Origin of the sequence: Pseudoalteromonas qingdaonensis (assembly GCF_038739665.1) — a bacterium.
GTDB classification, from domain to species: Bacteria; Pseudomonadota; Gammaproteobacteria; order Enterobacterales; family Alteromonadaceae; genus Pseudoalteromonas; species Pseudoalteromonas qingdaonensis.
The window spans coordinates 1-43,990 of sequence record NZ_JBCGCU010000021.1; the positions used below are offsets into that span (position 1 = coordinate 1).

Annotated in this window: 43 protein-coding genes and 1 rRNA gene; 28 read left to right on the forward strand and 16 right to left on the reverse strand. The window is 50.3% G+C overall.

Translation table 11 applies throughout. The features are described 5' to 3' along the window. The first annotated feature begins 556 nt into the window (after window positions 1-556). The 9 genes from WCN91_RS14135 (at window position 557) to WCN91_RS14175 (ending at window position 11,005) form a co-directional block, all read left to right on the forward strand. The gene (locus WCN91_RS14135) at window positions 557-1,087 is read left to right on the forward strand and encodes a hypothetical protein (RefSeq protein ID WP_342680023.1); all 531 of its coding nucleotides are present in this window, start codon (window positions 557-559) and stop codon (window positions 1,085-1,087) included. A gap of 16 nt (window positions 1,088-1,103) precedes the next feature. Beyond that, complete coding sequence (locus tag WCN91_RS14140; protein WP_342680024.1) at window positions 1,104-2,366, forward strand: hypothetical protein; 1,263 nt, start codon at window positions 1,104-1,106, stop codon at window positions 2,364-2,366. Window positions 2,367-2,408: 42 nt separating this feature from the next. Next, window positions 2,409-3,863, forward strand: a complete 1,455-nt coding sequence (locus WCN91_RS14145) for a hypothetical protein (protein WP_342680025.1) — start codon at window positions 2,409-2,411, stop codon at window positions 3,861-3,863. 5 nt (window positions 3,864-3,868) lie between these two features. Further along, window positions 3,869-5,857: a PEGA domain-containing protein gene (locus tag WCN91_RS14150; protein ID WP_342680026.1), complete on the forward strand. Its 1,989-nt coding sequence runs from the start codon at window positions 3,869-3,871 to the stop codon at window positions 5,855-5,857. Between the two features lie 133 nt (window positions 5,858-5,990). Next, window positions 5,991-6,761, forward strand: coding sequence for a MotA/TolQ/ExbB proton channel family protein (locus tag WCN91_RS14155; RefSeq protein WP_342680027.1), 771 nt, complete (start codon window positions 5,991-5,993; stop codon window positions 6,759-6,761). 5 nt (window positions 6,762-6,766) lie between these two features. Continuing rightward, window positions 6,767-7,834 carry a vWA domain-containing protein gene (locus WCN91_RS14160; protein WP_342680028.1) on the forward strand — a complete coding sequence of 356 codons (1,068 nt, stop codon included), beginning with the start codon at window positions 6,767-6,769 and terminating at the stop codon, window positions 7,832-7,834. After that, a complete protein-coding gene (locus WCN91_RS14165) occupies window positions 7,831-8,775 on the forward strand; it encodes a hypothetical protein (protein WP_342680029.1) in 945 nt (314 codons plus the stop codon). Before WCN91_RS14160 ends, WCN91_RS14165 begins: the two co-directional genes overlap by 4 nt. A gap of 95 nt (window positions 8,776-8,870) precedes the next feature. After that, window positions 8,871-9,566, forward strand: a complete 696-nt coding sequence (locus tag WCN91_RS14170; protein ID WP_342680059.1) for a DNA-3-methyladenine glycosylase I — start codon at window positions 8,871-8,873, stop codon at window positions 9,564-9,566. An 8-nt stretch (window positions 9,567-9,574) separates the two neighbouring features. Then, the gene (locus WCN91_RS14175; RefSeq protein ID WP_342680030.1) at window positions 9,575-11,005 is read left to right on the forward strand and encodes a protein adenylyltransferase SelO; all 1,431 of its coding nucleotides are present in this window, start codon (window positions 9,575-9,577) and stop codon (window positions 11,003-11,005) included. Between the two features lie 74 nt (window positions 11,006-11,079). On the opposite strand, the gene WCN91_RS14180 is transcribed toward WCN91_RS14175, so the two are convergent. After that, complete coding sequence (locus WCN91_RS14180) at window positions 11,080-12,276, reverse strand: dipeptidase (protein WP_342680060.1); 1,197 nt, start codon at window positions 12,274-12,276, stop codon at window positions 11,080-11,082. Between the two features lie 607 nt (window positions 12,277-12,883). Between WCN91_RS14180 and WCN91_RS14185 the strand changes: the two genes are divergently transcribed. After that, a complete protein-coding gene (locus tag WCN91_RS14185; protein WP_342680031.1) occupies window positions 12,884-13,108 on the forward strand; it encodes a hypothetical protein in 225 nt (74 codons plus the stop codon). A gap of 1,015 nt (window positions 13,109-14,123) precedes the next feature. Here WCN91_RS14185 and WCN91_RS14190 read toward each other — a convergent pair. The 5 genes from WCN91_RS14190 to WCN91_RS14210 form a co-directional block, all read right to left on the reverse strand. Next, window positions 14,124-14,387 (reverse strand): YheU family protein, encoded by a 264-nt coding sequence (locus WCN91_RS14190; protein ID WP_105190304.1) that lies wholly within the window; start codon window positions 14,385-14,387, stop codon window positions 14,124-14,126. Then, window positions 14,384-15,358 carry a hydrolase gene (locus tag WCN91_RS14195; RefSeq protein ID WP_342680032.1) on the reverse strand — a complete coding sequence of 325 codons (975 nt, stop codon included), beginning with the start codon at window positions 15,356-15,358 and terminating at the stop codon, window positions 14,384-14,386. Before WCN91_RS14195 ends, WCN91_RS14190 begins: the two co-directional genes overlap by 4 nt. Window positions 15,359-15,528: 170 nt before the next feature. After that, entirely contained in the window at window positions 15,529-15,675 is a 147-nt protein-coding gene (locus WCN91_RS14200; protein ID WP_342680033.1) for a hypothetical protein, read from the reverse strand. Window positions 15,676-15,760: 85 nt separating this feature from the next. Beyond that, window positions 15,761-16,234 carry a TIGR02444 family protein gene (locus tag WCN91_RS14205; protein ID WP_342680034.1) on the reverse strand — a complete coding sequence of 158 codons (474 nt, stop codon included), beginning with the start codon at window positions 16,232-16,234 and terminating at the stop codon, window positions 15,761-15,763. Further along, window positions 16,221-18,134: an ATP-binding cassette domain-containing protein gene (locus WCN91_RS14210; RefSeq protein ID WP_342680035.1), complete on the reverse strand. Its 1,914-nt coding sequence runs from the start codon at window positions 18,132-18,134 to the stop codon at window positions 16,221-16,223. The genes WCN91_RS14205 and WCN91_RS14210 overlap by 14 nt, the downstream gene beginning before the upstream one ends. A 121-nt stretch (window positions 18,135-18,255) precedes the next feature. Here WCN91_RS14210 and WCN91_RS14215 point away from each other — a divergent pair, with 121 nt between their 5' ends. Next, a complete protein-coding gene (locus WCN91_RS14215) occupies window positions 18,256-18,456 on the forward strand; it encodes a YheV family putative zinc ribbon protein (protein WP_342680036.1) in 201 nt (66 codons plus the stop codon). Window positions 18,457-18,468: 12 nt separating this feature from the next. Here WCN91_RS14215 and WCN91_RS14220 read toward each other — a convergent pair whose 3' ends face one another. Both WCN91_RS14220 and WCN91_RS14225 read right to left on the reverse strand, forming a co-directional pair. Next, on the reverse strand, window positions 18,469-18,684 hold the full coding sequence (locus WCN91_RS14220; protein WP_105200413.1) for a SlyX family protein: 216 nt from the start codon (window positions 18,682-18,684) through the stop codon (window positions 18,469-18,471). Beyond that, complete coding sequence (locus WCN91_RS14225) at window positions 18,681-19,667, reverse strand: WD40 repeat domain-containing protein (RefSeq protein ID WP_342680037.1); 987 nt, start codon at window positions 19,665-19,667, stop codon at window positions 18,681-18,683. The genes WCN91_RS14220 and WCN91_RS14225 overlap by 4 nt, the downstream gene beginning before the upstream one ends. Before the next feature lie 226 nt (window positions 19,668-19,893). Here WCN91_RS14225 and fkpA point away from each other — a divergent pair, with 226 nt between their 5' ends. Further along, window positions 19,894-20,646, forward strand: coding sequence for an FKBP-type peptidyl-prolyl cis-trans isomerase (gene fkpA / locus WCN91_RS14230; protein ID WP_342680038.1), 753 nt, complete (start codon window positions 19,894-19,896; stop codon window positions 20,644-20,646). A gap of 107 nt (window positions 20,647-20,753) precedes the next feature. On the opposite strand, the gene rsd is transcribed toward fkpA, so the two are convergent. Next, window positions 20,754-21,221 (reverse strand): sigma D regulator, encoded by a 468-nt coding sequence (gene rsd, locus WCN91_RS14235; RefSeq protein ID WP_342680061.1) that lies wholly within the window; start codon window positions 21,219-21,221, stop codon window positions 20,754-20,756. A 441-nt stretch (window positions 21,222-21,662) separates the two neighbouring features. Between rsd and hemE the strand changes: the two genes are divergently transcribed. Continuing rightward, on the forward strand, window positions 21,663-22,727 hold the full coding sequence (gene hemE / locus WCN91_RS14240) for a uroporphyrinogen decarboxylase (RefSeq protein WP_342680039.1): 1,065 nt from the start codon (window positions 21,663-21,665) through the stop codon (window positions 22,725-22,727). A gap of 65 nt (window positions 22,728-22,792) precedes the next feature. Here hemE and WCN91_RS14245 read toward each other — a convergent pair whose 3' ends face one another. The 3 genes from WCN91_RS14245 to WCN91_RS14255 all read right to left on the reverse strand — a co-directional run bounded on the left by WCN91_RS14245 (window position 22,793) and on the right by WCN91_RS14255 (window position 26,901). Then, window positions 22,793-24,169 carry a TonB family protein gene (locus WCN91_RS14245; protein ID WP_342680040.1) on the reverse strand — a complete coding sequence of 459 codons (1,377 nt, stop codon included), beginning with the start codon at window positions 24,167-24,169 and terminating at the stop codon, window positions 22,793-22,795. Window positions 24,170-24,301: 132 nt separating this feature from the next. Beyond that, window positions 24,302-25,732 carry a Si-specific NAD(P)(+) transhydrogenase gene (sthA, locus tag WCN91_RS14250; RefSeq protein WP_342680041.1) on the reverse strand — a complete coding sequence of 477 codons (1,431 nt, stop codon included), beginning with the start codon at window positions 25,730-25,732 and terminating at the stop codon, window positions 24,302-24,304. A 38-nt stretch (window positions 25,733-25,770) separates the two neighbouring features. Continuing rightward, window positions 25,771-26,901, reverse strand: a complete 1,131-nt coding sequence (locus WCN91_RS14255) for an acyl-CoA desaturase (RefSeq protein ID WP_342680042.1) — start codon at window positions 26,899-26,901, stop codon at window positions 25,771-25,773. Between the two features lie 98 nt (window positions 26,902-26,999). Here WCN91_RS14255 and fabR point away from each other — a divergent pair, with 98 nt between their 5' ends. The 6 genes from fabR (at window position 27,000) to WCN91_RS14285 (ending at window position 33,330) form a co-directional block, all read left to right on the forward strand. Then, a complete protein-coding gene (gene fabR, locus WCN91_RS14260; protein WP_105200407.1) occupies window positions 27,000-27,614 on the forward strand; it encodes an HTH-type transcriptional repressor FabR in 615 nt (204 codons plus the stop codon). A 407-nt stretch (window positions 27,615-28,021) separates the two neighbouring features. Further along, window positions 28,022-29,569 carry a 2-isopropylmalate synthase gene (gene leuA, locus WCN91_RS14265; RefSeq protein WP_342680043.1) on the forward strand — a complete coding sequence of 516 codons (1,548 nt, stop codon included), beginning with the start codon at window positions 28,022-28,024 and terminating at the stop codon, window positions 29,567-29,569. Continuing rightward, window positions 29,566-30,642, forward strand: coding sequence for a 3-isopropylmalate dehydrogenase (gene leuB, locus WCN91_RS14270; protein ID WP_342680044.1), 1,077 nt, complete (start codon window positions 29,566-29,568; stop codon window positions 30,640-30,642). The genes leuA and leuB overlap by 4 nt, the downstream gene beginning before the upstream one ends. Window positions 30,643-30,663: 21 nt before the next feature. Further along, window positions 30,664-32,064 carry a 3-isopropylmalate dehydratase large subunit gene (gene leuC, locus WCN91_RS14275; RefSeq protein ID WP_342680045.1) on the forward strand — a complete coding sequence of 467 codons (1,401 nt, stop codon included), beginning with the start codon at window positions 30,664-30,666 and terminating at the stop codon, window positions 32,062-32,064. After that, window positions 32,064-32,663: a 3-isopropylmalate dehydratase small subunit gene (leuD, locus tag WCN91_RS14280; protein ID WP_342680046.1), complete on the forward strand. Its 600-nt coding sequence runs from the start codon at window positions 32,064-32,066 to the stop codon at window positions 32,661-32,663. The genes leuC and leuD overlap by 1 nt, the downstream gene beginning before the upstream one ends. A 70-nt stretch (window positions 32,664-32,733) precedes the next feature. Next, window positions 32,734-33,330, forward strand: a complete 597-nt coding sequence (locus tag WCN91_RS14285; protein WP_342680047.1) for a hypothetical protein — start codon at window positions 32,734-32,736, stop codon at window positions 33,328-33,330. On the opposite strand, the gene WCN91_RS14290 is transcribed toward WCN91_RS14285, so the two are convergent. Next, window positions 33,327-33,671, reverse strand: coding sequence for a hypothetical protein (locus WCN91_RS14290; RefSeq protein ID WP_342680048.1), 345 nt, complete (start codon window positions 33,669-33,671; stop codon window positions 33,327-33,329). The genes WCN91_RS14285 and WCN91_RS14290 overlap by 4 nt on opposite strands. A 67-nt stretch (window positions 33,672-33,738) precedes the next feature. Between WCN91_RS14290 and WCN91_RS14295 the strand changes: the two genes are divergently transcribed. The 3 genes from WCN91_RS14295 (at window position 33,739) to WCN91_RS14305 (ending at window position 35,331) form a co-directional block, all read left to right on the forward strand. Beyond that, complete coding sequence (locus WCN91_RS14295) at window positions 33,739-34,197, forward strand: tellurite resistance TerB family protein (protein ID WP_342680049.1); 459 nt, start codon at window positions 33,739-33,741, stop codon at window positions 34,195-34,197. Between the two features lie 10 nt (window positions 34,198-34,207). Next, the gene (locus tag WCN91_RS14300; RefSeq protein ID WP_342680050.1) at window positions 34,208-34,771 is read left to right on the forward strand and encodes a Crp/Fnr family transcriptional regulator; all 564 of its coding nucleotides are present in this window, start codon (window positions 34,208-34,210) and stop codon (window positions 34,769-34,771) included. Window positions 34,772-34,836: 65 nt separating this feature from the next. Continuing rightward, on the forward strand, window positions 34,837-35,331 hold the full coding sequence (locus tag WCN91_RS14305) for a YgjV family protein (RefSeq protein ID WP_342680051.1): 495 nt from the start codon (window positions 34,837-34,839) through the stop codon (window positions 35,329-35,331). Here the strand turns inward: WCN91_RS14305 and WCN91_RS14310 are convergent. Beyond that, window positions 35,328-35,897: an NADPH-dependent FMN reductase gene (locus tag WCN91_RS14310; protein ID WP_342680052.1), complete on the reverse strand. Its 570-nt coding sequence runs from the start codon at window positions 35,895-35,897 to the stop codon at window positions 35,328-35,330. The two genes, WCN91_RS14305 and WCN91_RS14310, sit on opposite strands and share 4 nt — an antisense overlap. A gap of 127 nt (window positions 35,898-36,024) precedes the next feature. On the opposite strand from WCN91_RS14310, the gene WCN91_RS14315 reads away from it, so the two are divergent. Then, window positions 36,025-36,909, forward strand: coding sequence for a LysR family transcriptional regulator (locus WCN91_RS14315; protein ID WP_342680053.1), 885 nt, complete (start codon window positions 36,025-36,027; stop codon window positions 36,907-36,909). Here the strand turns inward: WCN91_RS14315 and WCN91_RS14320 are convergent. Beyond that, window positions 36,906-37,610 (reverse strand): hypothetical protein, encoded by a 705-nt coding sequence (locus tag WCN91_RS14320; RefSeq protein WP_342680054.1) that lies wholly within the window; start codon window positions 37,608-37,610, stop codon window positions 36,906-36,908. The two genes, WCN91_RS14315 and WCN91_RS14320, sit on opposite strands and share 4 nt — an antisense overlap. Before the next feature lie 122 nt (window positions 37,611-37,732). On the opposite strand from WCN91_RS14320, the gene WCN91_RS14325 reads away from it, so the two are divergent. The 4 genes from WCN91_RS14325 (at window position 37,733) to WCN91_RS14340 (ending at window position 42,715) form a co-directional block, all read left to right on the forward strand. Further along, on the forward strand, window positions 37,733-38,113 hold the full coding sequence (locus WCN91_RS14325) for a hypothetical protein (RefSeq protein ID WP_105200395.1): 381 nt from the start codon (window positions 37,733-37,735) through the stop codon (window positions 38,111-38,113). A gap of 285 nt (window positions 38,114-38,398) precedes the next feature. After that, window positions 38,399-40,204 (forward strand): assimilatory sulfite reductase (NADPH) flavoprotein subunit, encoded by a 1,806-nt coding sequence (locus tag WCN91_RS14330; RefSeq protein ID WP_342680055.1) that lies wholly within the window; start codon window positions 38,399-38,401, stop codon window positions 40,202-40,204. A gap of 33 nt (window positions 40,205-40,237) precedes the next feature. After that, window positions 40,238-41,953 carry an assimilatory sulfite reductase (NADPH) hemoprotein subunit gene (gene cysI / locus WCN91_RS14335; protein WP_342680056.1) on the forward strand — a complete coding sequence of 572 codons (1,716 nt, stop codon included), beginning with the start codon at window positions 40,238-40,240 and terminating at the stop codon, window positions 41,951-41,953. A gap of 21 nt (window positions 41,954-41,974) precedes the next feature. Then, window positions 41,975-42,715, forward strand: a complete 741-nt coding sequence (locus WCN91_RS14340) for a phosphoadenylyl-sulfate reductase (RefSeq protein ID WP_342680057.1) — start codon at window positions 41,975-41,977, stop codon at window positions 42,713-42,715. 50 nt (window positions 42,716-42,765) lie between these two features. Here WCN91_RS14340 and WCN91_RS14345 read toward each other — a convergent pair whose 3' ends face one another. Continuing rightward, window positions 42,766-43,224 carry an RNA recognition motif domain-containing protein gene (locus WCN91_RS14345; protein ID WP_342680058.1) on the reverse strand — a complete coding sequence of 153 codons (459 nt, stop codon included), beginning with the start codon at window positions 43,222-43,224 and terminating at the stop codon, window positions 42,766-42,768. 649 nt (window positions 43,225-43,873) lie between these two features. Here WCN91_RS14345 and WCN91_RS14350 point away from each other — a divergent pair. After that, window positions 43,874-43,990: ribosomal RNA gene (locus WCN91_RS14350) — 16S ribosomal RNA — on the forward strand; the annotation flags it as partial.

Here is a 43,990-nt window from a genome sequence, read left to right on the forward strand (position 1 = left end):
AGATTGGAAGGCCAGCCCCGACATAAAAAAACTCCCACGGCTATCTGTAGGCGAGGCTTTAGCCTTGCAAAAGCAGAATATTAAACCCGCTTGGATGTTGCTCACAGAAGGCTGGGAAGCAGAGTTGTTTTAACAATACATCCATGTAGCTTGGTTACATCGGTCATCCATGCAGTATTGAATACGTCCTGTATTCCCCCCTTCGGGCCAGCTAACGCTGTTCAAATCTGTTCCAGACAGGTTTGTCACCTCCTCGTGCTGCGACGATACTTAATCGTCGGTCACTCGTCGCCTAACAAAACCTTACAATGAATTGTTTGCCTTATTAACAGGAAAAGCGGTACAAATAGGTAATAATTAGGGTTATACCAATTCACTTAAATAGCTAATCATTCTAGCGGGCTAAATATCGTGCTCACGGCGTTGGAATTTTTCTATGGAGAATACTACATAAGAAAAACTCCGCCTTGTTACCACATCATTTATCCAGCGCTATATTTGCCCACATACTTTACAGAATTGGTATTCTTCACCGTTTGGCTTAAAGGGAGCACCTATGCCTGTTGTATTGTTTTGCTTGTTACTTGTGTGTTTACCTGTCGCAGCCTCGCAAGCGCCAATACAAACGGCTTACGACTGTACTGCCGTGGAAATAGATGAAATTGATCCTGCTACTTTGACCAAGCAGGAGCGCATTAAGCTAATGGAAAATGCGCTGCTTGATTCGGTAAATAAATACAGCACCTGTTTGGATAAGGTGCAGCAGCAAATGGCAAGTGAACAGGGCCAAGGGAGTTCTTCAGCACAGGGACAGGCACAGCAAGGTGCTCAAGCTGAGTCTGAATCTCAAGGAACTCTGGCGGAGCAAATGAATGAGGATTTACCCTTGTCTACTCAGGATCAGGGCTCTACTGAGGAACAGGAAAAAATGAAATCCGGTGGTGGTCGGGCGCAACAGATTGTTAAGCCTAAAGATAACGACTCTATTATTTGCACTATGCTTTATGAAGAAATCAGCAAAGAAACAAACGAAGCCACCAAGCAGGCGTTAATTAAGCAATATGAAGACTACAATTGCACTAAGTAAGCAAAGGTATTGAGATATGATATCTAAGAACCCTTATAGGCTAGCGGCGCTGTTGATCATGATGATTGTCACCCTCAGTGCCTGCCAATCGACCTCGAACAAGAATACTCGTAATGCTCCTCTAGCGGTCGGTCCGAACGCAATGGGGCAGGACTCATACAGCACGGCTAAGGCGCTACCGCAGAGCAATATTTTTTTAGATGTTGCGGTGCCGGTATTTGATCCTGGCTTACCCATGGACGGCAATAAGGTCGATTATGATGAGTTGGATGAAATGGATATTTGGCCGCAATTACGTCGTGCCGAGGCCAAGCGTTTTGCGGTAGAGACCAAACGCGCCATTGCCGCTACTCGTGCTTTTGGTTCGGTATCTGTGGTGCCCGATGCCAATACCAGTGCCGATTTATACGTGCTGGGTACGGTATTGCACTCTGACTCAGAGTTTGTGCGCCTTAAGGTAACCGTAGTCGATAGCAGTGGTGAGCCTCTCGATAGCGAAGAGTTTGAGCATCAGGTTTCCAAGAGTTATTTCCGCGATGCCTTAAATAAAGGCAAAGACCCGTACCAGCCTGTGTTTGATGAGGTAGGCGACTATGTTTATCGCCTCTTGATGGACCTTTCCGAGCAAGAAAAGCAAACCTTAAAAAACACCAGCTTAGTGCGTTATGCGCATTATTATTCTCCCGAGGCCTTTAAGGACTATCTCAAGGTCTCTATCGACCGTAAGAATGGCACCCGTTTTTACAAGTATGAGCTCAATGGCATGCCAGCGGCTGACGATGCCATGTTGCAGCGCATTGAGGTGTTGCGAAATCAAGAAATGCTGTTTGTCGATCGTCTCCAGGACCAGTTTGATGTATTTCAACAAAGCACAGACGACCCTTATCATGAATGGCAGCGTGAAACCTTGCCCGAGGCTGTCAGGGCACGAGAGGCCCGCGCCGAGCGCAATGCCAAGGCCGTGGTTGGTACCTTAGGCTTTATTGCTGCCTTGGCGCTGGGCAACAACAGTAACTCTACTTCCACCTCGGTTGCGAAAACTGCCGGTGCCCTGGGCAGTGTTTGGCTGCTAAAGGATGCCTATCAAGCGAATCAAAACCTTAAAGTGGCCTCGGCGGTGATAGATGAAATGGGTCAGGGTCTGGATTTAACTCTTAGCCCTCAGGTCATGGAATTTAACGAGCAGCAGGTTGAATTAAGCGGTACTGCCGCCGAGCAGTATCAGCAATGGAAAGCTCATTTAAGGAAGATGTATCATCTTGAAACCAGTGCCAATTAAGCGCCTGCCATTCGCAATAATAAAGAACTTAAGGTATTAGTGGTGGGCGAAGATAAGAAGGCGAGCTTAGATCAGCAGCTACAACAGCAAACCTCGGCCCGCGGGGCAAAGCTCAATACCTATATGCTAGTTGTTGCTGTCACTCTGGCTTTAATGCTGGCGGTGAGTGTTTGGCATGCTTTAAGTGATGATGTGGCAGAGCCTTTGGCACAGGTCACATCAGTGCCAAGTGCTGAGCTGGCTATTCCCCTTGATAGTGCTGCGAACGATGCCCTACGCGAGCAAGTGCAGCAGGCCATTTTAACCTTTGAGCAGCAGCACCAAGCCCTGCTAACTAACGACCAGGTGATCGCTTTCGCCCCCGAGCTACAAATACAGGCCAGCGCTGCTTTTGATGCTGCCCTAATGGCCTTTGCACAAGGCCAGTTTCGCCAGGCTCAGGCATCTTTACAGCAGGCCGATGAACTGGCAACCGGGTTATCAGCACAATGGCAGCAAGCCATAGACAGCTGGTATCAGCAGGCATTAAAGGCGCTGGAGCAGCAACGCCCGCAAGAAGCCAGGCTTTATGTGGATAAGATGTATGCGCTCAATAAAGAGGATGCGCGCATCGATACCTTGCAACAGCAGATCCAGGCCTTTGCCCAGCAGCAAAGCCTAAGGCGTGATTATCAGGGCGCCATAGCTGAGCGCAATATAGATAAGCAGGCGGCAGTATTGAAGCAGCTTGTGGCGTTGCAACCCGAAAACAAGGAGTTGCAGGATAAGCTTAATGTTGCCGAGGAAAGCATACGCAAACGCCAGATTTCCCAAGCGGTCAAAGAGGCGCAGCAGGCCTTGTTACAGCAAGACTTTAGCGTGGCCGAGCGGGCAATTACACAATTGCAGCGTTTAAAAGCCGATGGCGACACCCTGAATTTATTACGCGCACAATTAAGTAAACAGCAGCGCCAGTTGAGTACCGAGCGCACCCGTGCGCTGTTAGTTGCCGCCAGCGAACAGCAGCAGTGGCAACAGGTTGAAAGCCTGGCGCAGCAATATTTGGCGCGCACCCCAGGCGATAGCATCATTACCCATTTGTTGAACCGTGCCGAACAGGTATTAGCGGCGCAGCGCGCTTTAAGCGTTTATACGGCGCGACCTGAGCGCTTAAGCGACAGCAATATACGTGCTCAGGCCGAGGCGGCGGCAGCTAAGGCCCAGCCTTATGCCCCTTACTCACGGCAATTGTCAGATAGCCTTGATGAGTTGAAGCAACACTTGAGTCACTTTAGCACCCCCATCGCCGTGACCTTGCTGTCTGATGAGCAAACCCAGGTACGCATTTATGGCGGTGATCAGCTTGGGGAATTTGCTCAAAAGCAAGTGATGCTCTTACCCGGCAGCTATACTCTGGAAGGACGCAGAACGGGTTATGTCAGCGTCAAATATGAGCTTGAGGTGAGTGCAGCAGATACGCCTATTACGCTTACCATAGCCTGTACAAAAAGGATTTAGTGGTTATGTCTGAATTAGACGCACAATTAAAACAAAGGCAAAAAAGCAGCCTGTTACCCTTGCTGATCGCCAGCTGCTTAGCGCTGCTGAGCGTGGCGGCCATAGTGATTTATCTGTTTATCGCCAAGGGGCATGCCATTAAGGTGTTACCCGTTGAAGCGCAGGAGCAGGCTCAGGTGGAGATTGCCGCTGGGTTTGGCTTGGTGACCGATGAGCTGGTGTATCGTTTTGCCAGCGACGTGAAAATTAAGGTCTCCTCTGCCACCTATTTTTCTCAGGAGCTAGTGCTGACAGATACCAGCCCCGCCGCCGTAACGGTAGAGCTTAAACCTCGCCCCGGTACCTTGGCGGGCAAGGTCACTCAGCCCTATGGCGAACATACCCTGTGGGTTGTTGATGGCCGTTTACTGGCCAAAGGGGTAAGCATTAGCGAGCCACTGAGTGAGGGCGAATACAGGCTCAGTATCGAAAACCCCTATTATCAAAACCAGCAGCAGGCGCTGGTAATGGCGCGGGCGCAAACGACCGAGATAAGTCCTGAGTTAGCTCCCATCTCCGGGGGGCTGGAGCTGACCTCTATCCCCAATGGCGCCGAGGTATATATAAATGGTAAAAGCCTGGGTAAAACCCCTTTAGAGCACACCTTGCCCGGTGGCAGTTATGCTCTGGAGTTACATAAACCGGGTTATGAGCCAAGCATAGAGCAAGTTGAAATTACCGAGCAATTTCCGATTGTTAGCCGCCAATATCAGCTTAAACCCGAGCAAGCTTATTTGGAGATCACCCTGGAGCCCGAGGGTGGCAGCCTGTTTATTGATGGCCAAAAGGTGGCGCCGGGGCGGGTGGCGGTGGATGCCAATACCATGCACAGAGTGCGTTACGATAAGCCGGGTTATTACAGCTTTAACAGCAAGGTGATCCTGCCGCCCAAGGAGCAGAAGTTCTATGCCATTACCTTAAAGCCGGAGCAAGGCAAGGTCAGTGTGCGCAGCAATGTCGAGGCCGAGGTCTATATTAATGGTCAGTTACGGGGTAAAACGCCGCTGACTAAAATCCTGCCGGCCATCGGCCATGAAATCAAGGTGAGTAAACCCGGCTATCGTACAGTGGTTAAAACCCTGACCCCAAGCGCCAAGCACGCCTCTACGGTGGATATCACCTTGTTAACTGAGTTTGATGCTCGCCGTCAGGAAGGGCGACCTTTATTTGTCTCTACTCTGGGCATGGAGCTGCAACAGTTCAAGATGACGCCCTTTACCCTGGGCTCACCGGCCAATGAAGTGGGCCGTCAGCGCAATGAGTTCCAGGTGCAGGTCGACTTTACCCGGCCGATATGGGTGGCCAAACATGAAGTAACCGAGGCGCAATTCCATGCTTTCGATAAACAGGCGCCCAAATCCCAATTGCCGGTAACTAACATCAGCTGGTTGGCCGCCGTGCAATATTGTAATTGGCTCAGTGAGCAAGAAGCCCTGGAGCCCTATTACCGTATCGTCAATAACCAGTTTGCAGGCATCAATAAAAAGGCCCGCGGTTATCGCCTGCTGAGTGAAGCGGAGTGGGAATGGCTGGCGAAAAAAGCCAAGCGTGCCCGTGCCACCAAGTATGTGTGGGGCGACAGCGAGCGGGTGCCTAAGGAAGTGGGTAACTTTGCCGATGCCAGCCTCAAGGGCAAGCAGGCATTTTATCTGGCTGACTATCAGGACAATCACGCCGGCAAGGCGCCGGTAGGCAGCTATCGCGCCGACAAGGCTGGGCTTTATGACTTGGCCGGTAATGTCAGTGAATGGGTATTCGATGTTAGCTCTTATGTCACTCCGGATTTGACCCGAGTGCACAAGGATTATCTGGGCCCCGGAGGCGGGGGCAATCACATCGCCAAGGGCGGTAACTATCAAGCCGGGCGACTGCAGGATTTACGGGCAGCACGCAAAATTATTGCCGATGGGCCCAGTGAAACCATAGGTTTTCGCATTGCCCGCTATGAGAGGTAAGGTATGAAACGTAAAGGCATATTAGTGGTGCTGACCTTGGTCTTGGTCGGCGCCGTCACTTCGGTGGCAATGGCGGCAAAAATCAGTTTAGACTCGCCGGCCACCTTCCCGGTGGATATCTAAGGAGCGCGTTATGGCAACGGACAATACCCGCATGAATTTGCCGCCGCTGGTGTCTATCGGCGTCTTTATTGCCACAGTCGTTGTGGTGCACTTGCTGTATCAAGGAGTGATCCGCCCGGCGGCTGAGGCCGCTATTGCCGCTCATGGCAGTGGTGCCACTACTAACCTCTGGGTGATCTTAAAAGACGCCGAGCAGCAGGCTTGTATGACTTTGGGCTTGTTCTGCCTGATCCTGATGAGCTACAAATATTATCGCATTGTCACCAAGGAAGAGCCTGTTTTTACTTTTGACTATCTGCGCTCTTTCCCCAAGGAGGAGGCGCTGAATGTGGATGAAGCACTGGCCTTTTTAGAAGAAGGGGAGAGTGCCAAAAACAGCTCGGTGGCCACCTGGATTAATTGCTTACGTCGCTATAAAAATACCCAAAATGTGCAGCATGCCGCCGATGCTATTCGTGACAGTGTCGAATCTCTGGCGGCACAACTGGAAGCGGGTAACGCCACCATTCGTTATTTTATCTGGGCCATTCCCAGCATTGGCTTTGTTGGCACGGTGCGCGGTATCGGCTCGGCCCTGGCTAAGGCCGAGGAAGCGGTGGCCGGTGATATCGCCGGTATGGTGGACAAGCTTGGGGTTGCCTTTAACTCGACCCTGGTTTCGCTGTTGCTTTCTATCCTCTTGATGTATGTGCTATTTCATCTAAATAACCGCCAGGATGAAATGGTGCTAAAAACCAAGAACAACTGTGAAACCCATTTGTTAACCCATTTGCATAAGTAGTCAAAATGTTGAAGCGGCGCGGCGAACAAGGGTTCAACCTGTCCTTTCTCGATGTCATGGCTTGTGGCTTGGGCGCTGTTTTGATGATCCTTATTGTTATCAAATTTCAGGCCTCAACCTCGGTGCCCAGTACCGAAATAGAACGACTGCAACAGCGCCTTGCTGCCACCGAGGAGCAGGCCAATGCCTTGCAGCAGGAGCTGGATCAGGTAGCGCAAGCGCTGGCTGCGGCACAGGCGCAAAACAGTGATAACAGCGAGCGCGTGGCCGCGTTAAAAATCATGCAGCAAGCGGCCAGGCAGGCCTTGCAAAATCAACAGGCGGTGGTAGCGCAGTTACAGCAGTCGGTAGCTGCGGCGGCGCCGAAACAGGCGGATGATCCTATTGAGTTAAAAGGCGGTGGCGAGGAAAATTACTTATTGGGCCTCAAGGTTGAAGGTCAGCGCATAGGTATTTTGATCGATCACAGCGCCTCGATGACGGACGAGCAGCTGATCAAGGTGATACGCCGTAAGCTCGGCCCCGCACAACAAAAGCAACAGGGGCCAAAATGGCAGCGTACCAAGCGGGTAGCGAAATGGCTGCTGGCGCGGGTGCCGAAGCAGTCTCAGGTCAGTGTGGTTGCCTTTAATTCTAGCGCCCAGGTGCTGGGCAACAGGGCCATCAACTCGGCCAAGGTGGAGACCAGCATGCAGGCTTTGGTTAAGGACATTGACGCCCTGGTGCCGGAAAATGGCACCGACCTATATACCGCCTTAAGCACCATTAAGAGCACCTTTGCCGATATGGATGCGCTCTATATTATTACCGATGGCTTGCCGACCATGATGTCCGGCGCCCAAGGGTTTCGTGAAACAAAAAATTGTCAGCCCCTTAGCGGCAATATGAAAACCATAGATGGCGATTGCCGCGCCCGAATCCATCAATTCAGCATAGCTCAGGTCGCGCCCAGGGTGCCAACCCATATTGTTTTACTGCCCCTGGAAGGTGAGCCGCTGGCGCCGGCGCTTTACTGGAACTGGGCCAATAACACCGGCGGTTTGATGATAGCCCCGGCGCGGAGCTGGCCATGAAGCGGCGTGAACCGGTAGAAATTTTTAGCCTGTCGTTTTTAGACATTATTTCCTGTGCTTTTGGCGCCGTGGTGATGCTTATTCTCTTGGCTAAAAATGGCGATCAGGGTGAGTTTAATGACGCCAGTCAAATTGCCACCCTGGTGCGAGCCTTGGACGGGGCCGAGCGCAGCGTCCAGCAATTACAGCAAGCCTTGAGCGAGGGCGCCGAGCAGCTGGCCGCCGCACAAGCAGAGGGGGCCAGTAATGCTGATCAACAAGAGGCCTTGCAGACACAACTGGCGCGGGCCAAGGATAAGGTGCAGCAGCTGACCGATGCCGCCTCCGGGCTGGAACAAACCCTGGTGGAGCGTCAGCGCGCCGCTATTAACGCCCCTCGTGCCTCAGTGCGCGATGACGAGGTGGGTGGCATTCCTGTCGACAGCAATTATGTGGTCTTTATTATTGATACCTCAGGGTCAATGAAGACCATGTGGCCGCGGGTGCTGAGAACCATGGATGAGGTGCTCAATAATCATCCCAAGGTGCAGGGCTTTCAAGTGCTGTCCGACAATGGTGAGGTGCTGGGCGGACGCTCCCTTGGTACCTGGCGCAGCGACAGTCGAGCGCAGCGCGCCGGGGTGCTGCGTGGCTTACAGCAATGGCATGGCAGCTCTAACAGCTCGCCGGTGGAGGGGATAGCCGCCAGCCTCAAGGCCTATGCCCGCTATCAGGGGGACCTCGCCCTTTATGTCTTTGGCGATGACTTTACCGGCACCAGTTACGACGATGCCCTAGCGCAAATCAATCGGCTTAATCGCAGTACCGGCGGTACGCCTATCGCCCGTATTCACGGTATCGCCTTTAAGCGCAATATGGGCGCGTCACCGGATATGGTGAAGTTTTCCACCCTGATGCGTGAGGTAGCACGGCAAAATAACGGCACCTTTATGGGGCTGTAGTTTGATCTTCAGATTCGCTCTAAGGGTATAACCCTTTTTGTCATTGTACAAAGCATGTTTTAATGTCTCCCTATACTCAAAAGACCCAGCAGCAGATGGAAAAATATCAATCTATTTATCAGCGTGCGCTTGAGCGCAAGGGCTCACAGGCGCAACTGGAAGCCTTACTCAGTAAGCCAAAAACCACCGAACAATTAAAGCAACTAACCGACGATATCTGGTTAGAAGAGTTCACCCGAAAAATCTTTCAAAGTGGCTTTTATTGGGCGGTGATTAATGCCAAATGGCCGGGCTTTCGCGAGGTGTTCTGGGATTTTAGCGTTGAGAAATTACTGATGATGGCGCCGGAAATGCTGGAGCAAAAGGCCAGCGATGAACGTATAGTGCGCAACTTTAAAAAAGTGCAAACCTTGCCTATTAATTGTCTAATGATCCATGAAGTAGCACAAGAGCATGGCAGCTTTAGCGACTTTGTTGCCCAGTGGCCGAGCGAGGACATTACCGGCCTCTGGCTGTATTTGAAAAAGCACGGCGCTCGCCTAGGTGGCAATACCGGCGCTTTTGCCCTGAGAGCTTTAGGTAAAGACACCTTTGTGTTGTCGCGTGATGTTGAAGCCTATTGCCGTGCCAATGAGGTGATCGACGGCGGTCTGCACTCAAAGCGCTCCCTGCAGGCTATACAAGGCATGTTTAATGAGTTGCAGCAGCAAAGTGGCCGCTCCTTAACTGAGCTAAGCCAGCTTATTGCCTTTAGCGTTGGCGACAATTATGTTGGCATGCAAACCAACTAAGGATAGCTATGAAGCTAAATAACCCCTATGCCCATATTGGCGCCCTGAGTCACAGCGCCAAGGTGCGTCAGTTTAGTCAGCCGCAGCTGTTGCTGTGGAATAGTGCACTGGCGAAAACCCTAGGACTGAACGAGGACGAAACCACTAAAGCTCAGCTTGCCAGCGGCCAGTCTCACTCGGATGCCTATGCCTTGGCTTATGCCGGCCACCAGTTTGGTAATTACGTGCCCTTGCTCGGCGATGGGCGGGCCCATTTGCTTGGTGCCGTCACCGATTCACAGGGGCTGAGCTGGGATCTGCAATTAAAGGGCTCCGGCGCAACCCAATTTACCCGCGGTGGCGATGGTCTTTGTGGTATTGGCCCAGCGGTGCGCGAATTTATTATGAGCGAAGCCTTGGCGGCATTAAAGGTGCCTACCACGCGCTGTTTAAGTGTGACGCTGAGCGGCGAGACGGTGATGCGGCAACAGCCCAGCGCCGGTGCCATAGTGACGCGGGTGGCCAGCAGCCATATTCGCGTTGGCAGCTTTCAGTTTTTAGCTGCGCAGCAGGATGAGCAAGGCTTGGCGCAGTTGGTGGAGCTCACCATCAAGCGTCATTATCCCGAGCTGGCCGAGCTGAACGGGGATGAGCGCTTGTTGGCACTCTTTGGTGCGGTGATGGATAAACAAATCGAACTGATAGTACACTGGCTGCGCATCGGTTTTATTCATGGGGTGATGAATACCGACAATACCCTGGTCAGTGGTGAAACCATAGACTATGGCCCCTGCGCCATGTTGAACGGCTTTGATTTTGGTCGGGTGTTTAGCTCCATCGACCGTACCGGTCGTTATGCCTTTGGTAATCAGCCGCAGATCGCCAGTTGGAACCTGGCCCGTTTCGCCGAAACCCTGATCGACCTCTTTAGCTTAGAGCGCGACCAGGCGGTGGCAGAGTTAACCCAGGTGCTTGGCACCTTCGGCGACAAGTTTAATGCCGCCCTTAAAGCCATGTGGCTACAAAAACTCGGGCTTTTGCCTGAAGACGGTGATGCCGAGGCGCTGGTGGATGAGCTACTGGGGATGATGCAAAAACAGCAGTTGGATTACACCAATACCTTTGCGGCGCTGACCGACTACAGTCAACAGGGCACAGAGCTGCCAGATCATCTAGTTTCGGCCTTGGGAGATTGGCTGGCGCGCTGGCAGGCGCCCGTAGCCGGGCACAAGGAGCAGAGTGTGGCGCTGATGATTGCGGCGAATCCGCAGGTGATCCCCCGCAATCACAGGGTGGAAGAGGTGATCGCCGACTTTGAACGTCAGGGTCACAGCGACAAGTTGGCGCCGCTGCTGGCGGCCATTCGTAACCCTTATCACCTTGCCCCCGAGCATGCATATTTACAGCAGCCGCCAGAGCAGGGCGAAGACGATAGTTATCAAACCTTTTGTGGTACTTAGTGACTAAATCAAAAGTGGACAAATAATAAAGCCCGAGCATTGCTCGGGCTTTTCAGTCTCAAGAGGCATAAATCTTAGTGCGCTTTGGCAAACGCCTCTGCTTGACGCCATACGCGCAGCATATTCTCGCCAAGGATCTTTTTGATATCCGCATCGCTATAGCCACGGTCTAACAAACCTTGTACCAGGTTAGGGTAGCTGGCTACGTCTTTAAGGCCCACGGGTAGTGAGTCACCCACACCATCGTAATCAGAGCCAATGCCCACATGCTCTATGCCGATCAGTTTCACCACGTGGTCGATATGATCTAGCACCTGCTCTAGGCTGGCGAAAGGGAAGGGGTTCTTCTTCAGGTAGGCCGCCTTAAAGTCTGTGGTGTCCTTGCCCGCTTCTTTGGCCTTATCCTGGGCTTCATCGCGACGGTCGTACCAGCTATTTGCGCTGCTGGTGACAAAGCTGGAACCAAAGTTAATTTGGATCACACCGCCGTTCTTTTTCAGCGCCAGCAGCATGTCGTCATCCATATTGCGCTCAAAACCCGGCGTGTATTTACGCAGCGAGGAGTGTGAAGCGATCACGGGCACCTTAGACAGCTCCATCACCTGATAGAAGGCCGCATCCGAGATGTGCGAGACATCGATCAGCATGCCGATATTATTCATCTCGGTGACCAGCTCTTTACCGAATGGGCTTAGGCCCTTCCATTTACGGCGAATATCATAGCTGGAGTCGGAAATATGGTTGCTTTGCGAATGCGCCAGGGTGATATAACGCACGCCACGCTCATAGAAGTGGTGCAGGTTCTTGATCTCGCCTTCGATGGGGGAGCCATTTTCCATACCCATGGCCAGTGACATCAGGCCGTCTTTAAATTGCTTTTCTACGTCCGTAACCGAGTCGGCAATGGCAAACTTATCTGGTGCGCGATAGGCCAGTGCTTCCATCATATCGATCAGCTGATTGGCCAGCTCATAGCTTTTGCCTTTGCCTTCAAACTCTAAATGAGCGGGAATATAGATGGACATAAAGGGCGTGTTTAAACCGCCTTTAATGGCGCGAGGGTAATCGAAATCACCACGGTCTGTGGCCTTGCTGACGTCATCCCACTCATTGTGAATGCGATAAGGGACATCGATATGGGTGTCGATAAGAATGTTTTCTTGCGCCAGTTTTACGGCTTTTTCAGAAGCCTGATGCACTTGTTGTGCGGCAACGCTAAGGCTGCCAAGAGCCAGCGCTAAGGCCGCGCTGAGGGTGGTGAATTTCATAATAGCTGCTCATTGTTATTATTGAATTTGCTGCCCATTGTGGCGGGGTTTTGGGCTTAAAACAAGGAAATAAGATTAATGGGTGCAGGCACGCACTTGGGGGCATTTGTAGGTCAGCCTTTTAGGCCGACAACCTAGGGTCTGTTTATCTTTGTGGTTTACTTTATGTTCAATCTAAACGCATTCTGATCACGACGCTCGTTATGCTGCATAGTCATTCTATGTACATAGCGAGCAACACAGAGCAGGATGCGTTTAGATGAACCCATAGGGCAGCGCTTGTAGCGCATTTCTACTGTGTTGTTACATGTTCATGTAGAATAACTACACCACACATGTGCCGCCTTGTATAAATCCGCTACAAACTGCTGCAGAAACAAACAACAAAGGTCAACAGACCCTAGTAGTTGCAACCGAGTTTACATCGAATTTGAAGGTCTTGTCGCGTTGGGCGGGGCGCTTTAACTTCGTAACGAACAGGAATACTGCTTCAGGGATGAATTGTTTGCACTCCCTCTACTACAGCCTTCAAATTAAGATCTTGTCGCGTTGGCGACGACAACCAAAGAGGTTTTGGTACTTGTAGGTCAGACTTTAGTCTGGCGACCTAATGGATTTTGTTAGATCTTGTCGCGGTGGCGACGGCACCATAGGGGTGGTTTACGCCAACCACCCCTATGAACCCCAAGGCGCCCCAACATTGCATTGTTTCCTCAACGTGCTACGAGAAATGAAGGTAACCAGCGCGCACAGGGCGTCCATGCCCTGGGCACGCTTTCGCTCAGCATCCTGCTGGCGATTACTCTTCTCGTATCCCGTTTCGGATGCAATGTAAGGGGATTAGGCTGATACATTTGCAGGTGATCTGTGGGAGCTGAGCTTTGTTGTAGATTGATGTTTTGCGTCGCCAAAGAGGCTTTGGTACTTGTAGGTCAGACTTCAGTCTGACGACCTAATGGATTTTGTTAGATCTTGCCGCGTTGGGCGGGGACGCTTTAACTTCGTAACGAACAGGAATACTGCTTCAGGGATTAATTGTTTGCACTTTCTCAGCTACTGCTTTCAAATTTAGATCTTGTCGCGTTGGCGACGACAACCAAAGAGGGAGTGATTCGACTCCCTCTTTGGAAACTCCGCGAACCCGTGATTCGCTAATGCTTGCGAACTCGGGTTTTTGCTAAACGCTCCGCTGTGGCTATGACACGATTTAACGGCCCATCCCTGTGCCGGTAAATCTAGCTCGGCATCCATGCCTCACTGTCCTAGCCACGCTTTGCAGCAAAAGCCGAGATCGAAAGCGCGAATCTAAACGGGGAGATCGATACCTGTTAGTGAGGAGTGTTTATTAGCTATTGAGAACAAAGCGCTCAAATTTCTGCTAATACAGTCTTTGATTAGCCTTGTCCGAAGTAATATTTCCTCCAATATCACCGTTGCTGATGACTCTTCTCGTATCCCGTTTCGGATGCAATGTAAGGGGATTAGGTTGATACATTTGCTGGTTGTCTGTGGGAGCTTCGCTCTGTGTTAGTTCATAGAGGTATAGCTTTATGGCTTATTCCTCGCTACTACTGGCGACTTTAAGCTTCATCAGATTCTTGTCTTGGTCTTATGAGCTTTGTTGTAGATTGATGCTTTGCGTCGCCAAAGAGGTTTTGGTACTTGTAGGTCAGACTTTAGTCTGACGAACAAATATCGCCGTAGTCGGCGACCCGACAAGATCTAACGACATGCACTTTTCTTGTTGGCTGAGTGGGCTGCTGCTTTAGGGAGTCAGCATAACAGCAGCGGGTGAGTGTGGTTAGCGAAAAATGCTGGTAGTGGTACGGGCTGGTATTTGCCAGCCCCGATTAAAACTCATCCCTATCAATGTGATAGTCGCCTTCTTCGGCCTGCATTTGCTTAAATTGCTGGGCGCTCATAATGTTTACTTCTTCATGGAGTTCCGAGTAAACGATCAGCGCCTCGCCGCTTTTTATCAGGCCAAGCACCTGTTCGATTTTCGTTTCCTTGTCTACCTCGGTTTCACCATAGTCGGTGCCTTCGCGAAGAATAAATTGCTCTATGAGGTTGGTAAGTGCTTCTTTACTTAATTCTTGGTAGGGAATGATCATGCGTTTTCTAATTGCTCTAAGAAATATTGGGGGACGGTTTGCTCTAGCCAAAATTCCGGTTTAAACCAGCCGCTGCAACTGATAAAGCCCACATGCCCGCCCTTGGCGGATACGCGTAAATCAACGGCGGCGGAGACATCTTCTGGGCGCGGTACCGCTGGGGTGGCCAGCATGGGGTCGTCCTCGGCATGAATTATCAGGGTTGGGGTAGCGATATGTTTAAGATACGGCTTGGCACTGCTTTTTTGGTAGTAATCCTCGGCACCGTTAAAACCATGCAGGGGTGCGGTGATCATATCGTCAAACTGCCACAGGTCATTGATGCTGTTGAGCTGCTCGGCACTCATATCAAGCGCGCCTTTGAGGTGTGGCAGCTTGCGGGTCATGGACTTTTTCATGCGGCCAAGCAGGTAGTGCTGATAAATTTTGCCCAGGCTTTTGCGGATCACCTTACAGGAGCTAGATAAATCATGAGGGGCGCTGATCACCGCCGCGGCCTTAAGGCCACTGTGTTCGCGCTGCTCGCCCAGGTATTTGGCCAGCACGTTGCCGCCGAGTGAAAAGCCGACCGCCGCCAAGGCACGTCCGGGAAAGCGTTGCTGCAGGGTGCGGATAAAAAAGCCTAAATCCTTAGTTTCGCCGCTGTGATAGGCGCGGATTTGTCGGTTTGGTTCGCCGGAGCAATTGCGAAAATGCATCAGCACCGCATCCAACCCTGCCGCTTGCAACGCCAGCATCATGCCCTTGGCATAAAAGCTGTCGATATTACCCTCCAGACCATGGAGGATGATCACTAGTGGCTTATCCGGCTGAGCCGGTTGTGCCCAGGCAAGATCGAGAAAGTCGTCATCTTCTGTGGTGATGATTTCGCGGCTGACATTGACCTTAAAACCGGGGCGAAAAAAGCGCGGTAAAATGGTTTGCAGGTGGCGGCCGGGCATCCACCAAGCAGGGGTAAAGTGGTTACTCACTGAATATTTACCAACAAAATCAGAATACATCGCGCACTATACTAACAAAGTTTGGCGGTATGCTCATTTTTATCGCACAAAAATAAAGTCTCCGCTAATGCAAGATTAGAGGAGACTTTGTGCGTCGTGCTTAATTTGGTTGTTGCTACTTATCCAGTCTCAACAGAAAATTACTGTCCTTCAGGAACTTCAGCATCCATAACTTTTTTGATGAAAAAGCCGACATAAAACAAGCAAAGTAGTACTACAACACTGAGGAAACCGAATGATAAAAACAACACTGGGTCTGAGAAAAAATCGCGAAAGAATACTTGCATGATGGCGTCTCCTGTTCCTTTGATATAGCTAGTGTAGGAGAGCCGAGCCGGTGGCGATATGACCTAGATCAAGGTTATTTTGTGACTAGTCGATGATTGCGTGCAGAGCTTGATCCAGATCAGCATTTAGCGGCACGAGGGGGCTGGGTAGATACAAAGCCAGGTTGTTAGCCTTACTCTCAGAGCGCAGTTTCAGGGTTTTACAGGCCTGTATCAACTGCATTTGCTGCTGGCGTTCAAATTGCAGTTCAAGGTCGAGTAGTTGCTGGCGTAGCGCCGGGTAGTCATGCAGTGACTCCTGCTGCGCCTTAACCTCGGCACGCACTTGGCGCAGGGGTTTAAGGGCAAGGAGGTTAAAGGGCGCTATGGCCGTTTGCAGCGCTTGCAACTGGGAAGAGTCCAGGGCTTGCTGGTGGCAGTCTAGGTAGGCCAGCAGCAGGCAAAGATTGACGTTCAAGTCGTACTCGTCCTGCCACTGCAACAGGGCTTTTTGCACCTGGGGATTGGCGTACACCCTCAGGCTAAAGCGCCATAACTCTGCGGCGCTAATCTTGCTCATAGAAGGCCTGCTCTTGCTCTTCGAGCTCGGTCATTAGCTCCAGCAATTCTTCTTCCACCTGCTCCTGCTGTTTTGCCGCCTCGGTTTGCTGTGCCAGTAATTGTTTGAGCTTTTCCTTATGCTGCTCTTCATACAGGCTGTTATCGCTGAGCTGCTGCTCTATCTCGCTTAGCTGCGGGCTGAGCTTGTCGAGTTGCTTCTCCAGCTTCTCAATGGCTTTTTTCAGCGGTTGCACCTGCTTGCGAAACTCGGCTTCCTTACGCTTTTGCTCCTTACGGTTGGCGCTGGAATGGGCTTTATCTTCAGTGCTCTGCGCTGGCTTGTTCGCCTGATTGGCCTTAAGCAGCCATTGGTAATAGGCATCGAGATCATAACCAAACTGGCTGACCTCACCGCTGTCGACCAGATAGAACTCATCGGCGGTATTCTTTAATAGATGGCGGTCGTGCGATACCGTCACCATGGCGCCTTCAAAACCTTGCAATGCCATAACCAGGGCATGACGCATTTCCAAGTCCAGGTGGTTGGTAGGCTCATCCAGTAACAGCAGGTTCGGCTTTTGATACACCAACATGGCCAGCACCAGGCGGGCTTTCTCGCCGCCGGAGAAAGGCGCTACCGCCTCTAAGGCCTTATCGCCGATAAAGGCAAAGCCGCCAAGGAAATCACGCAGCGATTGCTCGCTGGCCATCGGGTCCAGGCGTTGTAGGTGAGTAACCGGGCTAGCCTCTAAATCCAGGGCTTCCAACTGATGCTGAGCAAAGTAACCCACCTTAAGGCCTTGGTGATAAAATACTTCACCGGCCTGCGGCTTGATCTCTTGGGCTAGTAATTTGATCAGCGTAGATTTACCGGCGCCATTGCGACCTAGTAAGGCGATGCGGCTGCCCGGTACTAGGTTGAGCTTAATGCTGTGCAAAATGGTGGTGTCGCCATAGCCAGCCTGGGCGCCATCAAGGGCGATCAGCGGGTTAGGCAGGGCATCGGGCTCGGCAAAGTTAAAGTCGAACGGTGAGTCGACATGGGCTGGGGCCAGCTTTTCCATGCGCTCTAAGGCCTTCACCCGGCTTTGTGCCTGTTTGGCCTTACTGGCCTTGGCCTTAAAGCGGGCGATAAACTTTTCTAAATGGGCAATTTGTTCCTGTTGTTTAACAAATTGCGCCTGATGCTGAGCTAAACGCTCGGCTTTTTGCCGTTCAAACTGGGAATAGTGACCCTTGTACACATTGATCAGCTGCTGATCTATATGCCAGATTTCACCGACCACGGCATCGAGGAATTCACGGTCGTGCGAGATAAGTACCAGGGTGCCGCTGTAGGCGCGTAGAAAGCGCTCTAGCCAGTAAACCGCATCGAGATCCAAGTGGTTGGTCGGTTCATCGAGCAGCAGCAGGTCGGCATCGCGGATCAATGCCTGCGCCAGGTTAAGGCGCATACGCCAGCCCCCAGAAAAGTCGCTGACCGAGTAATCTATCTGGCTATTGGAAAAGCCCAAACCATGCAGTAGCTCTCCGGCCTTGGCTTCGATGCTGTAACCCTTCATCAGCTCCAGCTGCTGGTGCACCTTGGCCTGAGTGTCGCCATCGCCGTTTTGCTCCGCCGCCTTTAGCTCGGTGCGCAGCGCATAATATTGCGGATTACCTTGCAACACATATTCAAGGGCACTGATATCCAGGGCTGGGGTTTCCTGCTTGACCGAGGCAATGGACCATTCCTTGGGAATTTTGGCTTCACCGCTGTCGAGTTGCAGTTCACCCTTAAGCAGGGCAAACAGGCTCGACTTACCACAGCCATTACTGCCGACTAAACCCACCTTGTGTTGCGGGAAAAGAGTCGCACTGGCATTTTTTAACAGGCATTTTGGGCCACGTAAAAGCTCGATGTCACTGATTTGAATCATAGTTACTGCACGGTGTGAATAATGGCCGACATCATATCACGGAGTCTGTGCCCTAGCGGGAAAGTTTTTATGATAAACTGGCGGCGTAAGGCCGAATGTTGACGGTCAAGGGGTTGAAAATATGAAACAGAAAAAGCGTTTTATCGCCGGAGCCAGTTGTCCCGAGTGCCAGCAGATGGATACCATGATGCTGTACAAAGAACATGATGTGGAAAAAGTACAATGCGTTGAGTGCGGTCATAGCATGACCCAGCCGGAAAACGCCGTGCAAGCCTCAACGCGTCAGTTTGAGCAGGTGATCGGCGTTTTTAAACCGGAGTAAGTTTAGGGTCCGTTAGTAATGCGGCGGGGGCGGCTCTTGCTCCTGCGGCATCATGGTCGAACTGCTTTGCACTTCACGGAACTTCTCGCCCAGTAGCTCCATCTGGCGGCGCATCTTTGCCATCTGCTGCTGGTGCGCTTTAAGCTCATCATTAAGTATATCTATGGTCTCGTCTTGAAACGCCACCTTGGCCTCGAGACTTTCAATACGTGCTTCTAAGTGGTTCATGGGTTTCTCTTAATCTCAAAATATTCAGACAGACCACTGGAACTTTCGGTGATCAGTTGATTCTCTTCGTTGAAGGCCACGGCAAAGACAACCGCCGATTTGGGCTGGCTATTGGCTCTGGCCGCAACCTGATAATCCAGCACGCGCTCGCCGCTGCTGGTATTCCACAGCACCACTTCACGACTCGGTGAGCCGGTAGCGAGCCACTGGCCATCGGCGGAAAAACGTACCGCGCTGAAAATTTTCTGGCGGGCAATATACTGCAAATTACTGTGCTGCGCACCTGTTGTCAGATCCCAAATGCTGGCTTGGCGTTTGCTGCCGGCGCTAAAGGCAAAGCGCCCTTGTGGATCTAAGGCCACCTGGGTCACGCGACTGGCATGATTAAAACGATACACCACCTGACCGCTGCGGGTGTCCCAAAGGTAGGCGCTGTAGTCGTTGCCACCGGTCAGGGCGTAATGACCATTAGGGGAGAGCGCCACCGCGTTGATCTTTTCCTGATGACCAAGAAACTCGATGCGACGCCCGGTTTGCATATCTATATGTACGGCAACCCCGTCGGCTCGGCCATAGAGCACATAGCGGCCCCCCTTGCTCAGGGCGATATCGCGAATATGAGATTGGTCGATTTGATAATAACCCAGGTTTTCGCCACTGTTCATATCCCAGAGCGCAAACTCTTCCTTGGTGGCAGTGACCGCCGTACTGTTATCGGCGGCGATATCCAGGGCGATAACCAGATTCTGTTCATCTTCACTCAAGTACCATTGAAATTTCAGGGCATTGACTTGATTGTCCCAGGCGGCGACACCATGTTCTACTGTAGACACCAGACTATAGCGACCGTCTTCTGAAATTGCGGCATCATAGGCGCCGGTGGCGGCATGAGGGTGCTGTTTAACGGCATCGGATTGTTGCGGCTGACAGGCAATAATTAGGCTTAATAAGGCCGTACCGAGCAGTGTGCGAATTATTATCATAAATTTGCAAGTGTCCCTTAACTCTGTTGCCTCAAGCAGTTAGACTAGGGTCGATTGATTTTGTTTAATCGCGACTCTAGGTTGTTTTTCTAATTATTTCATTAAAGTAATTAGAAAAACAGCCTCATGCTAGAGTTGGATAAATGGGCCTTACGGGTTAAAGTCTGTTAATCAAAATTTAGTTTTGTAACCTTAAATTGGCAACTCTATGTTGCTGGAGATAGATATGAAAAAAACAATTAAGCTATCGCTTGTAGCGGCGTCAGTGCTAGCCCTTACAGCGTGTAACCAAGAAGCAGCTAAGCAAGAAGTAAAAGAAGTAAAACTAGAAACTGAAGCTCAGCAACAGGCTTATGGTATCGGTGCCTCTGTGGGTACTTTCCTAAACAAAGATCTAGCGGACAAAAAAGAGCTAGGTATCGTGCTTGACCAAGAGCTTATGCTACGTGGTTTTAAAGATGCACTAGCCGGTGAAGCCAAGCTAGACGAAGAGAAAATTCGTGAAGTGCTAACTACTCTTGATGAGTCAGTACGTACTAAGCAACAAGAGCAAGCGAAAGCCGCTGCTGCTAAGAGCAAAGAAGAAGGTGAAAAATACCTAGCTGATAATGCTCAGAAAGAAGGCGTGACAGTAACTGAATCTGGCCTACAGTGGGAAGTGCTGACGGCTGCCGAAGGCGACAAGCCAGCTGAAACCGATACAGTTAAGGTACACTATAAAGGCACCTTGATTGACGGCACCGAGTTCGACAGCTCTTACTCACGTAACGAACCTACCAGCTTCCCGCTTAACCGCGTTATCCCTGGCTGGACTGAAGGTCTACAGCTTATGCCTGTTGGTTCTAAGTACAAGTTCACTATCCCTTCAGAGCTTGCTTACGGCGAGCGTGACCTAGGTAAGATCCCTGCTAACTCAACACTTGTATTCGAAGTTGAGCTGCTTGAAATCGTTAAAGCGGAAAAAACTGACGCTGAGTAATCAGGGTTAGTTTTTGTGCGCTGGCCAGCAAGGTCGCGCACAAGCATAAACGCAAAAAAAAGCCCCACTCAATGAGCGGGGCTTTTTTGTGTGTTGATACCAATGAACTAGCTGTGATTGGTGTAGAGGTTGTGGATCAACTCGTCTTCCAATTCAAAGCGAATGCTTAGTGCTTCGCCGAGCTGCGATAGGTCTTTATCGAAGTTCTCAAGTAAATCGTCGTTTTTGCTTTCCGCGTAGTTATCGTTAAAGTCTAGAGCGATATCCGTGGTGGCGGAAATTTGTGGGTACAAGGAACGCGCCAGCTTTAAGCTGTCTTCGCCGCGGCTTTCGCATTGTTTAACAATATCATCGTAGATTTCAAAGTGGCCGGCTGAAAGGTAATCCATCAATAATTGGCAAAAGCTTTGGATGCAGGTTTGCTCCGGTAGTGCCTGATCATGCTTACCATGGTGTGCCGGGCCTGCTAGGGCGCAGTACTGTACTAAGAGTTCTTGGCGATCGGTTAACCACTTATCGATGACGCTATGGCTGCCGCCCCATTTTTGTTGTGCTTTTTCCAATTGCGATAACATCATTGTTCTCCTAACCTCGCTGGCATTATCTCCTATGAAAGGGAAATCTGAGGCAAAGGTCAACCTATTTTTGATAATAATTATTTCAGATTATTACAGCGCGGAGGTCGGATGATTGTAATCAGGCAGGTTAGGAAAATTAAGCGCTGGAAAAGAAAAAGCCACCGCAAGGGTGGCCGAATTTCTTTAGCTGTCTCGTTGTACGAGCTTCTTTTTATTATGTTTGTTCTAACTTTTTATTATTATTCTCTAGAACGGAATTAGTTATACCAAGGTCGTATAAGCGTTGCAAGTTGTTTTAACAAAAAATTTTACATTTTTTTATCAAGCTTCACATTTACTGACGCACAAATGTGCATTTCCATGATCTATTTCATCATAGTGAATCTAGGTTATGGTAGAATTCTGCCCAACTAAAATTTGAACCGAAAGAGTTACGCCATGAGCGAATTGAAAAATGATCGTTATTTACGTGCCTTAGCTAAACAGCCCGTTGATAAAACGCCGGTATGGATGATGCGTCAAGCCGGTCGCTATTTGCCAGAGTATCGCGCTACCCGCTCTCAGGCAGGGGACTTTATGAGCTTATGTAAAAATGCCGAGCTCGCTTGTGAGGTAACTTTACAGCCATTACGTCGTTATCCTTTGGACGCGGCGATTCTGTTCAGCGACATTTTGACCATTCCTGATGCCATGGGCTTGGGCTTGTACTTTGAAACCGGTGAAGGCCCTAAATTTGAGCGCCCGGTAAGCAGCTATGCTGATGTTGCCAAGATCGCTATTCCCGATCCAGAAGACGAGCTGGGCTACGTGATGAACGCGGTACGTACCATTCGTCGCGAACTTAAGGGCGAAGTGCCTTTAATCGGCTTCTCTGGTTCACCTTGGACTTTGGCGACCTACATGGTTGAGGGCGGTTCAAGCAAAACCTTCGGCAAAATTAAGAAAATGGCCTTTGCTGAGCCTAAAACGCTTCACTTGTTGTTAGACAAGCTGGCCGACTCGGTGACCAGCTATTTGAATGCTCAGGTAAAAGCCGGTGCCCAATCCTTAATGATTTTCGATTCATGGGGTGGGGTATTAAGCCCGCGTGACTACGAAGAGTTCTCACTGCGTTACATGCACAAGATTGTTGATGGCTTAATTCGTGAAAACGATGGCCGCAAGGTACCTGTTACCTTGTTCACTAAGAGCGGTGGTCAGTGGATTGAAAAGATTGCTGCGACCGGTTGTGATGCCATAGGTCTGGATTGGACCATAGATATTGCCGATGCCAAGCGCCGTGTAGGCGACAAGGTGGCACTGCAGGGTAATATGGACCCATCCATGCTGCACGCCTCACCTGAGCGTATTCGTGAAGAAGTAGCATCGATTCTGGCCGGTTTTGGTCATGGCACTGGTCATGTCTTTAACTTAGGTCATGGTATAACCCCGGACGTTGATCCTGAGCACGCAGGTGCCTTTATCAATGCCGTGCATGAGCTAAGTGCGCAATACCACAAGTAATTACAGCTTAAAGAAAAAGCCCGCGTGGCGGGCTTTTTTGTGTCTGTCGCTTTATAACCTAGCCTTTAGTAAATCAGGCTGGTGCCATTGGCCATCATGGAGGCGCGGCCTTCCATTAGCTCCAGGTAATTTTGCGTTGGCCAGTTACGGCGTTTGGCTTCGTCGTAGGCCTGGCGCAGGTATTTTTCACCTTGCTGCATGCGTCCCAGTTCGCTGTAGGCAACACCCAGTACGGAAAGCAGTACCGGGTTATCTGGTGCTTCAGCGCGAGCCAGCTCGGCGTACTTAACCGCTTCTTCATAGTTACGGATAGATTCCTTATCGGCAAAAGCCAGCAGCTTGGCATAGGCTATCATGGCCGGAAGATACTGCTGATGCGTTGCTTGTTTAAGGATTTTCGCTGCTTTATCCAGGTCATAATGAACCGTTTCATAGTCAAGCAGCTTGTTGGCCAATTGATATTGGGCACGCTCGTTACCACTGTGGCTGGCTACTTCCAACCAGTTATAGGCTTTTTTCTTATCGGCTTTACAGGCGGTGCCGTATTCAAAGCAGCGTACTAACCATAACTGCGCATCATAGTTACCATTGATGGCGGCACGGTAGTACCAATCCAGGTAATGCTCTTCGCTGCCTTCTACCAAATTGGCTTCCAGCATCATGGCGTAGCGGGCTTCGGCGTAATTATTGCCTTGATCGGCGAGTGCTTTGAGTTTTTGTGAATACTCCGCCAGTTGTGACTTATATTCACGGCGATAATTGCTCTGGCTGCTTTGCAACTCGAAGGTGTGAGTGAGGTCGAACACAGCTTGCGGCTCGCCGCTGTAGTCGTTAGGTACATTGTATTGCCACTGGGTAATAGCGGCTAAGGCGGCGTCATCTATAACTCCTTTCGGGAAGGAGGCTATTACCCGCTCGTTTATAACATGACCCTGCTGGTTGACGTCAAAGCTCACCGTAGCCCAAGCGCTTTGAATACCACCTGCATCGTTATATTCCGGATTTACCTTTTGTTTAACCGAAATATAGCGAGCATCGTGGCCGGATTTATCTTCAACGGGTGCCAGGGTTCGCTGATGTTTGTCAAAACCGAATTGGTAAGCTAGTGCCTTGTAGCGGTCTTTCCCGTCTTTACGAGAGGGGACTGCACTGCGGATGTCACGATAGCGTTCTTTGGCATCATCGTTACCGTAATCCAGGGCGAGCATATACCAAGAAAAAGCGTTGTAGATATCGGCTGTGGCTCCAAGACCCTGTTCATACATCTTGGCCAGCTCGAACATGGCTTGGGGGTGCCCCTGCTCGGCGAGCTTTTTAAATTCAGAGAAGGCGGCGTCGAAATTTTTATTTTGGAGATCTTTCTGCGCGCTGGAATAATCGGCGAATGTGGCGAAACTTGCCAGACTTAATGCTGCACAAAGACCAAAGGCACGTATTTTCATTCCCTTTTCCTAACTTTTTCTTATTATATCATCAAGTTTACAATAATTTTACAGTTGAACAAGGGATGAATGATAAAAAATGGGCACAAGGCCCATTTTGATGTTTATAAAGGGTATTTTTCTTAATCTATATCAAACTAAACGATTAAGTCCGTTTAGCGCCGCTACTCGGTAGGCCTCGGCCATGGTCGGGTAGTTAAAGGTGGTGTTGACGAAGTATTCGACATTATTACCACCATTTTTCTGCTCCATAATGGCCTGGCCGATATGGACAATCTCCGAGGCACGTTCACCAAAGCAGTGAACACCTAGCACTTCCTTGGTTTCGCTATGGAATAGAATTTTTAGGCTACCTACCTCTGTGCCGGCAATTTGCGCCCGTGCCAGGTGTTTAAACTGAGCGCGACCTACCTCGTAAGGAATTTTGGCGGCGGTCAGCTGTTGCTCGGTTTTACCCACAGAGCTCATTTCCGGAATGGTGTAGATGCCGGCAGGAATATCCAAGATCAGCTTTTCGTTGCATTCCCCTTTGACTATGGCATCGGCACAGATACGGCCTTGGTCAAAGGCGGCGCTAGCCAGGCTGGGGTAACCAATGACATCACCGACCGCATAGATATTATCGACATCGGTTTGGTAGCTCTCATTAACCTTAAGCTGGCCACGGCTGTCGGCCTTTAAGCCTACCGCTGCCAGGTTTAAGGTGTCTGTATTACCGGTGCGGCCATTGGCAAAGAGCAGGCAGTCGGCCTTAACCCGTTTGCCCGACTTCATATGCATAATGATGCCGTTGTCGCGGGTTTCAACGTGATCGAATTCTTCATTGTGGCGAATAAAGATGCCGCTGTTCCAAAAGTGGTAGCTCAGGGCATCTGAAATTTCGTCATCCATAAAGGCCAGCAAGCGATCTCGGGTGTTAACCAAGTCAACCTTAGTGCCTAAGCCTTTGAAAATAGAAGCGTACTCACAACCAATCACACCGGCACCATAGATAAGAATGCGCTGTGGATCGTGTTGCAGGTTTAAAATAGTGTCGCTGTCATAGACGCGGGGATGATTAAAGTCGATTTCTGCCGGACGATAGGGGCGCGAGCCGGTCGCTATCACTATGGTGGGCGCACTTAGTTGCTCGATTGACCCGTCCTGATGCTGCACCTGAATCGTATGCTGATCGATAAAGCTGGCATCACCTTGATACAGGTCGATACGGTTGCGCTCATAAAAGCTGCTACGCAGGTTCGACTGCTTGGAGATCACCGCACTGGTATGATTCAAGATATCGCCAAAGGTCAGGCGACTAGGGCGCTCGGACATATTGAATAAGGGGTTGGCCTTGTATTCGATATAGCGGCTGACCGAGTGACGCAGGGCTTTTGAGGGAATGGTTCCCCAATGCACACAACCACCGCCGACGGCGCGCTGGCGTTCGATCACCGCCACCCTTTTATTGCTTTTGGCCAGGTTCATGGCGGTGCCTTCACCGCCCGGGCCTGTTCCTATAATAATGGCGTCATACTGGTATGCCGCCTCGGGCTTCTTCTTACTTGTGGTTTGTTTGGCCACGCTCACTCCTTTACCCTTTTAAACTTGGCAATCAGCTCTTAGCTATGCGCCTTTAGTAAGCGTGCATTTAACGCCAACCAGGCCTGCTTTTGTGTTTGCCAGGCATCTTCTAGTTCATGATATTGCTTCATTAAAGCGGATTTTTCGCATTGTTGCAGCATCGAATTCTTTTTTGCTTCAAGCACCTGCTTTTGTACCTGACAAAAATGCTGCAGTTTTTTCAGCAATACTTCGTACTCGTTTTGCAATAGCGCCAGTTTATCATGAGCGACTTCCTTGGCGGCAAGTTCGACCTTGGTTTTAGTCAATAAGGTTTGCGCCTTGGCCTGCTCGATGCGTTCTATGGGTGTGCGTTTAAGTTTTTTCGCCAGCCCCACATAGGCAAAGGTGCGGATCATCCACTTGGTAGGGTCATAATGCCACCAACGAATACCATTGCGGTAATCGCTGGCAAAAATATGGTGGAAGTTATGATAGCCTTCGCCATAGGTAAACAGCGCCAGCAAGCCATTATCACGGGCGGTATTTTTTTGTGTATAAGGACGCGAGCCCCAGATATGGGCCAGGGAGTTAATAAAGAAGGTAAAGTGCTGCGATAACACCAGACGTAGTAAGCCCGCCAGTAGCAGCATGCCAATGATGTCACCAAAAAGAACCCCAAGCAGCAGGGGCAGGCCGATATTCATCAAGATCACCAACTTCATATAATGCTTATGTTGCCACATGACCACCTTGTTACGTTGCAGGTCGCGGGCATTGTTGTAGTTGCCGTAGGCCTCGCCCTGGTAATCACGCAGCATCCAGCCAATATGGCTGTACCAAAAACCTCGGGTGGCGGCATAGGGGTCTTTGTCCGGATCATCGACCTGACCATGGTGTACCCTGTGGTCGCTGCTCCAGTGCAAGGCACTGTTTTGCAAAGCAAAGGCGCCGCCTAGTGCAAAGATAACTTCAATAATTGGGTGTACCTCATAGGCTTTATGAGCCCATAAACGGTGATAGCCGGCGGTGATTGAAAGACCGGCAAAAAACATACAGGCAACAAAGGCCCACCAATGCGAAGCGCTGTAGCCATGGGTTATGCCATACCAGGGAACTAGGGTAATAGCGGCTACAAAGGATAGGCTAAAGAAGAGCACATTGAGCCATAAAACAGGTGGTTTTTTCATGAAAATAAATCTCGGCGTACAAGTGTACGCTAAAATAGAGGTTCAATCTCTTAGCGTCAAGTATTAGACTTGAGTTTTTATCAGTCTAGGTGGCAAGCATGGCCGGAGTTCGCGCCCAGCAAAAAATGAAAACCCGTCAAGCATTGATTGCGGCGGCCTTTAACCAATTAAGTGCTGAGCATAGCTTTTCTAACCTCAGTTTGCGTGAGGTGGCCCGTGAAGCTGGCATAGCTCCGACGTCCTTCTATCGTCATTTTAAAGACATGAACGAGCTGGGTCTGACCATGGTTGATGAAGCCGGTTTAACCCTGCGCCAGTTGATGCGTCAGGCGCGCCGTCGTATCGCCAGTGGTGGCAGTGTGATCTCCACCTCAGTGCTGACCTTTATGGAGTTTATCGACAACCAGCCCAATCAGTTTCGGCTGCTGCTGCGGGAGCGATCGGGTACCTCGAAAGCATTTCGTTCCGCCGTTGCTCGCGAGATCAAACACTTTATTCTGGAGCTGGCTCATTATCTTGAAGGGGAAACCCAGTGTGATAGCCATCATGCCTATATGCAGGCCGAGGCCATGGTGACAATCGTTTTTACCTCAGGCGCCGAAGCACTGGATTTAGAAGGTCAGGCCCGCGAGGAGCTGGTAGAGCGTTTGCAGTGGCAGCTTAGATATATTTCCTTCGGCGGGTATCATTACGCGCAAAAAAACAGCAAATAAACTCAGCTATTAAAATAAAATAATATACGCAGAGATCCCCAGGCGCAGAGTTAGCCTCTGTGTCTTTTCCTCGCATCTTGGTTTTTATATTCCACTTTTTGTTTTTAGTTGGAATTATTTTTCTTAAAAACCGGCTTGAATCCCTTTTTGTTGGATTTTTTATGCTTGCTTCTATCCCGTGGTTAGTGTTAAAAAATAGCCAACTTACTAACGAACGAATACCCATGATGCACACTACTCAGTCAATTACTCGCTTACTCAACCTGCTGCTTCTAGAGCAAGACTGCGGGGCGTAGCGCGTTGGCTGTGTGTGACACAGACTTTGAATAAGACCCCGCACCTAGCGGGGTTTTTTTATTTCTAACGGGTTAATTTTTGGCATTGGGCACTGAGGATGAGGACATAAAATGCAAGACAAGGTTTGGATCTTTGACACCACCTTACGCGATGGTGAGCAGGCACTAAAGGCAAGTTTGACCGAAGATGACAAGCTGCAACTCGCTCATGCTATCAGTCGCCTTAATGTTGATGTGATGGAGGTGGGCTTCCCGGTTTCCAGTCCCGCCGATTTTCGTGCCGTGCAGCGTATCGCCAGCGAAGTAAAGGGGCCGATTATTTGTGGTTTGGCACGAGCGGTAGCTAAAGACATTGAAGCCTGCGGCGAGGCCTTAAAAACGGCGCAGCAGGGGCGTATTCATACCTTTATCGCCACCAGTCCACTGCATTTAGAGCATAAGTTACGAATGTCTTTGGACGATGCCACCGCTATGGCGGTGAAGGCTATTAAGCAAGCCCGTAATTATACCGATGATGTGGAATTTTCCTGTGAAGATGCTGGGCGCACGCCCCATGATCATCTATGCCGCATCGTCGAGCAGGCCATAGCCGCTGGCGCCAATACCATTAACCTACCGGATACCGTGGGTTATGTGACCCCAGATGAGTATGCGGCGATGATCCATCATTTAATGAATAACGTGCCGAACATAGATAAGGCGCGCTTAAGCGTGCACTGCCACAATGACTTGGGTTTGGCGGTGGCCAACTCCATTGCCGCGGTGCAAGCGGGGGCGCGCCAAATCGAATGCACGGTTAACGGTATCGGCGAGCGCGCCGGTAATTGCTCCTTGGAAGAGGTGGCGATGATCATGAAGATGCGTCAGGACCACCTTAAGGTGCATACGGATATTCGCAGTGAGGAGATTTACCGGGCGTCACGTCAGGTGGCGAAAATATGCAATATGCCGGTGCAGCCTAATAAAGCCATTGTTGGCGAAAACGCCTTTGCCCATAGCTCGGGTATTCACCAGGATGGCGTGCTAAAAGCGCAAAATACCTATGAAATTATGTCGCCGGAAAGTGTCGGCGTGCCCAGTAACCAGTTAAATATGACCTCGCGCTCAGGTCGCCATGTGATAGAGCACCGCCTCAGTGAACTTGGCTACCATGGCGACGACTATGATATGGACAGCTTGTATACCAGCTTCTTGGAGCTGGCCGACCAAAAAGGCACGGTTTATGACTACGATCTGGAAGCTATGATCTACTTTAATCAAATCCGCGATAAGGACGAGCATTACCAACTGCAGTATGTCAATGCCACTTCCAACTCCCAATCTGTGGCTACTGCGACTATCGGCCTTAGTGTGGCCGGCGAGCAAAAACAAGAAGCGGCCACGGGCAATGGCCCTGTTGAGGCCTCGTTTGCTGCCTTAGCGCGCTTAACCGGCATGGATGTGGATGTGATCGAATATAACCTGGACGCCACAGGTCAGGGCGCTAGCTCCTTGGGTCAGGTGGATATTATTGCTAAATATCAAGGGCGCACCTATCACGGCGCAGGCTTGGCGGCAGATATTGTTGAAGCCTCGGTGCATGCCATGGTGCGTGTGTACAACATTATTTATCGGGCCCAACAGGTGTCGAACTTAAAGCAACAAAGGAAAGCAGGATGAGTCAACAAAGTTATAGTATCGCCGTATTAGCGGGCGACGGCATAGGCCCGGAAGTCATGGCGGCGGCCGAGCTGGTTTTGGCGGCCACCAGTGAGGTATTCGGATTTTCCCTAACCTTGGCGCATCATGCGGTTGGCGGTTGTGCCATAGATGAATTTGGTGAAGCTTTGCCGGCGCATATCTTGGCTGCCTGCGAGCGTGCCGACGCCATCTTATTTGGTGCCGTTGGCGGCCCTAAATGGGAAGGCCTGCCGCCAGAGCAGCAACCGGAACGTGCTTCCTTGTTGCCGCTGCGCAAACACTTTGGTTTGTTCTGTAACCTGCGCCCGGCGCAACTATTACCGGCGTTGAGTCATTCGTCGCCGCTGCGCCAGGATATCAGTGCCAACGGTTTCGATATTTTATGCGTGCGCGAGCTGACCGGCGGTATTTACTTTGGTGAAAAGGGTCGCAGTGGCAGCGGCGCTCAGGAAGCGGCGTTTGATACTCAGACTTATTCTCGTGAAGAAATCGAGCGCATCGCCCGTTTTGCCTTTGATGCCGCGCGCCTGCGTCGAAATCATGTGACTTCGGTGGATAAGGCCAATGTGTTGGCAACCAGCGTGCTATGGCGTGAGGTGGTTAATGAGGTGAGTTGCGATTACCCGGATGTCACTTTAGATCACATCTATATAGATAACGCCGCCATGCAGTTGGTTAAACAGCCCAGCCAATTTGATGTGCTGCTGTGCGATAACCTGTTCGGCGATATTCTTTCCGACGAATGCGCGATGATCACCGGCTCCATGGGCTTGCTGCCTTCGGCAAGTCTGAACCAATCTGGCTTTGGTCTGTATGAACCTGCCGGCGGCTCGGCCCCAGACATTGCCGGTCAGGGCATTGCTAATCCCATAGCGCAGATTTTAAGTGCGGCACTGATGTTGCGTTATTCCCTGGGCCAAGACGAAGCGGCGCGGCGCATTGAAAAAGCGGTGGCCGAAGCGGTGGCCGCCGGTGTCGGCACCCCAGATATTTTCCCGCACGCGGGCTATAGCACTAGAGATGTGGCCAAGGCCATTGTTGAGCGTATTTAACCGAGAATGAGGAACGAGCAAGTGGCCCAAACCCTATACGACAAAATTTGGCAGGCGCATTGTGTTGCCCATTTAAACGAACAAACCGATTTGCTTTATATCGACCGTCACCTGGTGCATGAAGTGACCTCGCCCCAGGCCTTTGCCGGTCTGCGCGAGAAAAACCGCTCGGTGCGCTGCCCGCAAAAAACCTTTGCCACCATGGATCATAACGTTTCCACCAAGAGCCGCTCACTCGATGCCGCCAGCGAGGTGTCGCGTAATCAGTTGCAGGCCCTGGCGCAAAACTGCAAAGACTTTGGTATCGTCTTGTACGATCTTGATTCCATTAACCAGGGCATAGTCCATGTCATGGGGCCAGAGCAGGGCATTACTTTACCCGGCACCACCATAGTCTGTGGCGACAGCCATACCTCCACCCATGGTGCTTTTGGTGCCTTGGCGCACGGCATAGGAACTTCTGAGGTTGAACATGTACTGGCGACTCAAACTTTGCAGCAGAAAAAAGCCAAGTCGTTAAAAATTCAGGTCAATGGCATTTTACGTCCGACGGTCACGGCAAAAGATTTAATTTTGGCGGTGATAGGTCAATTAGGCACCGCCGGTGGCACAGGCTATGTGGCGGAGTTTTGCGGCACCGGCATTGAAGCACTGTCTATGGAAGCGCGCATGACGCTGTGCAATATGAGTATAGAAATGGGCGCCAAGGCCGGCTTAATTGCCCCGGATGAAAAAACTTATGCTTACCTTGAGGGGCGTCCTTTTGCACCGCGCGGTGAAGACTTTGCCGCCGCCGTTGCCTACTGGCAGACCTTACGCAGTGACGCCGATGCGGTATTTGATAAGGTCATCGAGATTGATGCTGCCGAGATACAGCCGCAAATCACCTGGGGCACCAGCCCGGAGCAAGTCATAGGTGTGAATGAGCCTATTCCCGATCCGCAGCAAGAGACGGATTTAATCAAGGCCGATGCCATTCGCAGCGCCTTGAAATACATGGATCTTAAGCCGGGGCAAAAGTTGAGTGAGGTCAGCGTTGATACCGTGTTTATAGGCTCCTGTACCAATAGCCGCATTGAAGATTTGCGCGCTGCCGCCGAAATTGTTGCCGGTAAGCAGGTAGCCCCTGGCATTGAGGCCTTGATTGTACCCGGCTCAGGATTAGTGAAAAAACAAGCGGAACAAGAAGGCTTGGCGGAAATCTTTAAGGCCGCTGGTTTTGAGTGGCGAGAGCCGGGCTGCTCCATGTGCCTGGCCATGAATGATGATCGTTTAGCGCCGGGTAAGCGCTGCGCCTCCACCTCTAACCGTAATTTTGAAGGCCGTCAGGGGCGCGGTGGTCGCACTCATTTGGTCAGTCCAGCCATGGCCGCTGCCGCCGCCATCGCCGGCCATTTCGTCGATATTCAAGGAGCCAACTAATGAGCTATTTTCACACCGGGTTAGTCGCCCCTTTGGATAAAAATAATGTCGATACGGATCAGATTATTCCGAAGCAGTTTCTAACCTCCACCAGTCGCGATGGTTTTGATAAGGCCTTGTTTTACGACTGGCGTTACCTGGAAAGCGGTGACCCGGATCCAAACTTTGTGCTTAATTACCCGCAATATCAGGGTGCCAGCGTGCTGCTTAGCCGTGATAATTTTGGCTGTGGCTCATCCCGCGAGCACGCGCCCTGGGCATTAAAGCAATATGGCTTCAGTGTGATTATTGCCGAAAGCTTTGCCGATATCTTCTTTAATAACTGTGCCAATAACCAGATGCTGGCCATTACCTTGTCGGGCGAGCAGCTGGATGCCTTATTTGCCTTGGCGCAGGGCGACACGCCTTTGCATATAGAGGTCGATTTGCAAAACCAGCAATTGCTGAGCCCGGCCTTTGCGCCCATTGCCTTTGAGGTACGCGCCGATATTAAGGAGCGTCTGCTTAGCGGCCTGGATTTTATCGGCGTCACCGAGCAGTTTAATCCGCAAATTGAAGCCTTTGAGCAGCAGTTACAGGCAGAGCGCCCTTGGCAATAATCTCAAAAACTCGCAATATCTATAATTTAAGCGCTAGTATGGCGCTTTATTTTTGTAATGGATGAACATCATGAAATTAGCTTTTGCCATTAGTGCGGCAGTATTAAGTCTGAGCACAGTTGCCGCTGCACGCCCTGCGCCTTTAGTGTCTATTCCTAGCCACGATGCGTTTTTTAACAATCTCAAAGCCCATTGCGGTAAAGCCTACCAAGGTGAAGTGAGTGTTGATAACGCCGGTTCAAGCAGCTTTAGCGAGGCCAAGCTGGTGATGCATGTGCGTCGTTGTAGCGACAGCGAATTGCAAATTCCGTTTCATGTGGGCGAAGATGCGTCACGCACCTGGATTATCACTAAAACTGGCAGTGGACTGAGCCTGAAGCATGATCACCGCCATGAAGACGGCACCGACGACGCCTCAACCATGTATGGCGGCCATACCCAGGATGCCGGCTTTGCCAATGTGCAGTCTTTCCCTGCGGATCAGTATTCCAAAGAGTTGTTTGTTGCTCAGGGTATTCCCCAGTCCATCGGCAATACCTGGCAAATGTATATCTACCCTGAAAAGTTCACTTATCGCTTAGTGCGTGAAGGGCGTGAGTTCCGCGTTGATTTTGACCTGACCAAGCCTATTGAGGCGCCAGCCGCGCCTTGGGGTTATACGGACTAATCGCAGCTGACTTCAGTCAGCAGGTTAGCTTCATAGGCGCGTGGGGTAGTGGGGAAGCTGTCGTATTCCTGCACCCCTTCAAATACCTGTATATTAAACGCGCCGCTTCGGCACAACTTGCGTGCGTGGCGCAGCAGAAACACACTCTGGCGTTGAAAGTGCTGGTAATCATCGGCCACTACTTCCAGGCGATAGCGCTTATCGGCCAGCTTGGTTTGGTAGTAATGTACCTTTTCATCGAAATCATAAAGCTTCTCGCGTTTGCCCTCGGGCGTTTGTGCGTAGCTACTGGCTGCCAGTAATATCGACATGCTTGCCAGCCAAGGTGTAAGTAGAGTCATAATGCCCCTGTTGTCTCAGTACTGCGTATCTATTACAGTGAGTGTAACACTTACCGAGGGCCCTGCCATGTTAGAGCATATTAAGCAGTTTTTTACATCCCTAGCGGCAACACCCGAGCAGCCGCGGTTACCTGATTTTAAAATCTCGGTGGCTGCCCTTTTGGTTGAGGTGATGCGCGCCGATAGCGAGCTACAGGCACAAGAGCAAGCAAGCTTACGGACCTTATTACAAAAGTACTTTGCCCTGGAGATGGAGCAGGTGGATACCCTGATCAAGGCCGCCACCTTGGATTTGGATGAAGCCATCGACTATTTTCGTTTTTCCAAGCAGATCAATGACAACACCAGTGCCGAGCAAAGGGTGGAAATAGTGCAACTGCTGTGGCAACTGGCCTATGCGGATGGCGAGCTGGATAAACACGAGGAGCATGTGGTGCGTCGCGTTGCCGATTTGCTCTATGTTACCCACAACGACTTTATTAAAGCCAAATTAGCGGCCCAGTCGGCCAGTCAGTCGGAAAATTAAAAAAACCGACATGGCTTATGAAGGACTGGGTGAGGTCAACCCCGAGCTTAATCATCAGCTGCAAGCGCAGATAGAGGCGACATCGGAAAAGTCTCGCCTGGAGTTAACACCGGGGCAGCGCTTACTTAGCCAGGGAGAGGCACAGGAATATGCCTACTATATTGTTTCCGGCGTGCTGGTGGCCACTCATCTAGATGAAGCGGGCTGCGAGCATTATAAAGAGTTTTATTTTGCCGGTGAGCTGGTGTTTCTCTACAGTGCCTGGATCAATCAAGGTGCTGCCCAATACAATATTGAGGTGCTTAAACCTAGCCAGGTATTGCGCGTGCCTATTGGTGTTCTCTCTCGGCCCCATTGGCAAGCCCTGGTGCTGGCGTTGTTAAAACAGCAAGTGCTGTATAAGGAAGCCAAAGAAGCCTTTCTCTTGCTGCAAACGCCGCAGCAGCGCTATCAATATCTCTATCAACACCGCCGTCACTGGTTGGCACAGCTGAGTTTGCATCAGGTGGCTAAGTATTTGGGGATCAGCGCGGTCAGCCTGTCACGTATTCGTGCTCGTCTGGGAATTAGTTAATCCGAATTAACAAAGGTTAAGGCGCTTTTGCCATCGTCCGTTCATTATCAGCGCGCGGAGGAAGCATGACCTATTATCTTATTTCCCAAGCGCTAGCGGCCATTGCCGTGGCGCTTGATATAATGTCGTTTCAATTCTATCGCCGTCATTATGTGCTGGCCTGTTTGGTCGCCTCGACGGCATTGACGTCCATTCATTATATTTTGTTGCAACAAGCGGCGGGGGCGGCCTTAATGGCGCTGGCGTCGGTGCGTTATGCCATCAGCATTCGCTATCAGCGACGGCAATTGATGCGTTTTTTTATCCTTTGCGCCTTAGTGCTTGGCGTCTTGGTAATGGATTCCTGGTGGTCGTTATTGGCGGTGGCCGGCAGTTGTTTGCAAACCTATGCGGCTTTTCAGGGAGAGCAGGTGCACATGCGGCTCAGCATGTTAGTTGGCACCTGCTTTTGGCTGGCTTATGCGGTGATTGCCGGTTCGCCAGTGGCCATGGTGATGGAGGCTTTGTTCCTCACCAGCAATCTGATTGGCTTGTATCGCTTTCGCGCGAGTTTAAACTAGCCGTTTAGCTTATTGGTGACATCGACCAATTGCGCCGTAAGGGTATTGATTTTCTCGCTGGTAGCGGCGTCATTGATCTGACCTTGCTCATCAACAAGAGTGTGAATGCCGCCAATGGCAAGCTGATCCCCTAATACTAGGGCGCCGATGCCGCTGAGAATATCGCGAACATGGTTAAGGCCACGCAGACCACCTAGTCCACCGGGTGAGGCGGCAAATAAGGCTACCACCTTATTGCGAAATGCCGGGGTGGCGCCTGGCTCGGTGCGTGATGCCCAGTCGATGGCATTCTTTAACACTGCAGTGATAGAGCCGTTGTACTCCGGGTTGGCCAACAAGATGGCATCGGCCGAGCGCAGCTTGTCTTTAAGAATGATGACGCTTGCGGGCGTGCCTTGGGCTTCAACGTCTTCATTAAACATAGGCAGGTCAAGTTCGGCCAGGGATATAACTTCAACTTCCGCGCCTTGTTGCATTGCCAGCTCAGCGGCATGGGCGATAACGGCGTGGTTAAAACTGTTGCTACGTAGGCTGCCCGCCAGGGCGATAATTTTTGCGTTAGTCATGTTAGTGATCCTTATGCAGTGGCAATGGTTGCTATGTGCTTGGAGGTTACTTTAAAAGAAAATCGCCTTGCATAAAAGCATAAAAAACGCAAAGCTTATGTGCATATAAACACATAAGGATGAAGCTATGGCAAGTGAGTTTAGCGATTGGCAGGATATTAAGGTGGCCTTTGAGGTTGCCCGCCGCGGCACCCTGACTTCGGCAGCTCAGGCGCTAGGTGTGCATCACAGCACAGTGCTGCGCCGCATTAACCATCTCGAGCAAAGCTTGAATACCCGTTTGTTTCATCGTCATGCCCGCGGCTATACGATGACAGAAACCGGCGCACAGCTGTTTGCCAGTGCTGAGCAGATCAACGAGCAACTCGAATCTCTGCACAGCAGCATTATGGCCGCCGACACCACATTAAGCGGTTCATTGTTATTGACCACTGTTAGTGGCTTTATCGATATTTTGGCGCCCGTATGTGAGCTTTTTCAAAAGCGTCATCCGCAAGTGCAGCTAGAGATACTCTTAGATCAAAAGCGCTTACGTCTGGATCATGGTCAGGCGCATATAGCCGTGCGCGCCGGTCCGCGTCCTGACGAAGGAGACTATATTGCCCAGCACCTGTGTATCCGAGATTCCGGACTCTTTGCCCATGAACGTTACTTGGCGCGTATGGGGGAGCCCAAGTCGTTAAGTGAGTTGCAGCAGCATCATTTTATTTCCGGGGTAACCGGTTTTAATAGCCGAGTTCCTTACTTTGCCTGGGTTGATGAGCATATTAAAGCGTCGCAAATCACCCTGCGGGTGTCGGAAACATCCGACGCCAACCGCGCCATCGTCAATGCTCTGGGGATTGGCGGCATGCAAAAAGAGGTGGCGCGCCTATATCCGCAGCTGCGCCCTGTGCTGCCCGAGGAGCTGAATTGGCAGCATGATGTCTGGCTGGTAACGCACCACCAAATGCACCGTAGTGCCAAGGTGCAAGCCTTTGCGCAACTGCTAAAGCAGCACTTTCGCTCCTAAACTTTGCGGCGTCGTCGCCAGGGCGGGTTTTGAAACAGCAGCATGATGCCGCTTAGGGCAAACAAGACGGCGCTCAGGGCGAAGCCGATCAACAAGGGGTTATTGAAGTTGTTGCGCTCGTCATAATCCATAATGTGCAGCATCCAGAAGAAATCGAAGATGCGCCAAATGGTGGAGCGTACACTAATAAATTCGCCGCTATGCAGATCAAAATATAAGGTGGTGGCGCACCAATCGGCAAATTCAACCTGCCACACCTGCGGGCGGTTTTCTATTTCCAGCGGCCCCTGTGCTAATGCTTTGATACTGCTTATTTGTGCCTCGCCTAAGTAATGAGCCTGGGCTAGGACAGCAACCTGTTGCTCGTTGATATCACTTAAGCTCTGGCCGCTGCGGCCATCGAACAGTTGGGTCTGGTGCTGATCGCTGGCGACTATTATGGGAGTGTCGAGGCGGTGGCCAAAGGTAATCTGGGTTAAAGTCGGCATGGCGGCGCGGATGGAATCAACCGAGGCGCTGTAGTCGCTGTGGCTAAAAGGGTTGGTTAATTGCTTTTGGGCCAAATGCTTACCATGCACATAATGTAAAGGCATGGCACTCATAAAGAGGCCGCCGAATAACCAGGCTAAAAGTTGCAAGGCAAGCACATAGCCCGCCCACTTATGGATTGTTCTACTATGTTTAAAAAGGCGCTTATTCATTATTGTTATCGCCTAGAGGTGGATAACTCCAGTGTACGCCCTTGTTATTAATGGTCAATATGACACAATGACGCAGATTTAAACTTAACCGGCCTGTGGCGTAAACGGGAGCAAAACACTAGATGGCAGACATTCAATTTCTTAACGTTGATCTTGAGCTGGAATCGCAACAGGACATTAGTGCCCTGGTTGCCGACTTGGATAAGCGCGCTGTGGTGCTGCATTATGACAAGGATGATACCCGCCAGTTGGCTCGCTTTGAGGCCAACAGCGATGCCATCAGCCCAGATAAAGCTATTAATGAATTGTGTGAGCTGATCGAGTCTTGTTCTAAGGCTGCATTAAAACAATGGCTGACCTGCTCGCGCCGCACCTTTGACTTGGGCTTTAGTTCAGGGCATTCACCAAAATGCTTTAATGAAGCCATCAGCGCCGATACCTTGCTGCGTATCTCCGCCATAGGTGCTGGGATAGAAGTCACCATCTACGCCGTAGAAGACTAATAGAGCGCCAAATGGCGCTTTTTTATTGCGCGCAAATCACCTCCCTTCTCTTTGCCGCGGGTAAGACTCATCTAACCCCTCTTTTAAACTGTTTTTGTTGGAAAAAAACGAAATTAATAACCAATTGGAATAACAAAGCAGATTCTATTCTTTTTTCCTGCCTTCGCACCTAGGTATGCTTCAGGCTCACCATAGCCTGGTATTCACCTTTTTTGTTGCCGGGCAAACACGAATTTTATACTGCATGGCGCAAAGGCGATGCGGTTTTGGGTTAGAGGAAAAAAGATGTTGTTAAACCAGCTGAACGCGGCGGCGAGCCCGCTTACACCTGAGCAGGTGCAAAAACTCCAAGGTTTGGTGGCCGAATTAAATCCAATCCAGCAGGCCTGGGTGAGTGGTTACCTGGCCGGCAATGCTAACAGTGCCGCCTTGGCTGGTGGCGTGGCGAGTGCGGCAAGTAATGTCGCCGAAGCCGCAACTCTGACCATTCTATATGGCTCGCAAACCGGTAATGCCAAGGGCGTGGCCACGCAATTGCAAGCGCAGGCACAAGCACGCGGCCTGGCGGTAAACCTGGTGAGCATGGCTGATTACAAACCAACGGCGCTGAAGAAAGAGCAGTTTATCAGCATAGTGGTATCTACTTATGGTGAGGGTGAGCCGCCCGAAGATGCCGAAGCCCTGTATGAGTTTTTAGCCACGAAAAAAGCACCAAAATTAGCAGGTGTAAAAATTGCCGTGCTGGGTTTGGGTGACTCCAGCTATGAATTCTTCTGCCAAACCGCAAAAGATTTTGAAGAGCGTTTAGTTAAGCTCGGAGCCGAAGTGATACTGCAGCGTGCCGATCTGGATGTGGATTATGAAGACCACAGTGATGCCTGGATCAATGGCGCTCTGGATGCTTTCGAGCCCGACCTTAAAGCCCAGCAAACGAATAGTAATGTGGTAAGCATGCCGATGACCGCGGGCGCAGCTAGCCAGTACAACAAGCAAAACCCATTTGCCGCCGAATTAGTGACGGTGCAGAAGATCACAGGTCGCGACTCAACAAAAGATGTGCGCCATATCGAGATCTCTTTGGAAGACTCTGGTATCCAGTATCAACCTGGGGATTCATTGGGCGTATATTTCCTTAACGATGAAACCAAGGTCGATAAGGTTTTAGCGACCTTAGAGCTAGATGGCGAGACTCAGGTAACCTTGGGCGATGAGGCTTTAAGTTTACGTGACGCATTAATCGAGCGTTTGGAGTTAACCCAGTCTTACCCTGGCTTTGTGGAGAAATACGCGGCTGTGACAGAAAACGCCGAATTACTGGCGCTGGTTGCAGATAAAGCGGCGATGCGCGAGTACATAGAAGCGCGCCAAACCTATGATGTTATTTTACAAAACCCGGCCAAGGTGAGCGCCCAAGAGCTAGTAGACAGCCTGCGCAAAGTGCAGCCGCGTCTTTACTCTATCGCCTCAAGCCAGGCCGAAGTGGAAGACGAAGTGCACCTTACTCTTGCCGTGGTTGAGTTCGACGGTTTTGGCGAGCAGCACCTGGGTGGTTGTTCTGGTTATTTGGGTCGATTTGCCGAAGAAGGCGCGACCATTAAGGTATTTACCGAGCACAATGATAATTTCCGTTTGCCTGCTGATGATAATACGCCAGTGATCATGATAGGTCCGGGTACAGGTATTGCACCTTTCCGCGCCTTCTTACAAGAGCGTGAAGCTCGTGATGCACAAGGTAATAACTGGCTGTTTTTCGGCAACCCACACTTTACTCAGGATTTCTTGTATCAAACCGAAATTCAAGGCTACTTGAAGTCGGGTCTACTTACTAAGATTGATGTGGCCTGGAGCCGCGATCAGGCGCAGAAAGTATATGTACAGGACCGTATCCGTGAACAGGGTGAGCAGTTGTTTGCCTGGCTAGAGCAGGGCGCTCATCTGTATATCTGTGGTGACGCCTCGCGCATGGCCAAAGACGTACACCAGGCCTTAATTGATGTGATCAAAGCCCAGGGTGGCAAAGATGATGAGAGCGCCGAGCAATATTTGAAAGAGCTACGCAGCGCTAACCGTTACCAAAAAGATGTTTATTAAGCGCCCGTCAGCGCCCCGAATGTAGGAATTGAAATGAGCGATTACAAGCCAAATAGCAAGCATGATCCACAAGCCAAACTTGCTGACAACGAGCGTTTAAAAACAGATAGTAATTTTTTACGCGGCACCATAGCTGAGGATCTTAAAGATCAGATCACCGGTGGCTTTACCGCCGATAACTTCCAGCTGATCCGTTTCCACGGCATGTATCAGCAGGACGACCGTGATATTCGTCCTGAGCGTGCCAAGCAAAAGTTGGAACCTTTACATAATGTGATGCTGCGTGCCCGTATGCCAGGTGGCATCATCAAGCCAGAACAATGGTTAGCCATCGACAAGTTTGCCGAAGAAAAGACCATGTATGGCTCGATTCGACTTACGACCCGTCAAACATTCCAGTTTCACGGTGTTTTAAAGCCGAATATTAAAGATATGCACCAGATGCTTAACAGCGTCGGTATCGACTCTATTGCTACCGCTGGTGATGTAAACCGTAACGTACTGTGCACCACCAACCCGGTGGAGTCGGAACTGCATCAGGAAGCCTATGAGTGGGCGGCGAAGATCTCCGAGCATTTGCTACCAAAAACCCGAGCGTACGCAGAGATCTGGTTAAATGGTGAAAAGTCGGAAACCACAGAAGAGCCGATCTTAGGTTCAACCTATTTGCCACGTAAGTTTAAAACGACTGTGACCATTCCACCGAACAACGAAGTGGATGTGCATGCCAACGACTTGAACTTTGTGGCCATTGCCGAAAACGGCAAGTTAGTTGGTTTTAACGTCCTGGTAGGTGGTGGTCTGGCCATGACTCATGGTGACGTAAATACTTACCCGCGTAAGGCGGATGACTTTGGTTATGTGCCGCTTGAGCACACCCTGGCCATTGCCGAGCACGTTGTATCTGTGCAGCGCGATTGGGGTAACCGAGTTAACCGTAAAAATGCCAAGACTAAATACACCCTAGATACCTTTGGCAGCGATGCCTTTAAGGCAGAAGTTGAAAAACGTGCCGGTGTGAAGTTTGCAGAAAGTCGCCCTTATGAGTTTACGCACCGTGGCGACCGCTTCGGTTGGGTTGAAGGTATAGATGGTAAACATCACCTCACAGTGTTTATTCAAAACGGTCGTATTCTTGATTTCCCTGATAAGGCCTTAAAAACCGGTTGTCGCAAAATTGCCGAGATCCACCAAGGTGATTTCCGCATGACGGCTAACCAGAACCTGATCATTGCCGGTGTTCCTGCGGATCAAAAGGCGGTGATTGAACAGCTTGCTCGTGAGCATGGCCTTATCGACGACACCCATACTGAGCAGCGTAAGGCGTCAATGGCCTGTGTGGCCTTACCGACCTGCCCACTGGCTATGGCGGAAGCAGAGCGTTACTTGCCGGACCTGATTGAAAAGACGGAAGCGCTCTTGGCTAAGCATGGTGTTGCCGACGATCACATTATCTTACGCGTGGTTGGCTGCCCTAATGGTTGTGGTCGTGCCATGTTGGCCGAAGCCGGTCTGGTAGGTAAAGGTCCAGGTAAATACAACCTGTACTTAGGCGGCAACCGCGAAGGTACACGTATACCTAAACTCTATTTAGAGAATGTGGGTGAAGATGTGTATCTCAATGCCCTTGATGAACTGATTGGCCGCTGGGCCAGTGAGCGCAATGATGCGGAAGGTTTCGGTGATTTCGTGATCCGTCAGGGGATCGTTGCCGAGGTCAAGGTATCGAAAACAGACTTTTACGCGTAAGCCTAATGCGAGGACAAGAAAATGAGCGCATTTAGTCAGATATTAACGCTTGATAAAGCCGAGCAGCAGGCTCTGTTGGTGGATATCAATACCATCTTAGCCAATAAAACCCCTGAGCAAAGGGTGCAATGGGCGATGGAAAATTTGCCGAGTACGCATATTTTGTCCTCCAGCTTTGGTATACAAGCTGCCGTGATGCTGCACTTGGTGACCAGTGTAAAACAGGATACCCCTGTGGTCCTGACCGATACCGGTCATCTGTTCCCGGAAACCTATCAATTTATTGACCAGTTAACGCAGCGCTTACAGCTGAATCTAAAGGTCTATAAATCGCAGCTAAGCCCGGCCTGGCAAGAAGCCAAATACGGCAAGTTGTGGGAGCAGGGTGAAGGGGGGATCAAAATGTATAACCAGCTTAATAAGGTCGAGCCTATGACTCAGGCCTTGCAGGAGCTAGAGGCTGGAACCTGGTTTAGTGGCCTGCGACGTCAGCAATCAAGTACCCGTCAAGACAAGAACATAGTCGAAATCAGTCGGGGAACCGTTAAAGTGTATCCCATCATTGAATGGGATAACCGTGACGTCTACCAATATCTAAGCAAGCATGACTTGCCTTATCATCCACTGTGGGAGCAGGGTTATGTGTCTATGGGTGATGTTCACACCACGCGTAAACTTGAGCCAGGGATGACAGAGGAAGAAACGCGCTTCTTTGGCTTAAGCCGAGAATGTGGCTTGCATATAGATGGTGATGGTATCTAATGAACCCGAGTTTGGGTTAAAGAATAAAAAAGAGGGCTAAGCCCTCTTTTTTATTCTTCGTTATCTTGTTTTTGCTTCGCTTCTCTGACCTTCAGCGTTCTTTCCTGATATTCCTTATCATTAAGCTGATTGATCATTAGGTCGGCGTCCTTTAATGCGACCTCGACAAAACCAAAGCCACGGCGTTTGCCCGTATGCTTATCTTTTAATAAGCGCACACTAAACACCATGCCGTGTTGTTCAAATAGTTCTTTAACCATATGCTCGTTGGCACGGTAAGGAAGATTACCTACATAAAGTGTCCTGGTGTCCGTTGCGGCTTCCTCAGTAGCCGTACCGTCGCTTTTGCCGTTAAGCACCAACAACAGGATCCCTGTGCTCGCCGCACCTAATGCAAATGCCAATGGCGCAGATAAAGAGGACGTAGGTAAAACGAAAGCGAGAAGAACGTAGCCTAAAACTGCGCTACAAACGGAGATTATAATTGTTTTTAGATTAGCTGATGTCATTGTGATCTACCAATATACATGGAATAAACATTAATTTAACAAAACGAAAAGCCTTATCTTAACCAGATTAGTTCACATAGCAACATTTAAAGGCAGGATCTTCATTTATATTCCTAAAAATTGACTAATATCTGGTCGTTTAAGTAGTAAAAAAGCTCTCTTTGTTTGTATTTTGAGCGAACGGAAAAGATCTTTAAAAAAAGTGTTGATCTGAATTTCGATCTCCCTATAATGCGCATCCACCGACACGGCGGGCAGCAACGAATAGCGCTGAACGAGGTAAAGGTTGAGTCAAGTAAAACTCAGTTTTGAAAAATGAAAACTTTCTCAAGATTAAGTGTTGACAACAAATTAGGAAAGCGTAGAATGCGCAGCCCTGACGCGGTGAAAGCCGCAGCGACAACAAGTCGCAACGTTCTTTAAAAATATGAAGCAATCATCTGTGTGGGCACTCGTACAGATTGAGTTCTAACAGCCGATTCTAGTTCGCTAGATGATGCAAAAAAATTTAGAGTCTCAATGTTTTTTCCTTAAATGGAAAGTGAGTGACCAACAGCAACAAGTTTACTTGTTGCAGCACAGTCAATTCGATATCGAAAGATATCATCACAGTATTCATTGAGCAGAAGCTTAGGCTTCAAAAAACTTTTAATTGAAGAGTTTGATCATGGCTCAGATTGAACGCTGGCGGCAGGCCTAACACATGCAAGTCGAGCGGTAACATTTCTAGCTTGCTAGAAGATGACGAGCGGCGGACGGGTGAGTA

What these genes read in the sequence shown, in the direction of transcription:
- WCN91_RS14135 (WP_342680023.1), top strand. Translation starts at nt 557, where the DNA reads ATGCCTGTTGTATTGTTTTGCTTGTTACTTGTGTGTTTACCTGTCGCA.
- WCN91_RS14140 (WP_342680024.1), top strand. Translation starts at nt 1,104, where the DNA reads ATGATATCTAAGAACCCTTATAGGCTAGCGGCGCTGTTGATCATGATG.
- WCN91_RS14150 (WP_342680026.1), top strand. Translation starts at nt 3,869, where the DNA reads ATGTCTGAATTAGACGCACAATTAAAACAAAGGCAAAAAAGCAGCCTG.
- WCN91_RS14155 (WP_342680027.1), top strand. Translation starts at nt 5,991, where the DNA reads ATGGCAACGGACAATACCCGCATGAATTTGCCGCCGCTGGTGTCTATC.
- WCN91_RS14160 (WP_342680028.1), top strand. Translation starts at nt 6,767, where the DNA reads ATGTTGAAGCGGCGCGGCGAACAAGGGTTCAACCTGTCCTTTCTCGAT.
- WCN91_RS14165 (WP_342680029.1), top strand. Translation starts at nt 7,831, where the DNA reads ATGAAGCGGCGTGAACCGGTAGAAATTTTTAGCCTGTCGTTTTTAGAC.
- WCN91_RS14170 (WP_342680059.1), top strand. Translation starts at nt 8,871, where the DNA reads ATGGAAAAATATCAATCTATTTATCAGCGTGCGCTTGAGCGCAAGGGC.
- WCN91_RS14175 (WP_342680030.1), top strand. Translation starts at nt 9,575, where the DNA reads ATGAAGCTAAATAACCCCTATGCCCATATTGGCGCCCTGAGTCACAGC.
- WCN91_RS14185 (WP_342680031.1), top strand. Translation starts at nt 12,884, where the DNA reads ATGGATTTTGTTAGATCTTGTCGCGGTGGCGACGGCACCATAGGGGTG.
- WCN91_RS14190 (WP_105190304.1), bottom strand. Translation starts at nt 14,387, where the DNA reads ATGATCATTCCCTACCAAGAATTAAGTAAAGAAGCACTTACCAACCTC.
- WCN91_RS14200 (WP_342680033.1), bottom strand. Translation starts at nt 15,675, where the DNA reads ATGCAAGTATTCTTTCGCGATTTTTTCTCAGACCCAGTGTTGTTTTTA.
- WCN91_RS14205 (WP_342680034.1), bottom strand. Translation starts at nt 16,234, where the DNA reads ATGAGCAAGATTAGCGCCGCAGAGTTATGGCGCTTTAGCCTGAGGGTG.
- WCN91_RS14210 (WP_342680035.1), bottom strand. Translation starts at nt 18,134, where the DNA reads ATGATTCAAATCAGTGACATCGAGCTTTTACGTGGCCCAAAATGCCTG.
- WCN91_RS14215 (WP_342680036.1), top strand. Translation starts at nt 18,256, where the DNA reads ATGAAACAGAAAAAGCGTTTTATCGCCGGAGCCAGTTGTCCCGAGTGC.
- WCN91_RS14220 (WP_105200413.1), bottom strand. Translation starts at nt 18,684, where the DNA reads ATGAACCACTTAGAAGCACGTATTGAAAGTCTCGAGGCCAAGGTGGCG.
- WCN91_RS14225 (WP_342680037.1), bottom strand. Translation starts at nt 19,667, where the DNA reads ATGATAATAATTCGCACACTGCTCGGTACGGCCTTATTAAGCCTAATT.
- fkpA (WP_342680038.1), top strand. Translation starts at nt 19,894, where the DNA reads ATGAAAAAAACAATTAAGCTATCGCTTGTAGCGGCGTCAGTGCTAGCC.
- rsd (WP_342680061.1), bottom strand. Translation starts at nt 21,221, where the DNA reads ATGTTATCGCAATTGGAAAAAGCACAACAAAAATGGGGCGGCAGCCAT.
- hemE (WP_342680039.1), top strand. Translation starts at nt 21,663, where the DNA reads ATGAGCGAATTGAAAAATGATCGTTATTTACGTGCCTTAGCTAAACAG.
- WCN91_RS14245 (WP_342680040.1), bottom strand. Translation starts at nt 24,169, where the DNA reads ATGAAAATACGTGCCTTTGGTCTTTGTGCAGCATTAAGTCTGGCAAGT.
- WCN91_RS14255 (WP_342680042.1), bottom strand. Translation starts at nt 26,901, where the DNA reads ATGAAAAAACCACCTGTTTTATGGCTCAATGTGCTCTTCTTTAGCCTA.
- fabR (WP_105200407.1), top strand. Translation starts at nt 27,000, where the DNA reads ATGGCCGGAGTTCGCGCCCAGCAAAAAATGAAAACCCGTCAAGCATTG.
- leuA (WP_342680043.1), top strand. Translation starts at nt 28,022, where the DNA reads ATGCAAGACAAGGTTTGGATCTTTGACACCACCTTACGCGATGGTGAG.
- leuB (WP_342680044.1), top strand. Translation starts at nt 29,566, where the DNA reads ATGAGTCAACAAAGTTATAGTATCGCCGTATTAGCGGGCGACGGCATA.
- leuD (WP_342680046.1), top strand. Translation starts at nt 32,064, where the DNA reads ATGAGCTATTTTCACACCGGGTTAGTCGCCCCTTTGGATAAAAATAAT.
- WCN91_RS14285 (WP_342680047.1), top strand. Translation starts at nt 32,734, where the DNA reads ATGAAATTAGCTTTTGCCATTAGTGCGGCAGTATTAAGTCTGAGCACA.
- WCN91_RS14290 (WP_342680048.1), bottom strand. Translation starts at nt 33,671, where the DNA reads ATGACTCTACTTACACCTTGGCTGGCAAGCATGTCGATATTACTGGCA.
- WCN91_RS14295 (WP_342680049.1), top strand. Translation starts at nt 33,739, where the DNA reads ATGTTAGAGCATATTAAGCAGTTTTTTACATCCCTAGCGGCAACACCC.
- WCN91_RS14300 (WP_342680050.1), top strand. Translation starts at nt 34,208, where the DNA reads ATGGCTTATGAAGGACTGGGTGAGGTCAACCCCGAGCTTAATCATCAG.
- WCN91_RS14305 (WP_342680051.1), top strand. Translation starts at nt 34,837, where the DNA reads ATGACCTATTATCTTATTTCCCAAGCGCTAGCGGCCATTGCCGTGGCG.
- WCN91_RS14310 (WP_342680052.1), bottom strand. Translation starts at nt 35,897, where the DNA reads ATGACTAACGCAAAAATTATCGCCCTGGCGGGCAGCCTACGTAGCAAC.
- WCN91_RS14315 (WP_342680053.1), top strand. Translation starts at nt 36,025, where the DNA reads ATGGCAAGTGAGTTTAGCGATTGGCAGGATATTAAGGTGGCCTTTGAG.
- WCN91_RS14320 (WP_342680054.1), bottom strand. Translation starts at nt 37,610, where the DNA reads ATGAATAAGCGCCTTTTTAAACATAGTAGAACAATCCATAAGTGGGCG.
- WCN91_RS14325 (WP_105200395.1), top strand. Translation starts at nt 37,733, where the DNA reads ATGGCAGACATTCAATTTCTTAACGTTGATCTTGAGCTGGAATCGCAA.
- WCN91_RS14330 (WP_342680055.1), top strand. Translation starts at nt 38,399, where the DNA reads ATGTTGTTAAACCAGCTGAACGCGGCGGCGAGCCCGCTTACACCTGAG.
- cysI (WP_342680056.1), top strand. Translation starts at nt 40,238, where the DNA reads ATGAGCGATTACAAGCCAAATAGCAAGCATGATCCACAAGCCAAACTT.
- WCN91_RS14340 (WP_342680057.1), top strand. Translation starts at nt 41,975, where the DNA reads ATGAGCGCATTTAGTCAGATATTAACGCTTGATAAAGCCGAGCAGCAG.
- WCN91_RS14345 (WP_342680058.1), bottom strand. Translation starts at nt 43,224, where the DNA reads ATGACATCAGCTAATCTAAAAACAATTATAATCTCCGTTTGTAGCGCA.